This is a genomic window from Comamonas faecalis (assembly GCF_039538025.1).
Taxonomy (GTDB): domain Bacteria; phylum Pseudomonadota; class Gammaproteobacteria; order Burkholderiales; family Burkholderiaceae_C; genus Comamonas_C; species Comamonas_C faecalis.
In genome coordinates this window covers 1-56633 of record NZ_BAABBP010000010.1, presented here as the reverse complement: position 1 = coordinate 56633, position 56633 = coordinate 1, and the positions used below count along the sequence as shown (strand labels likewise).

The window sequence follows — 56633 nt, the reverse complement described above, 5'->3', positions numbered from 1 at the left end:
CGGCCGAACTGGCCAAATTCTCCGACCTGGCCCACCACTGGTGGGATCCGGACAGCGAATTCCGCCCGCTGCATCAGATCAACCCGCTGCGCCTGGATTGGATCGACCAGCTCGCGCCGCTCAAGGGCTGCACGGTGCTTGATGTCGGCTGCGGCGGCGGCATTCTGGCCGACGCCATGGCACGCAAGGGCGCTCAGGTCACCGGTATCGACCTGGCAACCAAGTCGCTGCGCGTGGCCCAGCTGCACGCGCTGGAGACCGGCACGCCCAATATCAGCTACCGCGAGATCAGTGCCGAGGCGCTGGCCAAGGAAAGCCCGGCCAGCTTCGACACCGTCACCTGCATGGAGATGCTGGAGCACGTGCCCGACCCGCAGTCCATCGTCAGTGCCTGCGCGCAGCTGGTCAAGCCCGGCGGCTGGGTGTTCTTCTCCACCATCAACCGCAACGCCAAGGCTTTTGCCATGGCCATCGTCGCGGCCGAATACCTGCTCAAGCTGCTGCCGCGCGGCACGCACGAATACAACAAGCTGATCCGCCCCAGCGAGCTGGCCCTTGCCTGCCGCAACGCCGGGTTGGATGTGCTGCACACGCGCGGCATGCAGTACAACCCGGTGACCGGCCGCTACTGGCTCGACGGCGACACCAGCGTCAACTACCTGCTGGCTACCCGGCGTCCCGCGGCATGAGGGCCGCTGCCTTCGCCAACATCCGCGCGGTGCTGTTCGACCTAGACGGCACACTGATCGACAGCGCCCCCGACCTGGGCCACGCGGTTGACAGCATGCGCACCGCGCGCGGCCTGCCGTCGCTGCCGCAAGACGTCTACCGCCCCATGGCTGGCATGGGCGCGCGCGGCATGCTGAACGCCGCATTCGACATCACGCCCGAACACCCCGACTTCAATGCGCTGCGCGAAGAGTTCTTCAGCAACTACGAGCGCTGCATCCACGAGCGCACCCAGCCCTTTGGCCATGTACCGCAGATCGTCGACGCCTTGAACCGCCAGCGCCTGCGCTGGGGCGTGGTGACCAACAAGACCCAGCGCTTTGCCTTTCCCATCGTCACGCGCATGGCGTGGTTCCACAGCGCCGGCACCATCATCTGCGGCGACACCACGGCGTATGCCAAGCCGCACCCGGCTCCGCTGCTGGAGGCGGCCGCGCGCATCGGTATCGACGCCAGCCAGTGCGTCTACGTGGGCGACGACGAGCGCGACATCATCGCCGGGCGCGCCGCCGGCATGAAAACCATCGCCGCGCTGTACGGCTACCTGGGCCCGGGCGCCACGCCACGGCAGTGGGGCGCCGACGCACTGATAGAAAACCCGCGCGATCTCTTGAAATTGCTGGGACTGCACTAAAATAGGCGCTATGGGGCTGTCCTGGTTTCGACGTGGGTTCGGAATTGGCGCGGTGCATGTCGAGCTTGAGTGACGCTCGTAAATCTCCATTCATCAAAGTAACTGCAAACGACGAACGTTTCGCACTCGCCGCTTAAACACCGGTGAGCCTTGCAACAGCACGCTGATGGGCTGGGCAAGGGGGTAGCAATACCTCCAGGCTGCAAGGGAATTCACATCAGCTGGCTGCGTGCCGGGTACCTTGGCCCGCAGCGAGATCCAAGGGTACTGGCGGTTCAGGTAGCGTGCGTCTGCGCGACTTGAGCGGCGAGATCCAAATCAGAACGCTAAACATGTAGATCTGTCCAGTAAAGGCTTGCGGACGCGGGTTCAATTCCCGCCAGCTCCACCATCCGCCCAAACAAAGGCCGCCAAGGAATAACTTGGCGGCCTTTTTATTGATAAATCAAGCGCTTGCGCAGCAGGGATGACGAACGCATGCATGAAAAAGGGGAGTGCAGCCCGCGCCGCGCTCCCCTTTTTGCCTCGCGGGCGCTTTTTCTTACATGCGCTCGAAGATCGCGGCAATGCCCTGGCCGCCGCCGATGCACATGGTCACCAGTGCGTAGCGGCCCTGGATGCGCTGCAGCTCATACAGCGCCTTGACCGTGATGACCGCGCCGGTGGCGCCGATGGGGTGGCCCAGCGAGATGCCCGAGCCGTTGGGATTGACCTTGGCGGGGTCCAGCCCCAAGTCGCGCGAGACGGCGCAGGCCTGGGCGGCGAAGGCTTCGTTGGCCTCGATCACGTCCAGATCTTGCACCGTCAGGCCGGCTTTTTTCAGCGCCAGCTGCGTGGCAGGCACCGGGCCGATGCCCATGTATTGAGGGTCGACGCCGGCGTGCGCGTAGGCCACCAGGCGCGCCAGCGGCTTGGCACCGCGCGCCTGGGCGGCCTTGGCGTCCATCAGCACGACGGCGGCGGCTGCGTCGTTGATGCCCGAGGCGTTGCCGGCGGTCACCGTGCCGTTTTCCTTCAGGAAGACGGGCTTGAGCTTGGCCATGTCCTCGATCGTGGCGTTGGCGCGGAAGTGCTCGTCAGCCGTGTACTGCATCTCGCCCTTGCGCGTCTTGAGCACCACCGGGACGATCTGATCCTTGAAGTAGCCGGCCTCGGTGGCCTTTTGCGCGCGTTGGTGGCTTTGCAGCGCCAGCGCGTCTTGCTCCTCGCGGGTAATGCCCCACTTTGCGGCGATGTTCTCGGCGGTCACGCCCATGTGCACGTTCTTGAACGGGTCGTGCAGCGCGCCGATCATCATGTCGATCATCTTGAAGTCGCCCATGCGCGCGCCCCAGCGGCTGGTCAGGCTGGCAAACGGCGCGCGGCTCATGTTCTCGGCGCCGGCGCCGATCGCAATGTCGCAGTCGCCCAGCAGGATGGCCTGGCTGGCCGACACGATGGCCTGCAGGCCCGAACCGCACAGGCGGTTGACGTTGAACGCCGGCGTCTCCTGGGTGCAGCCGCCGTCGATCGCGGCCACGCGCGAGAGATACATGTCCTTGGGCTCGGTGTTGACCACGTGGCCGAACGCCACATGGCCTACGTCCTTGCCCTCGACCTGCGCGCGCGCGAGCGACTCGCGCACCACGGTGGCGCCCAGCTGCGTGGGCGGCACGTCCTTCAGGCTGCCGCCAAAAGTGCCGATGCCGGTGCGAACGGCAGATACGACGACGACGTCACGGGTCATGGGAGGGCTCCTGTCAAAGGGTTGGAATGGAAAGGGATTGTCAAGAAAGCCGGCGTCCGCGCCGCGTCAGGCCTCGCGGACGTCGGCGACCGGGTTGTCGCCAAAGTCCGGGCGATTCAGCCAGGCCAGTACGCGCGCGGCTGCGTCGGCCGGCGAGCTGAGCAGGCCACGCTCCTTGAGCTGGGTGAAGTTGTCCACGTCGGCAAAGTCGTCCTGGGTGGCGCCGCGCAGCTGCACCTGCATGTCGGTGTCGATCACGCCGGGCGCCAGCGAGCACACCTTGGCGCCGCCGGGGCGAGACGCCTCTTCCAGCGCCAGGCAGCGGGTGAAGTGATCCATGCCCGCCTTGGCAGCGCAATACGCCGCCTGCGACGCCATGGCGCGCCGGCCCAGGCCCGACGAGACGTTTAGCACCTTGCGCGGCACGCCCCAGCCCTCGGTGGCGTCCAGGAAGGTGGCGGTGAGCAGCATTGGCGCCTCCAGTCCCACGCGCAGCGCGCTGGCAAGACCTGCCAGGTCGGCCGTGCTGCCACTGGCCACCAGCGGTGCGATGCGCGGGATGGCGCCGGCGTTGTTGATCAGCGTGGCGCTGGCGTAGCGGCCGGGTTGCTGCGCGACCAGCCAGTCATGCAGGCGCAGCGCGGCGGCCGTGCCGTCGGCCAGGTCCAGCGGCCACTGCAGCAGGGTTGCCCCGTCGGGGGCCTGCAGCGTGTCGCTGGCGTTGCGGGCAATGCTGATCACGGTGTGGCCGGGCCGCAGCAGTTGCTGCGCCATTGCCAGGCCCATGCCGCGCGAGCCGCCGGTGAGTATGGTCAGGTTGTTGGTCAGGTGCGAAGTCATCGCACTATGGTACTGGCGCCCGGTGTACGCGCAACTGCGTATGTGACAGCCAGAGCATGGGCTGGTCGGTCGCCGGATGGGCCAGCGCCAGCGCGCAGGCGTGCAGCAACAGGCGCGGCGCCAGCGCCTGCACGGCGGCACCGGCATACAGCGCGTCGCCCAGTATGGGGTGGCCGACGTGCGCCAGGTGCACGCGCAATTGGTGGGTGCGGCCGGTCAGCGGACGCAGCTCCAGCAGCGTGGCTGGTTGCCGTGCATCGTGCGCCAGCACGCGCCACAGCGTGCGGCTGGGCTTGCCGTTTTGCCAGTCGACCTGCTGGCGCGGGCGGTTGGGCCAGTCGGCGGCCAGCGGTGCGTCGATCTCGCCCCAGCCGTCCTCGCCCGCCGGCGGCTGCATGCTGCCATGCACCCAGGCGTGGTAGCGCTTGTCGACCTGCTGCGCGGCAAAGGCCTGGCCCAGCGCGCGCTGCACCGCCTGGCTGCGCGCCATGACGACCAGGCCCGAGGTCGCCTGGTCGAGCCGGTGCACCACCAGTGCATCAGGCCACAGCGCCTGCGCGCGGGCGCTCAGGCAGTCCTGCTTGTCCGGGCCGCGCCCGGGCACGCACAGCAGGCCGGCGGGCTTGTCCAGCACCAGCAGGTCGGCATCCTGGTAGATGCAGTGCACGTCGCCTGGCGCGGTGGGCGGCAGCGCGGCGCGGTCAGCCGGCATGCAGCAGGCGATCGACGGTGGCGCACAGCTCCTGCACGTCGTTGGGCTTGTGTATCAGCGCGCGCGCCCCGGCGGCGCGCGCGGCCTGCTCGATGTCGGCCGTCACATAGCCCGATGCCAGCGCCACCGGCAGGTCGGCGCGTATGGCGCGCACCGCCTGAAGCAGGTCGACGCCGGAGAAGCCCGGCATGTTGTAGTCGGTAACCAGCAGGTCGACCGCCTGCGGCTGCTCGCGCAGGAAGGCCAGCGCCTGATGCGGGTCGGTAAAGCCGCTGACGCGGTGGCCCTGGCGGCGCAGCAGGCGCTGCACCAGAAAGACCAGCGCCTGGTCGTCGTCGACGTACACCACATGGCCGCCCGCTGGCGCGGCGCTCGTGGCCGGCGGCGCTGCACTGGCAGGCTGGGGCGCTGGCGCTGCACCGGCGTCGTCGTCCACGTCGTCAGAGGCCACCGGAAAGTACAGCGTGAAGCGCGTTCCCTCGCCCGGCTGGCTGTGCACGTCGACCGCGCCGCCGTGGCTGCGCACCACGCCGTGCACCACGGCCAGGCCCAGGCCCGTGCCCTGGCCCACGGGCTTGGTGGTGAAGAAAGGCTCGTAGATGCGCGCCAGCAGCGCGTCGTCCATGCCCGGGCCGTCGTCGCTGACGCTCAGCGCCACGTAGCTGCCCGGCGCCAGGCGCAGGCGCTCGCGCAGCGCGGCGTCGGGGCGCAGCGCGCGTGCCTGCACCGCAATGTGGCCGCGCTGCTGGCCAATCGCGTGCACCGCGTTGGTGCACAGGTTGAGCAGCGCCTGCTCCAGCTGCGTGGCGTCGGCCAGCACTGGCGGCAACGTGGCCGGCAGGTGCAGTTGCAGCTCGATGTTGGGCGGCAGCGTCACGCGCAGCAGGCGCGCGGTGTCGTGCACCGTGGCGGCCACTTGCACGGCGCTGCGCGCCAGCGGCTCGTTGCGGCTGAAAGTGAGGATCTGGTGCACCAGGTCGCGCGCGCGCCGGCCGGCTTTCTCGATCTCGGCCAGGCTCTCCAGCAGCGCGCTGCCTGCGGGCAATGCGGCGGCGTCGGCATGCGCCAGCGCCACGTTGCCCAGAATGGCGTGCAGGATGTTGTTGAAGTCGTGGGCAATGCCGCCGGCCATGGTGCCCACGGCCTGCATCTTGTGCGACTCGCGCAGCTGCGCCTCCAGCTCGCCGCGGCGCAGGTCGGCCTTTTTCTGGCTGGTCAGGTCGCGGATGAAGAAGGTCGTCGTGTTGTCGCCGGCCAGGCTCTCGAACGCCACGCTGACCTCGACCGCCAGCGGCTGACCGGTGGCGGTGCTCGCCTGCATCTCGCCCAGCAGCGCCCGCGTCGTGAGCTGCGCGAACGACAGCGCCTGCTCGGCGTCTGGCAGAAAGCGTGTCAGCTCCTCGCCCAGCGCCTGGCCGGCCGGGCACTGGAACAGCGTGGCCGCGGCCGGGTTGAAGACGGTGATGCGCCGCTGTGCGTCGACGCTGATGATGGCGTCCAGCGCCGAGTTGATGATGGCTTCGAGCCGCTGCTCACTGGAGTGCAACTGGTCGTTGCGCTGCTGCAGCGCGCGGCGCTCGGCAATCAGCGGGCCCTGGTCGACCACGGCGCACAAAAACTGCTGCAGCAGCGGCCCCTGGGCCTGGGGCGTTTCCAGATAGGCGATGTGCAGGTCGCCGGTGATGTGCTGGCCGCTGCCGATCTCGAACACCACCTCGGCGCTGTCGCTGCGCCCGTCGCGCCGTGCGGCGGCAAAGGCCTGGCGCACCCGCTCGGCGTCGCCCGCGCTGACGAAGGGCATCAGCGCGGCCAGCGGCCGATCGCCCTCGCCGGGTTGAAACGCCCGGTGCGCCACCGCATTGGCCTGCACCACCATGTCGTGCTCGTCCAGCACCATGAGCGCCAGCGGCACGCCGGCAAACAGCGCCTCGAAGCGCTCGGAGGCGCTCTCGGCCGCCTGCTGGCTGTAGCGCAGCACCTCGTTGTGTGCCTGCAGCTCACGCTGCGCGGTGCGCAGCTGGGCAATCAAGTCGGCTACCGGCCCCTTGACCCGGTCGGGCGCGCGCCGCTCCTGCGGCGGCGTAGCCGGCGCGGGCGCTTGCGCAGCCTCCTGGTTGCGCAGCAAGAAAGACAGGTCGGGGTGGGTCATCGGGGCGGCTGCGGAAAGAAGTATGTGCGGCGGGTCACCGGACTGCAGGGCCGGCGCGTCGCCACACGCAGAGACCAAAAAGGGCGCAGGAGCGAGGTGGCAATGGGGTGCGGGCCGGGTGACCGATGGTAAATCCTGTGCCGATATGGATGTACCGGGTTGGCGGAACAAGCCGTGGCGTCATGGACGCGCGCGGGCCTGGACGGTGACTTTGGGAGTTTCCGGCGCGCTAGGGGCGACGTGGCGTGAGGTTCTGTAAAAGGCCAGCACGCGCTGGACATAGGTGCGTGTTTCGGCGTACGGCGGCACGCCGCCGTGGCGCTCCACCGCTCCCTCGCCGGCGTTGTAGGCGGCGGAAACCAGCTCCACATTGCCCTCGAAGCGCTTGATCAGCCAGCGCAGATAAGCCAGGCCGCCGCGTGCGTTCTGCTCGGCATTCCAGACGTCACGCACGCCGAAGCGCTCGGCTGTTTCAGGGATCAGCTGCATCAGTCCCTGGGCGTTGCGCGGCGACAGCGCCTGCGCGTCAAAGTTGGACTCCACCCGCACAATGGCCAGCGCCAGCCGCGGATCGACGGCATAGTGCGGCGCCAGGCGCTGGACCAGCCGGGCCTGGCGCTGCTGCCACGGCGCAAGCGCCACCACGTAGCGCTCCACCTCTTCGGGCGTGATCACCGCGTTGAGGCCGTTCAAGAACGGCGCTCCACCCTGCAGGCAGCGGGGTAACCGGTTGCCCGGCAGCTGGCCGGCCAGCAGAACACGCGCTTTTTCATGGCCCCGCTGGGCGGCCAAGGCCAGCACGGCGGTAGCCAGGGCCTGCTCGCCCGTCACGCCGCCCTTGAGCAGCAGACGGCCCAGGCGGTACTGCCCCTCCAGGCTGCCCTCGCGCGCGGCGGCGCAGTAACGCTGCGTGGCCAGCGCACGGTCGCTGCGAAATTCCGCCGCATACCCCTCGTCAAGCCAGCGCATAAGCACCGGCGGCTCATCGGCCAGGACGATGGCGTTGCCCGCCCGCGCCGGCAGCGCAGCAAAGTCGCTCGCGACGAGCAAAACCAAGCAGGCGCGCGCCAGCGCGGGGAAGAGGCTATGCATAACAGGCAACTGTAGTCAAGGGCTGGCGCGATGGCAAACGGGGCTGGGATGCAGAGAGGCCCGTAAGGTTTCATGATCGTGCGCGGGCAACGCCCTGAATTCAGTCGGTGCCGTAGGCGGTCGGCTGCGACGAACAGTGAGACCCGACGGCTGGGAAGAGTGCCCCCTGACTTGAAGGCGCGCGCGCCCGCAGCCCACAGTCAAGCGTTTGGCATTATTGATTGAAAATCAAATATCTTGAAATCGTCCATCATGCCCTCAGATCAACCTGATGGAAATAATCGACATGAGAACTCACGCCTGAGGCGCGGCAAGAGCGACGCCGCCAGGTCATCAAGCTGCGCCGCGCGGGCTGGACCTACGAGGCCATCGCGGCCGATCAGCTGCGGTGTGCGTCTGACGCTGCAGGGCGTGGGCCTGTACCTGCGCCGCTGGGGCTTCACCCCGCAAAAGCCCATCCAGCGCGCCTACGAGCAGCAACCCGTCGCTGTGCGCCGCTGGCTCGATGAACAGTACCCCGCCATCGAGCAAAGAGCCAAGGCCGAAGGCGCCGAGATTCACTGGGCCGACGAAACCGGACTGCGCTCCGATGACGTGCGGGGCCGCTCCTATGCCCCGATGGGCCAGACGCCGGAAATTCGTGTCAACCAGCGCCGTGAGGGCTTGTCCATCATCTCCAGCGTGACCCGCCGGGGCAAGGTTCGCTTCAAGGTCTTCGAGGGGGCCATGAACGCGGCCATCCTGATCGACTTCATGAAGCGATGATGATTTATTCCATTTCTATATCAGCCGACTACTTTGTCGGCTTCGCTTGTCGTGCTACAGCACTGTCTGCGCTTCACCTTCGCGTACTCGATTGATATAGAAATGGAATTACACCCATGTGCTGAACAAAGGCGGACGAGGGATTTTGAGTCCGTTCGACGCCTTGTAAAAAAACAAGGCCCGCATCGCGGGCCTTGGCAAATTTACTCGAAGTCGCTCGTTGGCAAACAGCTGCAAAACAGATTGCGGTCGCCGTAGACGTTGTCCACGCGGCCTACGGGCGCCCAGTATTTGTTCTGGCGCAGGCTGGCCAGCGGGTAGGCGGCCGCTTGGCGCGAGTAGGGGCGGGACCAGTCGCCTGCCAACAGGCTGTCGGCGGTGTGGGGGGCGTTCTTGAGCGGGTTGTCGTCCTGCGGCCAGGTGCCGTTTTCGATCTGGCGGATTTCTTCGCGGATGGCGATCATCGCGTCGATGAAGCGATCCAGCTCCTGCAGGTCTTCGCTTTCCGTGGGCTCGACCATCAGCGTATTGGCCACCGGAAAGGACAGCGTGGGTGCATGAAAACCGTAGTCGATCAGGCGCTTGGCCACGTCTTCGGCCATTACGCCGCTGGTTTCCTTGAACTGGCGCAGATCCAGGATGCACTCGTGCGCCACGTGGCCGTTGGCGGATGCGTACAGCGTGGGGTAGTAATCCTTCAGGCGCACGCTGATGTAGTTGGCGCTCAGGATGGCGGCTTCGGTCGCGGCCGTCAGGCCCTCGGCGCCCATCATGCGGATGTACATCCAGCTGATGGGCAGCACGGCGGCGTTGCCCAGCGGCGCTGCGCTGACGGCGCCCACCTTGCCTTTGAGCCCCGCGGTGGCGTGGCTGGGCAGGTAGGGCACCAGGTCTTCGACGACGCAGACGGGGCCGACGCCCGGGCCGCCGCCGCCGTGGGGGATGCAGAAGGTCTTGTGCAGGTTCAGGTGGCTGACGTCGCCGCCGAATTCGCCGGGCGCGGCCACGCCGACCAGGGCGTTCATGTTGGCGCCGTCCACGTATACGCGTCCGCCGTGGCGGTGCACGATCTGGCACAGCTCCTTGACGTGGGTCTCAAACACGCCGTGTGTGCTGGGGTAGGTGATCATCACGCAGGCCAGGTTGGCACTGTGCTTTTCACACTGCGCCTGCAAGTCCTGCATGTCCACGTTGCCGTTCTCGTCGCACTTGGTCACCACCACCTGCATGCCCACCATCTGCGCGCTGGCCGGGTTGGTGCCGTGGGCGCTGCTGGGGATCAGGCAGATGTTGCGGTGCGCGTTGCCCTGGGCGGCGTGCCAGCCCTTGATGGCCAGCAGGCCGGCGTACTCGCCCTGGCTGCCGGCGTTGGGCTGCAGGCTGACGCCGGCGTAGCCGGTGGCCTGGCACAGCCAGTCAGACAGCAGGCGATCGAGCTCGGCGTAACCGACCAGCTGGTCTGCGGGGGCGAAGGGGTGCACCTGGGCAAACTCGGGCCAGGTGATGGGGATCATCTCGCTGGTGGCGTTGAGCTTCATGGTGCAGCTGCCCAGCGGGATCATGGTGCGGTCGAGTGCCAGGTCCTTGTCCGACAGCGCGCGGATGTAGCGCAGCATGGCCGTCTCGGAGTGGTGCGTGTTGAACACCGGGTGGGTTAGGAAGGTGCTGGTGCGCCGCAGGCTGGCCGGGATCAGGCTGGCCGCGCCTTCCAGGGCTTCTACGCTGGGCTGCGCCGCGTGGGGCGCCAGGGCTTGCCACAGCAGGGCCAGGTCGGCGCGGGTGCTGGTTTCGTCGAGTGAAATGCCCACGCACTGACTGCGCAGCAAACGCAGGTTGGCGCCAGCGGCCAGGGCGCGCTGCACGGCGGCCTGGGCGGCTTCGCTGCTGCCCAGGTCGATGGTGAGGGTGTCGAAGGCCGTGGCGTGCAGCGCAGGCAGGCCCAGCTGCTTCAAGCCTGCGGCCAGGATGGCGGTAAGGCGCGCGACGCGCTGGGCGATGCGCGCCAGGCCCGCCGGGCCGTGGTACACGGCGTACATGCTGGCGATGACGGCGGGCAATACCTGCGCAGTGCAGATGTTGGAGGTGGCTTTTTCGCGGCGGATGTGCTGCTCGCGCGTCTGCAGCGCCAGGCGGTAGGCGGGGGCGCCGTGCACGTCCACGCTGACGCCCACCAGGCGCCCGGGCAGGGAGCGCTTGAAACCGTCGCGGCAGGCCATATAGCCCGCGTGCGGGCCGCCCGCGCCCATGGGCATGCCAAAGCGCTGGGTGGTACCGACAACGATGTCGGCGTCCATCTCGCCAGGTGACTTGAGCAGGGTCAGCGCCAGCAGGTCGGCGGCCAGGATGAGGGCCGCGCCCTTGCTGTGGATGAGTTCGGCGCTCATCTGCCAGTCGGCCAGCCAGCCGCTCGAACCCGGGTACTGGTTGAGGGCGGCGAAGTAGTCGTCCTGGCCGATGGCGGCCAGCCATTCGTCGCTGGAGTGGATGACCTTGACCGTGAAGCCCAGCGGCGCGGCGCGGGTCTGGATCACCTCGATGGTCTGCGGGTGGCAGTCGCCCGAGACGATGAAGACGTTGCCCTTGGCCTTGACGGAGCGGCGCGCCAGCGTCATGGCCTCGGCGGCGGCGGTGGCCTCGTCGAGCATCGACGCGTTGGCGATGTCCATGCCCGTGAGGTCGGTGACCATGGTCTGGAAGTTGACCAGCGCCTCCATGCGGCCCTGGCTGATCTCGGCCTGGTAGGGCGTGTAGGCGGTGTACCAGGCCGGGTTCTCCAGCACGTTGCGCAGGATGACGCCCGGCGTATGCGTGCCGTGGTAGCCCTGGCCGATGAAGCTTTTGAGGACTTTGTTCTTGCGGGCGATGGCCTTCAACTCGGCCAGTGCGTCGGTTTCGGTGCAGGCGGGCGGCAGTTGCATGGTGCTGGCGCGGGCAATGGAGCGCGGCACGATGGACGCGACCAGCGACTGGCGCGAGGCCTCGCCGATGACGCTGAGCATGTGCGCCTCGTCGGCAGCGTCGATGCCGATGTGGCGGGGAATGAATTCACCGGCGTTTTCAAGCGCGGACAGGGGCAGGGCGGCAGTCATGGGACCAATCTCGGGAAATCATCGAAAGGAATGAGTGTCAGGAAACCGACGTTGCGAGCCGGGCGCGGGGTATCCCGCACGGGGCATGCAACGCCGTTTGCGCGCGCCTTTCAAAGCGTGTTCACGATCTCTGTTTGACCATTTTTCCCGTCATGCCGGCGAAAGCCGGCATCCAGCGGCAACGCTTTCTTCACGGCGAGGGCTGGATACCGGCTTTCGCCGGTATGACGAAGACGGGCTGCGGCAGGATCGTGAGCAAGCTGTCAGGCGTTGGCAGCAAAGTCCTGGTAGGCGGCGGCGTCCAGCAGCGCGTCCAGTTCGGCGGCGTTGCTGAGCTTGACCTTGAAGAACCAGCCGGCGGCTTCCGGGTCGCTGTTGGCCAGCGACGGGTTGGCGCGCAGTTCTTCGTTGACCTCGACGACCTCGCCCGAGACGGGCATGTAGACGTCGGCGGCGGCCTTGACTGACTCGACCACGCCGGCCACGTCGCCCTGGGCGTAGGTCTTGCCCACTTCGGGCAGGTCGACGAAGACCACGTCGCCCAGCGCGTCCTGCGCGTGCACGGTGATGCCGACGACGGTGGCTGCGGCGTCAGCGGCGTTGATCCACTCGTGGTCTTTGGAGAATTTGATGGTCATGGCAATGGCTCCGAAAAAAGAAAAAGGTGGTGAGAAAGGCCCAGTGCCGCACTGTAGCGGCCCCGGCGCCCGCTATCGGCGTGAGCGCGAAAAATCAGCCGCGGTGGTAGCGCGGTGGCAAGAACGGGGTGCTGCTGACCTCCATGGCCACGGGCTTGCCACGCACGATGGCAAACAGCTCGGTGCCCACCTTGGCGTAGTCGGGCTGCACATAAGCCAGCGCGATCGGCTGGTTGAGCGTGGGCGCCAGCAAGCCACTGGTGACTTGGCCGACATGCTGGCCGTCCAGGTTCTCCAGCACCGCCGGCTCGCGCACCGGGATGCGTTCCTTGGCGATCAGGCCCACGCGCTTGCGCTCAAGCAGGCTGGGATCGTCGATTTGCGCGAGCACCTTCTCGGCGCCGGGAAATCCTCCGGCGCGCTCGCCACTGGTGCGGCGCACCTTCTGGATGGCCCAGTTGAGCCCCGCTTCGCTTGGCGTGGTGGTGGTATCGATGTCGTTGCCGTACAGGCACAGGCCGGCCTCCAGGCGCAGCGAGTTGCGCGCGCCCAGGCCGATGGGCGCCACCTCGGGCTGGGCCAGCAGCGCGCGGGCCAACTGCTCGGCCTTGTCGCCGGGTACCGAGATCTCGAAGCCGTCCTCGCCGGTGTAGCCGCTGCGGGTGATGAACAGCTGCGCGCCTTTCCAGTCAAAGGCGGCGCCGGTCATGAAGACCAGCTGCTCGGCACCGGGGACGATACGCGCCAGCACCGCGGCGGCCTGTGGGCCCTGCAGCGCCAGCAGGCCGTGGTCGGGCATCGTGACGATGTCGCAACGCCCGCCGATGCGTGCGCGGATGTGGGCGGTGTCGCCCACCTTGCACGCGCCGTTGACGATCAGAAACCAGGTGTGCTCGTCCTGGTGGAAGAACATCAAGTCGTCGATCACGCCGCCGTCGTCGTTGAGCAGCAGGCCGTAGCGCTGCTTGCCCACGGGCAGGCCGATGACGTCGATGGGCATCAGGGTCTCCAGCGCGGCGGCGGCGTCGGGGCCGATCAGCTTGAGCTGGCCCATGTGCGAGACGTCGAACAGGCCGGCTTTCTCGCGCGTGTGCTGGTGCTCGGCCATCAGGCCGCTCTTGTATTGCACCGGCATGGAATAGCCGGCAAACGGCACCATGCGCGCGCCCAGTTCCAGGTGCAGCGCGTTGAGCGGGGTGGTGAGGAGCTCGGTTGAGGACAAGTCGGTTCTCCAGGGCAAATGCGGGCCACGGCGCTGCCGCCATGGTGTTTGCCCTGCTGTCCTCTTTACCTGAGAGATTCACCCGATGCGATGCGGGTTTGCTCCTTCGGTGGGCGCGTGCCGCGTGGCGCGGCGCCTCTCTCCAGCAAGGAAACGCCCGCGTTGCCGCAGGCGTGTCGCCAGTCCTTTTGCCTGAGCGTTTGGCTGGTGTGCCTGCGCCTTCGGCGGCCGATCCGCTGGGAATGCGGGCCTGCTCTCTCCTGACTGGGCGGATTCTAACCAACTGGAATCGCTGCGCATGGTCTTTTTGCGGGGGAAGCCTTGGGCAGGCGCAGGTGCACCAGCGTCAATCGCGGCGAGGTGCCGCTCCCACGGTGGCAGTTGCGCCAGCGGATGGGCAGGCGACAGCGGGTGCGCGCCGATTGCCGCACAATGCCAGCCATTGCGTATTTCTCAGGTTTGCGCACCACGCGGCCTGCCTACACACCATGCCCCCTAACGATATTGCCCAGCCAGCGCCGCTGGTTTACCCCTGTGGCGACGCGCCCGCCGTGGGCCAGACCAAGCAAGTGGCCGACGGCGTGTGGTGGCTGCGGATGCAGCTGCCGTTCGCGCTGGACCACATCAACTTGTGGGCGCTGCGCGACGGCGACGGCTGGACGCTGGTGGACACCGGCATCTGGTCGACCGAGACGGCCGACGCCTGGCGCCAGCTCTTTGCCGGCGTGCTGCAGGGGCCGGTGCACCGCGTGATCGTCACGCACATGCATCCCGACCACATCGGGATGGCCGGATGGCTCACGCGCAAGTTCGACTGCCGACTGTGGATCAGCCGCCAGGAGTATTTGAGCTGCCGCACGCTGGTGACCGACACCGGGCGCGAGGCACCCGACGACGCGATCGCCTTTTACCGCCGCGCCGGCTACTGCGACGAGGCCATCGAGACTTACCGCACGCGCTTCGGGCATTTCGGCAAGATGATTTACTCGGTGCCCGACAGCTACCGGCGCCTGATGGATCGCGAGGAGATCACCATTGGCGCGCACCGCTGGCGCGTCGTCATCGGCACCGGGCATTCGCCCGAGCACGCCAGCCTGTACTGCCCGCAGCTGAAGGTGCTGATCTCTGGCGACCAGGTGCTGCCGCGGATCTCCTCGAACGTGTCGGTGCACCCGATCGAGCCCGACGCCAACCCGCTGGCCGACTGGATCGCGTCGCTGGACACGATGGAGCAGGCGGTGCCGGACGACGTACTGGTGCTGCCGGCGCACAACGAGCCGTTTCGCGGCCTGCATGCGCGCCTTGACGCGCTGCGCGGCAGTGCCCACCGGGGGCTGGAGCGCCTGCGCGAGCGCCTGGCCCAGCGTCCGCAGCGCGTGGTCGACGTGTTCGATGCGCTGTTCGGCCGCCCCATCGCCCAGGACAAGCCCCAGCTGCTGGGTCTGGCAGCGGGCGAGGGCGTTGCCCACCTCAACTACCTTGTGGCCCGCGGCGAGGTGGTTGCTACGCAGGGCGGGGATGGTTGCACCTGGTACCAGCTGGCGCAGGGCGGCGCGGACAGGGCTGCGGCCTGAGATTCTGTTTCCGTAGAAGGCAAGCCCTCTGGCCTATGGTGTCCTTGTCGTAATCAGCGTCGGTGCAACATCCATCGACCAGAGGGTTGGTCTCCTACGGCCGTCGTACCTGACCGTGGGAACGGCGCCCTCACCGCGATGGGGGCATTCCCGTAGTCTGCCCACAGGCCCACGCAGGGCCATGCAAGCCTATTTCCCGTAAACCACGTCGCGCAGATACAGCGACAGCTCGGGCACGTAGGTGATGACCATCAGGCAGGCCAGGATCACCGCGACGAAGGGCAGCAGGTGGCCGACGATGCGGTCGAGCGACAGCCGCGCCACGGTGCAGGTGGCAAACAGGTTGACGCCGAATGGCGGCGTGATCATGCCCAGCGCCAGGTTGACGACCATGATCAGCCCGAAGTGCACCGGGTCGACGCCGAAGTGCGCGGCCACCGGCGCCAGGATGGGGCCGAGCACGATGATGGCGGCGCTGGTCTCGATGAACATGCCGATCACGAATAGCGCGGCGTTGACGCCCAGCAGGAAATAGGTGGGTGATTGCAATACCTGCTCCAGCCAGCGGCCGATGGCGTCGGGCACGCCTGCGCGCGTGATCAGGAAGGCGAACAGCCCGGCGTTGGCAATGATGAACATGATCACCGCCGACGACAGCGCCGACTTCTTCAGTACGCCGTACAGGTCGCGCACGCCGATCTCGCGGTAGATCAGCATGCCGACGATGAGCGCGTAGAACACCGCGACGGCCGAGGCCTCGGTGGGCGTGAAGATACCGCCGTAGATGCCGCCCAGGATGATGACCGGCATCAAGAGCGCCCAGCCGGCCTGCCACGTCGACTTGAGCAGCGGCATGCGGCCGCGGCCGTCGTGCTTGCCCCAGCCCCGGATCTTGCAGGTGATCCACACGAACAGCATCAGCGCGCCGCCGATCAGCACGCCCGGGCCGAAGCCGGCGATGAACAGCTCGCCGATCGATACCTCGGCCGCCACGCCGTACAGAATCATCGGGATGGATGGCGGCACGATCACGCCCAGCTCCGCGCTGGTCGCCTGCAGCGCGGCGGCATAGGTGACCGGGTAGCCGTGCTTGACCAGCGCCGGGATCAGGATGGCGCCAATCGCGAACGTGGTGGCGACCGATGAACCCGAGACGGCCGCGAAGATCATGCAGGTCAGCACGCAGGTCATCGGCAGGCCGCCCTGCACGCCGCCGACCAGGCTCTTGGCAAACTCGACCAGGCGGCGCGAGATGCCGCCGGCCTCCATCAGGTTGCCCGCCAGGATGAAGAAGGGGATGGCCGCCAGTGGAAATTTGTTGACCGCGCCAAACATCTCCTTGACCGCGATCAGCATGTTGGCGTTGGCCAGCTGGATGCCCAGAATGGCCGACAGGCCGATCGAGACGGCCACAGAGATCGACAGCGCAAAGCACAGCGCCATCGTGCCAATCATTGCGCCGGTCATTGGGCGGTCTCCAGTTCCATGCGGCGCGGGTCGATCAGGTTGCCGACGATGCCGGGGATGCAGAACAGGCCGCCGGCCGGTACCGCCAGATAGGCCCAGAACATCGACACCGACTCCAGCCCTGCCATGGTCTGCACGCTGGCGCGCCGGGCGTAGTCCCAGCCCCACCAGATCAGGATGGCGATGAGCGTGAGCGACGCCAGGCACACCACCCATTCGAGCACGCGGCGCAGGCGCGGCGGGCTCCAGCGGTAGAGCACGTCGACGCTGATCATCGCGCCCTGGCGGAACGCCATCGGGATGGCCAGAAAGATCATCCAGATCAGTGAGAAGCGGATCAGGACTTCAGTCCATTCGGCCGGACTTTCAAACACGAAGCGCATCAGGATCTGGAACATGCCCAGTGCGGACGCGATGGCCAGCATGGCGCAGGCGAGGGCCATTGCGATTCCCGAACTCCAGCGCTCGCAGGCTAGGAAGAGAGATTTCATTTTTCTGTACGAAAACGCCCGTGGGCCGGCGTGGCCCACGGGCGTGTTTCAAATCACCAATGCATTCACTGGAAGTTGCGGATGGCGTCGAGCTTGTCCTTGCCGAATTCTTTCTCGAACTGGGCATTGACCGGGGCGAGCACCTGCACGAACTTGGCCTTGTCCAGGTCGTCGATCACGGTCATGCCGCGCGCACGCAGCTCGGCCACGCCCTTGGTATCGTCCTCGTCCACGCGGGCGCGGTTGGCGCGCGTGCCCTCCTGTGCAGCCTCGGTGAAGATTTTCTTGTCCTCGGGCGAGAGCTTGTCGAACGTGGCCTTGTTCATCAGGAAGATGCAGGGCGAGTAGACATGGCCGGTCAGCGACAGGTGTTTCTGCACCTGGTCGAAGTTGGCCGAGATGATGACTGGCAGCGGGTTCTCCTGCCCGTCCACGGTGCCCTGCTGCAGTGCGGTGAACACCTCGGGGAAGGCCATCGGCGTGGTGATGATGCCAAAACCCTTGTACGCGGCGATGTGCACCGGGTTCTCCATGGTGCGCATCTTCAGGCCCTTCAGGTCGCCGGGCTCGCGCACGTCGCGCTTGCTGTTGGTCATGTGGCGGAAGCCGTTCTCGGCCCAGGCCAGGCCGACCATGCCCTTGGACTCGAACTTCTTGAGCAGATCCTGGCCGATGGGCCCGTCGAGTACCGCGCGCGCGTGCGTCTTGTCGCGAAACAGGAAGGGGACGTCCAGGATCTTGGTCTCGGGAACGAAGTTGGGAATGGGGCCGGTGGAGGTGAAGGTCAGCTCCTGGGTGCCCAGCTGCACCGCCTCGACCGATTCGCGCTCACCGCCCAGCGAGCCGTTGTAGAAGGTCTGGATCTTGTAGCGGCCGCCGCTGCGCTTTTCCACCTCCTTGGCAAAGGTGTCGATGGCGATGCCCTGGTGCGAGTTCTGCGCCACCGAGATGTTGATGCGCATCGTGGTCTGCGCCGCTGCGCCCCAGGTGATGCCCAGTGCCAGGCCCAGTCCGAGGGCGATTTTGCTCAGCTGCATGTAGTCTCCTTGTTAGCGAATGCTGCAAAAAAATTATCACGTTGCAACATGGCAGCCGGCATAGGGTTTGTGCCGGTTCGTGGGTATTTCCGTGCCAAAACATTGGGCGCACAAACGACAAAGCCCGTGGACTGCGCCACGGGCCCTGGATGGATGCATCGCCTACGCCCTGGGTGGATAAACCCTGCGTTTTGGTGGGTCACCAGCACCGGTAAGTGCTGCAGCTCCGCCAACTTGGTGCGCTCCGGTAAGAGCGCCTCGTTGGATGTAAGTATGCGCCAGCGGCCGCAGATGATTTTGCTGAATTTCTTTCAAAAATCCTGCTGAACAGAATATTTTTCTTTTAACGGCATTTGTGTTGAATAATTTACGGCATGGATAAGCTTGATCGAAAAATTCTCTCTGTCTTGCAGAAGAACGCGCGCGCCAGCCTGCAGGAGGTCGGCGCGGTCGTGGGCCTGAGCGCATCGCCCTGCTGGGGGCGCATCAAGAAAATGGAGGAGGCCGGCGTGATCGAGGGCTACACGGTGCGGCTGAACCCTTTGGCGCTGGGCCTGGGCGACACGGTGCTGGTCATGGTGACGCTGGACAGCCACAGCGACAACACGCTGGAAAAATTTGGCGAGGTGCTGGCCAGCATTCCCGAGGTGGTCGAGGCGCACCTGGTTTCGGGCGAGTACGACTATTTGCTGCGCGTCGTCGTCAAGGACACGCGCGACTACGAGCGGCTGTTGCGCGAGAAGCTGTACAAGATCCGCGGCATCCGCCACAGCCAGTCCAGCTTTGTGTTGCGTACGCTGAAGAAGGCCGACCTGCCGCTGGGGGTGTAGCGGAGACGGTTTTCAGTACGCCTCGGGCTTCACGCGCATTTCGTCGTAGGAGACGATGCGCGAGCCGCGCACCAGGCGGTAGCCCAGCCAGATCAGCAGGAACAGCGGCAGCCCGATGTAGGTGGCCACGACGCCGGTCCAGTCGATGTGCTCCTGCAAAAACGCCTGGTAGTTCTGGCCCAGCGTGATCGTCAGGCACAGCACGAAGGCGAACACCGGGCCGAACGGAAACGACCGGGTGCGGTAGGGCAGGTCGTTGATGTCCAGGCCCTGCGCCACATAGCCCTTGCGAAAGCGGTAGTGGCTGATGGCAATGCCCAGCCAGGCGATGAAGCCGGTCATGCCCGAGAGGTTGAGCAGCCAGATATAGACCGCCTGCGGGCTGAAGATATTGGTCAGAAAGCACAGCGCGGCCAGCGCCGTCGTGCCCAGCAGCGCCATGATGGGCACGCCGCGTGCGTTCACCCGGGCAAAAATGGCCGGCGCCATGCGCTGGCAGGCCAGCGTGTACAGCATGCGGGTGGATGCGTACATGCCCGAGTTGCCCGCCGACAGTACCGAGGTGAGCACCACCGCGTTCATCACCGCAGCGGCCGACAACAGGCCGGCGCGCTCGAACACCAGCGTGAACGGGCTCACCGCGATGTCGCCCACGTCGTTCTTCAAGAGCTGCGGGTCGGTGTAGGGAATGATTAGGCTGATGACCAGGATGGCGAAGACGTAGAACAGCAGGATGCGCCAGAACACTTGGCGCACCGCGCGCGGGATGTTTTTCGCCGGGTTCTCCGATTCGCCGGCGGCGATGCCGATCAGCTCGGTGCCCTGGAACGAGAAGCCGACGATCATCGCCACGCCGATCAGTGCCGAGAAGCCGCCGGCGAACGGCGCGTCGTCCAGACTCCACAGCTGCAGGTGGGCCCACAGTCCCTGGTGCTGCGCGTCGCCGCGCACGATGCCCAGAATCATCAGCACGCCGACGACGATGAAGATGATGACGGTGGTCACCTTGATCGCGGCGAACCAGTATTCCGCCTCGCCGAAGCCGCGCACCGAGATGGCGTTCAGCCCCACCATGATGGCGAGGAAGGCCGCACTCCACAGCACGCCGTCGACATCCGGGAACCAGTAGGCCATGACCAGTTGCGCGGCGACCAGGTCGACCGCAATGGTTACCGCCCAGTTGTACCAATAGTTCCAGCCCAGCGCGAAGCCGAAACCTTCGTCGACGTAGCGCGCGCCATAGGTGGCGAACGAGCCCGAGGTGGGCAGGTAGGCGGCCATCTCGCCCAGGCTGGTCATCAGGAAGTAGACCATCAGGCCGACGACCATGTAGGCCAGCACCGCGCCGCCCGGGCCGGCCTGCGAGATGGTGGCACCCGAGGCGACGAACAGGCCGGTGCCGATGGAGCCGCCGATGGCGATCATCGACAGATGGCGCGCCTTCAGCGTACGGCGCAGCTGCTGGCCGGACGGGGCGGGATGGTCACTCATGGGGGGAAAACTTTCAGTCGCAAAGACAGGACGGGTGCCGCGGCCCGCGGCGGCCGGCGAGGGAGGGGTGGGGCGGTCAGCCCAGCAGCAGCGCGTCGTCGGCGAGCTTTTCGCCGCGCACCTTCTCGAACATGTGCAGCAGATCGGGCACATCCATGCGCGCGCGCTCCTCGCCGGCCACGTCCAGAACCACCTGGCCCTGGTGCAGCATCACGGTGCGTTCCCCGACGTCCAGCGCCTGGCGCATGCTGTGCGTGACCATCATCGTGGTCAGCTGCGACTCGGCGACGATGCGCGCGGTGAGCTGCAGCACGAAGTCGGCAGTGCGCGGGTCGAGCGCCGCGGTGTGCTCGTCGAGCAGCAGGATGCGCGAGGGCTGCAGCGCCGCCATCAAGAGGCTGACGGCCTGGCGCTGGCCGCCCGAGAGCAGGCCGATGCGGTCCGTCAGGCGGCTCTCCAGCCCCAGGCCGAGCGTGGCCAGGCGTTCGCGCCAGCCCTCGCGCATCTGCGTCTTGACCGCGCGAGAGAGGTTGCGCAATGCGCCGCGGCGCTGGGCCAGCGCCATGTTCTCCTCGATGGTCAGGTCCTCGCAAGTGCCGGCCATCGGGTCCTGGAACACGCGCGCGACGCGCTCGGCGCGCTCCCACACGGGCTTGCGCGTCATGTCCACGCCATCGATCAGGATGGAGCCGCTGTCGACCATCTGGTCGCCCGAGACCGCGTTGAGCAGCGTGGACTTGCCCGCGCCGTTGGAGCCGATGACCGTGACGAACTGCCCGGCCGGGATGTGCAGCGACAGGCCGCGCAGCGCGCGCGTCTCGATCGGCGTGCCGGGGTTGAAGGTGAGTTGCAGGTCTTGTGCGCTCAGCATGGCGTGGCCTCGCTCCGGTTACAGGCTCTTGGGGGCATCGGGCAGGCTTTTGTGCTTGAGCTTGCGCTTGATCTGCGGAATGACCAGTGCCACCGTCACCAGCACCGCGGTGACCAGGTTCAGATCCTGGGCCTTCAGGCCGATGAAGTCGCTGTTGAGCGCCGCGGCGATGAAGAAGCGGTAGACGATGGCGCCGATGACCACGGCCAGCGTGGCGTAGACGACGCGGCGCGACGGCAGGATGCTCTCGCCGACGATGACCGCGGCCAGGCCAATCACGATGGTGCCGATGCCCATCGAGATGTCCGAGCCGCCCTGGGTCTGCACGAACAATGCGCCGGCCAGGCCGACGAGCGCGTTTGAGACGGCCATGCCCAGCAGCACCATGGCGCCGGTGTTGACGCCCTGGGCTCGGCACATGCGCGCGTTGGAGCCGGTGGCCCGAATCGCAAGGCCGCGCTCGGTGGCGAAGAACCAGTTCAGCGCCAGCGTGCAGGCAATGGTGAAGACCAGCACGATGACGGGGCGCATCACGTAGTCGGGCACGCCGTCGGGCTGCAGCTGGGTGAACAGCGTGGGGTCGTTGATCAGCGGAATGTTGGGCCCGCCCATGATGCGCAGGTTGACCGAGTACAGGCCGATCATCATCAGGATGGAGGCCAGCAGATCCATGATCTTCAGTCGCACGTTGAGCCAGCCGGTCACCAGGCCCGCGCCGGCGCCCGCGGCGGTAGCCGCCAGCGTGGCCAGCCAGGGGTTGGTGCCGCCGGCGATCAGCACCGCGCAGACGGCGCCGCCCAGCGGAAAGCTGCCGTCCACGGTGAGGTCGGGAAAACGCAGCAGGCGAAACGAGATGTAGACGCCCAGGGCGACCAGCGCGTAGATCAGGCCGATCTCGATGGCGCCGAGCAGGGAAAACAGGGACATGGGGCAGCAGACGATTGCTGTGGAACTGAAACACGCAAAAGCCCCGGCAAGGGGCTCAGGTGAGGGCCGGGGCGGCGTGCGCCAGCTCCGCGCGGGAGCTTGGCGCACACCGGCCGTGGGTTTACTTGACGACTTGCGCGGCCGAGTCGATCAGCGCTTGCGACAGCGTCACGCCCTGCTTTTCGGCGGCGCCGGGGTTGACGAACAGCTCGACCTTGGTGCTGGTCTCGGGCTTGATGTCGCCGGGCTTCTCGCCGTTCAGTATGCGCACCACGATGCGCCCGGTCTGCTCACCCAGGTCGCGGTAGTTGATGCCAAGCGCCGCGATGGCGCCGCGCTTGACGCTGTCGGTGTCCGAGGCGATCAGCGGCAACTTGGCGTCCTGGCCGACCTTGACCAGCGATTCGTAGGCCGAGACCACGTTGTTGTCGGTGTTGGTGTAGATCACGTCCACTTTGCCGATCAGGCTGCGAGCGGCGCTGCTGACGTCGACCGAGCGCGGCGCCGACGCCTCGACCAGCGTCATGCCCATCGTGGGCAGCAGCTCCTTGAGCTGCTTGACGACGACGACCGAGTTGGCCTCGCCCGGGTTGTAGACCATGCCCACGCGCTTTGCGTTGGGGACGACCTGCTTGACCAGTTCCATCTGCTTGTCCAGCGCCAGCAGGTCGGACACGCCGGTGACGTTGGTGTGCGACGGCTCCCAGTTGGCCACCAGCTTGGCGGCGACCGGGTCGGTCACGGCGGAGAAGACGACCGGGACGGTCTTGGTGGCGGCCACGACGGCCTGCGCCGACGGCGTGGCGATGGCGACGATGGCGTCGGGCTTGTCGCCGATGAACTTGCGCGCGATCTGCGCGGCCGTGCCGGTGTTGCCCTGGGCGCTCTGGTACTGCCACTTCAGGTTCTTGCCGGCCTCGAAGCCAGCTGCCTTGAGCGCGTCCTGCACGCCGTCGCGCACCGAGTCCAGCGCCGGGTGCTCGACGATGGCCGTGATGGCGACGGATTTCTCCTGCGCTGCAGCGGGCAGGGCGGCGGCCAGCGCCAGGCTCAGGGCGCCCATGGTCATCCAAGGCGAAAATTTCATCGGTCTCTCCTGTTGGTTGTCATCATTGGTCAATGGTGCGGCGCGTGAACGCGGCCCGCGCGAGTGTACGCGGGCCGCGCGAGCGTTACATGCCCGAGTAGTTCGGCCCGCCGCCGCCCTCGGGCGTGACCCAGACGATGTTCTGCGTCGGGTCCTTGATGTCGCAGGTCTTGCAGTGCACGCAGTTCTGCGCGTTGATCTGCAGGCGCTCCTGGCCGTCCTCGCCCTCGACGAACTCGTACACGCCCGCCGGGCAGTAGCGCGCCTCGGGGCCGGCGTACTTGGCCAGGTTGATCGTCACCGGCACCTTGGCGTCCTTGAGCGTCAGGTGCGACGGCTGGTTTTCCTCATGGTTGGTGTTGCTGATGAACACGCTGGAGAGGCGGTCGAAGGTGATCTTGCCGTCGGGCTTGGGGTAGACGATGGGCTTGCACTCGGCCGCGGGCTTGAGGTAGGCATGGTCGGGCTTGTCGCGGCGCAGCGTCCACGGAATGTGCCCGCGCAGCACGAACTGCTCCAGCCCATTCATCACGGTACCGGCGACCAGGCCGTGCTTGAACCAGTTCTTGAAGTTGCGATCCTTGTTGAGCTCGGTGTACAGCCAGCTGGCCTCGAACGCCTTGGGGAAGGCCGTGAGCTCGTCGTGCTGGCGCCCGGCGCCCAGTGCGTCGAAGATCGCCTCGGCGGCCATCTTGCCGGTCTTGATCGCCGAGTGGCTGCCCTTGATGCGGCTGACGTTGAGAAAACCCGCGTCGCAACCCACCAGCACGCCACCGGGGAAGATGGTCTTGGGCACCGCGTTCAGGCCGCCGGCGTTGATTGCGCGCGCGCCGTACTGCAGGCGCTTGGCGGTCAGCTCGCCCTTGGCGTTCTCGAAATACCAGCGCACGTTGGGATGGGTCTTCCAGCGCTGGAACTCCTCGAACGGGCTCAGGTAGGGGTTGGTGTAGTTCAGCCCGGTGACAAAACCCAGCGCGATCTTGTTGTCCGGCAGGTGGTAGATGAAGCCGCCGCCGTAGGTGGCGTTGTCCATGGGCCAGCCGGCGGTGTGCATGACGAAGCCGGGCGTGTGGCGGCTGGGGTCGATCTCCCACAGCTCCTTGATGCCGATACCGAAGCTGGCCGGGTCGCTGTCCTTGTCCAGCGCAAAGCGCGCGATCAGCTGCTTGCCCAGGTGGCCGCGCGCGCCCTCGGCGAACACGGTGTACTTGCCCAGCAACTCCATGCCGAGCTGGAAGTTATCAGTCGGCTGGCCATCCTTGCCAAGCCCCATGTTGCCGGTGGCCACGCCCTTGACCGCGCCGCTGTCGTCGTACAGCACTTCGGCGGCGGCAAAGCCGGGGAAGATCTCGACGCCCAGCGCCTCGGCCTGTTCGCCCAGCCACTTGGTCACATCGCCCAGGCGCACGATGTAGTTGCCGTGGTTGTTGGCAAACGGCGGCAGAAAGACGTTGGGCAGGCGCCAGCCCGAGCGCTCGCTCAGGAAGACGTAGCCGTCGTCGGTGACCGGCTGGTTCAGGGGCGCGCCCTTGGCCTTCCAGTCGGGGATCAGCTCGGTGAGCGCCTTGGGATCCATGATGGCGCCCGACAGGATGTGCGCGCCGGGCTCCGAGCCCTTTTCCAGCACCACGACGGAGACGTCCTGGCCTTTTTCCTCGGCCAGCTGTTTGATGCGGATGGCGGTGGCAAGGCCGGCCGGGCCGCCGCCGACGACGACGACGTCGTACTCCATCGATTCGCGGGGGCCGAACTGGGCAAGGATTTCTTCGTTGGTCATGGGTGTCTCATCGTCTGTGCGCAAATGCGGGGCATTGTCGGTGCAGCGGTGCCGGGCGGCTGTCCGCAGCGCGACCGACCGGAGCCGGTCAATTGTATGCGGCGCTGCAGCATGGATGCACTCGCACGGCTGGGGGTTGGCCCATCGGCTTTTTTGCGCTACGGCTGTACCGCGCCGCGCGCTGAGACCCGGAGCGGACTGACGATCTCAGTTTGCATCGTCCCAGAGCTGCACGCGCACCTGCTCCTGGCACCAGCGCAGCAGCGGCCCGTGCACCTGCGGGGCGGTGTCGTGCAGTTGGCCGTCGTGCGCCAGCGCGGCGTAGTCGGGGTACAGGCGGGCCCAGTACGGGTCGCCGCCCTCGGCCACGCCCTGGAAGCTGCCCTGATAGGCCGCCACCGCCTTGGCCTCGCCCTGGGTGAGCAGGGCCAGCGCCGTCCTCAAAGGCAGTGGCAATGGCTGGCTTTGGCCGTGGCGCCACAGCGCCAGCAGTGCGTCCAGCGCATTACGGGCCGCAGCAGCAGGCATGGGCGCGATGTGCAGGCACTGGCTGAGCCCGACGACGAGCGCGCCCGCCGTCTGCCCGCAGGCGGCGGCCACCAGGCTGCGCAGGTAATAGGGCAGCAGCCTGTCCGCGCGCGCACGCTGGTTCTTGCCGTCTTTCTCGCTCAGTTCGCGCGGATCCATGTCAAGCCACAGCGGCGCCGCTGCGGGATTCTGGGGAGCGTGCAGCAGCGTGGGCAGCCAGTCCTGCAGGCGCACGCCTGCGGCTTCGTAGTGCAGCAGCTGGCGCTCGCCCGGCTGGCTGTGGCTGCTGCGCGCCTGCTGCCAGTGCGTCAGGGCCGGTGCCAGCGTGGCCTGCAGCTGTGCCGCCTGCCGCTGGCCCACGCTGGCCAGCGGCAGGCGGCCGCTGCGCTGCAGGCGCTGCAGGTGCTGGCGCAGGCTGGCGGTGGTGAAGTCCTCGCCCGGTGGCTGGCCGTCCTGCGCGCTGGCGGCCAGCCAGTCGCTGCAGACCTGCTGCTGCAGCTCCTGCACGACCTCGAAGTTATCCAGGCCCTGCAGTGCAAACGGCTCGTTGTCTTCCTGCGTCTCGTCCTGCGCGTCGAGGAAGACCTGCAGGCGGTGCTGGAAGAAGGCGCGTGCCGGATGGCGCAGCCAGGCTTGCAGCCGGCGCAGTGTCAGCGGCGTCTGTGGGTCGGGAGCAAAGGCGGGCAGGGCGTCGACTGGTGTCGTCTGGGCAAGGTCGGCATCCCCGGTCTGCGCATGCGCGGCGCGCCACTCCTGCGCATGGGTGTGCAGGCCACCACCCTGTTCGAAGTAGGCGCGGCTGAAGGGCTGCAGCGGGTGGGCCGTCGTGCGCTCTGCCAGCAGGCTGTCCGGCGTGTCGCCCTGGCCGCGCCAGCCGGCGGCGAGGTAGTCGCGCAGCTGCGCCACCAGCACCGACGGCGGCTGCTCGCTGTTGTCCCGCGCCAGGCGGCCGGTCCAACTGACGTAGAGCGTGCGCCGCGCCGACAACAGAGCATCCAGCATCAGCTGGCGGTCGTCGTCGCGGCGGGCGCGGTCGCCGGGGCGGTATTGGCCGCGTTCCTGCATCAGGTCGAAGTCGCTGCGCTGGCTGCGCCGCGGGTAGTCGCCTTCGTTCATGCCGACCAGGCAGACGACCTCGAACGGAATGGCGCGCATCGGCATCAGCGTGCAGAAAGTCACGCCGCCGGCGCGAAAGCGTTGCGCCAGCGAGGGCTGGGCCAGCGCGTCCAGCCAGGCCGATTGCGCGACGGCCAGCGCAATGGGCTCGTCAAACCCCGCCTGCTCGCAGTCCTGCAGCCAGCGAAAGAGCGCGTCGCCCAGCAGTCCCAGCAGCGCGCGGTCGGTCTCGCTGCGCGCAAGCACCAGCTGCGCCAGCAGCGCGCGCAGGCGGTCGGCCCATTGCTGCGGCGTGGCCGGCTGCAGGCTTTGCTGCCACCAGCGCTGCAGCATGTCCAGCAGCGTAGCCAGCGCACCGGCCAGCTCGGCATCGAGCCCGCCAACCTCGTCGTAGGGCTCGATGCCCTGCCAGGCGGGCGACTGCTGCTGGCCCCGCGCGTCGGCTACGCCCTCGCCACCGCTGGCGTAGCCCAGCAGCATGCGGCGCAGACCGAAGCCGGCGCTGTTGGCGTCGCCGCAGGCGGCCAGGTCGAGCTGGGCGCGCTGGGCGCTGCCCAGGCCCCAGCGGATGCCGGCGCCGCTCATCCAGCGGGTGAGCAGCGGCAGGTCGGCCTCGTCCAGCCCCAGGCGTGCGGCCACGGCCGGCACCTGCAGCAGGTCGCACAGCTCGGACAGGTGCACGCGCTGGCTGGGCAGTCGTAGCAGCCATTGCAGCGCGGCCACCAGCGGGCTGGCGGCGCGCGCGCCCAGGTCGGCAATGTCGAACGGAATGTGGCGCGCATCCTGGCGCGGATATTGGCCGAACACCGCGCGGATCGACGCGGCCGCCTGCTGCACGTCGGGCAGCATGACGACGATGTCGCGCGGCTGCAGCGGCGCCTGGCCGGCGGCGGGCGGCGCGGCCAGCAGATCCAGCAGCTGGTCGTGCAGCACCTCCAGCTCGCGCACCAGGCTGTGCGCGCTGTGAAAGACGATGGAGCGGTCGCCTGCCGGCACGTGGTGGCCGGGCAGCAGGCTGCGCGGGTGCTCGGCCAGTGGCAGCAGGTCGCGGATGCTGCGCTGCACCTGCTCGAGCAGCAGGCCGTCGCTGGCGGGCGTGTCGTCGTACAGGTCGACGCGCGGCCAATCCAGCTCGGCGGCCGTCTGCAGCGTGGTATCGAAGGCGTCGAGCTGGCGGATGGTGTCGCGGCACTGGCGGCCCCAGGCGGACAGCAGCGGGTGGGCGTGCAGGTGCATGGCCTGTAGCGGCACGCCTGCCAGCGGCGCGCCGCCGCGGTCGGGGTGGCGCTGGCGCTGCTGGCGCAGCAGATCGCGCCCGTCGATGGCGTCGGCCCAGTGGTAGCGGCTGGGGTTGTGCACCGCCAGCACGATCTGGCTGTGCCCGGCCAGCGCCGCCAACAGCTGCAGCAGCGACAGCGGCATGTGGCTGAGCCCGAACACGACGACGCGCCGCGCCACTGGCTGCTGCGCCGGTGTGCCCGAGGCCAGGTGCTGCAGCGCCCGCGCATGCACCGCGGCGCGCGTGCCGGCGCGCTCGGCGGGGCTGAGTTCGGCCAGCAGCGCTTGCCACAGCGCGCACTGCCACTGCTGCTGCGCGGGCAGCGGCGCGTCGGGCTGGCCGGGCTGGGTCAGCACGGCCAGCCCCTGGGCCCAGGCGTCCAGCCAGTCGCCGCGGTAGATCTGGTACTGGTCGAACAGGTCGGCCAGGCGCCGCGCCAGCTGCAGGCGCCGCTCGGGCTCGTCGCCCTGCAGGTAGCGCTGCAGCGGCGCGTAGACGGGCTGACCCACGACCTGGGGCAGCAGTTGCATCAATCGCCACAGCAGCGCGGACTTGTCCAGCGCCGAATGGTGGGGCACGGCGCGCGGGCCCAGGACCTGGCGGTAGCTGGCCCAGGCAAAGCGCGCGGGCAGCTCCAGCCGCACGGCGGCGCACACGCCCTGATGCTGGGCCAGCTGCATCTTGAGCCACTCGGCCATGCCGTTGCTTTGCACCAGCACCACCTCGCTCTCCAGCGGCGCCAGCGGGTGGGCGGCCAGCCACGCGGCCATGGTGTCGGCCAGCGCGTCGGTGCGGTTGCTGTGCAGGGCGATCAGGCCCGGGGGGCAGTCAGGAATCACGGCAGGCGTTGGATGGTGGCAAAACCGCAACCATAGCGCGCCACGCGCCTCTGCCGAGCAAATTACGCCGCGGCTTGCAGCCCTTGCGCGAAATGGGCCTGGACGGCCCGCGCCGCCGCCTGGCCGTCGCGCGCGCGCAGCGCGGCCATGATGCTCGCGTGCTCGGCCAGCGAGTCGGCGATACGCCCCTGCTTGAACAGCGAGTGGTGGCGGTTGAGCTTCATGACCTTGCGCAGGTCGGCCACCAGCTGGTTGCGCCAGCGGTTGTCCGCCAGCTCCAGGATGCGCATGTGAAAGCGTTCGTTGAGGGCAAAAAAGCGCTCGCGCTCACCGGTCGCGCCGGCCAGTTCGTCGTGCAGCGCCTGCAGCTGCGCAAGCTCGGCGTCATTGGCCTGGCGCGCGACCACGGCGGCCGCGTCGCTCTCCAGCAGCGCCAGCAGGTGGTAGACGTCGCGCAAGTCCTTGTCGCTGACCTCGGTGACGTAGGCGCCGCGGCGCACCTTCATCGTCACCAGTCCCTCGGCCGCCAGCACCTTGAGCGCTTCGCGCAGCGGCGTGCGGCTGATGCCCAGCTCCTCGGCAATCTTCAGCTCGTCGATCCAGCTCCCCGGCTCCAGCTCGCGCTGGAAAATGCGCTGGCGCAGCTGCTCTGCAACCTGCACATACAGCGCCTTGGGAGTCAGGAGGGCTTGGGACATGGGGCAAATGTAGCGCAATTTTGAATTAATAATTACAGATCGGGTAAACTCCGATGGTTTGTGCGGCGCAGCACCTGTGCGTCGCATTTTTTGCCGCATTTTTGCCCAAGCGCTCCCAGCCATGAACCAATCTGCTCCTGAATTTCAGCCCGCCGACCTCCAGGCCTGGGCCAAGGCGGCGACCAAGTCCGCCCCCGGCGGCGACGTCGGCGCGCTCAACTGGGTGACGCCGGACGGCATCACGGTCAAGCCCCTGTATACCGCCGAGGACACGGCGGGCCTGCCCTATGCCAATACGCTGCCCGGGTTCGAGCCCTATCTGCGCGGCCCGCAGGCGACGATGTATGCGGTGCGCCCCTGGACGATTCGCCAGTACGCGGGCTTCTCGACCGCCGAGGAATCAAACGCCTTCTACCGCAAGGCGCTGGCCGCAGGCGGGCAGGGTGTGTCGGTGGCGTTCGACCTGGCCACGCACCGCGGCTACGACAGCGACCATCCGCGCGTGACCGGCGACGTGGGCAAGGCGGGCGTGGCGATCGACAGCGTCGAGGACATGAAGATCCTGTTCGACGGCATTCCACTGGACAAGGTGTCGGTGTCGATGACGATGAACGGCGCCGTGCTGCCGGTGCTGGCGGGCTATGTGGTGGCGGCGGAGGAGCAGGGCGTGTCGCAGGACAAGCTCTCGGGAACGATTCAGAACGACATTCTGAAAGAGTTCATGGTGCGCAACACCTATATCTACCCGCCCAAGCCGTCGATGCGCATCATCGGCGACATCATCGAGTACACGGCCAAGAACATGCCGAAGTTCAACTCGATCTCGATTTCTGGCTACCACATGCAGGAAGCCGGGGCCAACCAGGCGCTGGAGCTGGCCTTCACGCTGGCCGATGGCAAGGAATACGTGAAGACCGCGATCGCCAAGGGCATGGACGTGGACGAGTTCGCCGGCCGCCTGTCGTTCTTCTGGGCGATTGGCATGAATTTCTACCTGGAGATCGCCAAGATGCGCGCCGCCCGCCTGCTGTGGTGCCGCATCATGAAGGGCACGGGCGCCAAGAAGCCCAAGAGCCTGATGCTGCGCACGCACTGCCAGACCTCGGGCTGGTCATTGACCGAGCAAGATCCGTACAACAACGTGGTGCGCACCACCATCGAGGCCATGGCGGCCGTATTCGGCGGCACGCAAAGCCTGCATACCAACGCGCTCGACGAAGCGATTGCACTGCCGACGGAGTTTTCCGCCCGCATCGCGCGCAATACGCAGCTCATCATCCAGGAAGAGACGCACATCACCAACGTGATCGACCCCTGGGCCGGCAGCTACATGATGGAGAAGCTGACCCAGGACATGGCCGACGCCGCCTGGAAGATCATCGAGGAAGTCGAAGCCATGGGCGGCATGACGGCGGCAGTGGACAGCGGCTGGGCCAAGCTCAAGATCGAGGCCGCCGCCGCCGAGAAGCAGGCGCGCATCGACTCGGGGCGCGAGGTCATCGTCGGCGTGAACAAATACAAGCTGGCCAAGGAAGACCCGGTCGACATCCTGGAGGTGGACAACGTCAAGGTGCGCGAGAACCAGATTGCGCGCCTGAACGCGATCAAGCAGCAACGCGATGCCCAGGCCGTCGGCCAGGCACTGGCCGCGCTTGCCGCGGCCGCAGAGAGCGGACAGGGCAACCTGCTGGATCTGGCCATTCAGGCGGTTCGCCTGCGCGCCACGGTGGGCGAGGTCTCCGACGCACTGGAAAAATCCTTTGGACGGCACCGCGCCGATACGCAAATGGTCACTGGTGTGTACGCCACCGCCTACGACGGCGCCGAAGGCTGGGAGAAGCTCAAGGGCGAGATCGACGCCTTTGCCGAGCAGCAAGGTCGCCGCCCGCGCGTCATGATCGCCAAGCTGGGCCAGGACGGCCACGACCGCGGCGCCAAGGTGGTGTCCACCGCGTTTGCCGACCTGGGCTACGACGTGGACATCGGCCCGCTGTTCCAGACGCCCGAGGAGTGTGCTCGCCAGGCGATCGAGAACGACGTGCACGCGATTGGCGTCAGCACGCTTGCCGCCGGCCACAAGACGCTGGTGCCCGCAATCATCAATGCATTGAAGGAGCAGGGCGCGGACGACATCATCGTCTTCGTGGGCGGTGTGATTCCCGCGCAGGACTATGACTTTCTGTGGGACGCAGGCGTCAAGGGCATCTACGGCCCGGGTACGCCGATTCCGGCCAGCGCCAAGGACGTGCTCGAGCAAATCAAGAAAGCGATTGCCTGATTTCGCAATTTGAAATACAGTAATACGGTATTTCGAAGGAGCGCATCATGGCCGTATCCGTTCGCATGGATCCCTTGCTGGAAAAAGAGCTGGAGCAGGCTGCCCGGCGCCAGGGGGTGACCAAGTCGCAATTCATCATTGCCGCGGTGGAGCGTGCGCTGGGGCGCAAAGACCCGGCGCAGCTCTACCACCAGGTGATGGAGGAGGCGGTGCAATACCGCCTTGCGGATGGCGACGCGGGCGCGCCGCAGCCGCTCAGCACCAGCGAGCGCCTGCGCGGCAAGCTGCAGGAGCAACGCCAGGCCCACACGCGTGATTGGCTGGCCTACCAGGATGCCCGCAAGAAAGGCGTGGCCTGGGTGCCTGACGACGAGGACGCAGCGCCGTGAACGTGGCCTTGCTTGACACCGGCCCGCTGGTGGCGCTGTTCGATACCGAGGACATCGCGCACCCGCACTACCGCGCCTTGCTCGTGGGTCAGCCGTCAGGCTGGCATCTGACGACCACCTGGCCTTGCGTGGCGGAGGCGTCGCATTTTTTGCCCTCGGCGGCGCGCTGGAAAATGCTGCGCTGGGTGGAGCAAGGCGGCGTGAGCGTCTTTCCCTTCGATCCCGGTCACCTGGATGACATGCTGGTGCTGATGCACAAGTACACAGACAGCCGACGCACGCAGATGGACTTTGCCGACGCCACGCTGGTCTGGGCGGCGCAGGAGATGGGCGTCACGCAGATCTGGACCACCGACGTGCGCGACTTTTACCGCTACCGCCTGTCAGATGGCAGGGGCTTTGAAATTCTGTAATTCGGCATGACACCCCATTCCCTGCTCGACGCCATTCTTCGCGGCGCGCCCCCGGTGCGCCGCCGCGCCATGGCCAAGGCCATCACGCTGCTGGAATCCACCCGCGCCGATCACCGCGTCCAGGCCGATGCGCTGCTCACCGCGCTGCTGCCGTATACCGGCCGCGCGCTGCGCCTGGGCATCAGCGGCGTGCCCGGCGTGGGCAAGTCCACCTTCATCGAGGCGCTGGGCCTGCACCTGATCGGACAGGGCCTGAAGGTGGCGGTGCTGGCCATCGACCCCTCGTCCAGCGTCACCGGCGGCTCCATCCTGGGCGACAAGACGCGCATGGAGCAACTCTCGATGCAGGAGGCCGCCTACATCCGCCCCAGCCCCAGCGGCGGCACGCTGGGCGGGGTGGCCGAGAAGACGCGCGAAGCCATGCTGGTCTGCGAGGCCGCGGGCTACGACGTGGTCATCGTCGAGACTGTCGGCGTGGGCCAGAGCGAGACCGCGGTGCACGGCATGACCGACATGTTCTGCGTGCTGCAGCTGCCCAACGCGGGCGACGACCTGCAGGCCATCAAGAAGGGCGTGATGGAGCTCGCTGACCTGGTCGTGATCAACAAGGCCGACATCGACCCCAACGCCGCCACGCGCGCCCAGGCGCAGATCACCTCCAGCCTGCGCCTGCTGGGCTTTCACGGCAACCCGGAGCGCGATCCGCACGACGGCGAGCTGTGGAACCCCAAGGTGCTGCAGATCAGCGCGCTGCAGCACCAGGGCGTGGACGGCTTCTGGGCGGCAGTGTGCGACTACCGCCGGCTGCAAACCGCCAACGGGCGGCTGTCGCTGCGCCGCGAGCGCCAGGCGCTGGCCTGGATGTGGGAGCGCATCGACTTCGGCCTGAAACAGGCTTTTCGCGCGCACCCGCAGGTGCGGGCGCTGCTGCCGCAGCTGCAGGCCGACGTGGCGCAGGGCCGCATTGCAGCGTCGACCGCGGCGCGCCAGCTGCTGGCGGCGCAGGCCGGCGGCGCCCCCGCCGTTGCCCACGCAACCGAGACGGCCGCGCCGCAGCCGGCCCTTTGAATCACTGCCGCACCGCGGCAACGCAGACCTCCTGAATACCAACCGCATACCAACCAAGGACCAACCATGCAAAGCATCCTGGAACAACTGCAGCAAAAGCGTGAACTCGCCCGCCTGGGCGGCGGGCAGAAACGCATCGACGCGCAGCACAAGAAGGGCAAGCTCACCGCGCGCGAGCGCATCGAGCTGCTGCTCGATGAGGGCACGTTCGAAGAATGGGACATGTTCGTCGAGCACCGCTGCGCCGACTTCGGCATGCAGGACAACAAGATCCCGGGCGACGGCGTGGTGACCGGCTACGGCATGATCAACGGCCGCCTGGTGTTCGTCTTCAGCCAGGACTTCACCGTCTTCGGCGGCGCGCTGTCCGAGGCGCACGCCGAGAAGATCTGCAAGGTGATGGATCAGGCGATGAAGGTCGGCGCGCCGGTGATCGGCCTGAACGATTCGGGCGGCGCGCGCATCCAGGAGGGCGTGGCATCGCTGGGCGGCTACGCCGACGTGTTCCAGAAAAACGTGCTGGCCAGCGGCGTGGTGCCGCAGATCAGCATGATCATGGGCCCGTGCGCCGGCGGCGCGGTGTATTCGCCCGCGATGACCGACTTCATCTTCATGGTCAAGGACAGCAGCTACATGTTCGTCACCGGCCCCGAGGTGGTGAAGACCGTGACGCATGAGGAGGTGACGTCCGAGGAGCTGGGCGGCGCGCTCACGCACTCGACCAAGAGCGGCGTGGCCGACCTGGCGTTCGAGAACGACGTCGAGGCGTTGTTGATGCTGCGCCGCCTGTACAACTATCTGCCGTTGAACAACCGCGAAAAGCCGCCGGTGCGCCCCAGCATGGACCCGGCCGACCGCAAGGACATGAGCCTGGACACGCTGGTGCCGGCCAACGCCAACCTGCCCTACGACATGAAGGAGCTGATCCTCAAGACCGTGGACGATGGCGACTTCTTCGAGCTGCAGTCCGACTACGCCAAGAACATCGTGATCGGCTTTGCGCGCATGGAGGGGCAGACCGTGGGCATCGTCGCCAACCAGCCGCTGGTGCTGGCCGGCTGCCTCGATATCAAGAGCAGCATCAAGGCGGCGCGCTTCGTGCGCTTTTGCGATGCGTTCAACATCCCCATCATCACCTTCGTCGATGTGCCCGGCTTCATGCCCGGCACCGCGCAGGAGTATGGCGGCATCATCAAGCACGGCGCCAAGCTGCTGTTCGCCTACGCCGAGGCAACGGTGCCCAAGATCACGGTGATCACGCGCAAGGCCTATGGCGGCGCCTACGACGTGATGGCCTCCAAACACCTGCGCGGCGACGTGAACCTCGCCTGGCCCAACGCCGAGATCGCGGTGATGGGCGCCAAGGGCGCGGTGGAGATCATCTTCCGCGAGGACAAGAACGACCCGGTCAAGCTCGCGGCGCGCGAAGCGGAATACAAAGAGCGCTTTGCCAACCCCTTTGTCGCGGGCGCCCGCGGCTTCATCGACGACGTGATCCTGCCGCACGAGACCAGGAAGCGCATCTGCCGCTCGCTGGTCATGCTGCGCGAGAAGAAGCTGGAGAACCCGTGGCGCAAGCACGGCAACATTCCGCTGTGATTACCGCGTAACGCTTTGGAGAAAACAAAACCATGTTCATAAAAATTCTGATTGCCAATCGCGGTGAAAACGGCCGCATGGCGGACGTTTCAACAAATTGCCTGCCGCAGCCTGCGCAGCGGGCTGCTATACGCAACCACAACGCTTAAGGAGCCTGCGAATGTTTACCAAAATCCTGATCGCGAACCGGGGCGAGATTGCGTGTAGGGTAATTGCAACGGCCCAGAAAATGGGCATCAAGACCGTCGCGGTTTATTCCGATGCCGACAAGGATGCCCGCCACGTCAAGCTGGCCGACGAGGCGGTGCACATTGGCGCGCCGCCCAGCCGCGAGTCCTACCTGGTGGCCGACCGCATCATTGCCGCGGCCAAGCAGACGGGCGCGCAGGCCATCCACCCGGGCTACGGCTTTCTGTCGGAAAACGAGGCCTTTGCCAAACGCGTGGAGGAGGAAGGCCTTGCCTTCATCGGCCCCAAGCATTATTCGATTGCTGCGATGGGCGACAAGATCGCCTCCAAGAAGCTGGCCCAGGAGGCGGGCGTGAGCTGCATCCCCGGCTACAACGAAGCGATCGAAACGCCCGAGCACGCGGTCGAGATCGCCAAGGGCATTGGCTATCCCGTGATGATCAAGGCGTCGGCCGGCGGCGGGGGCAAGGGCCTGCGCGTGGCCTTCAACGACAAAGAGGCGCACGAGGGCTTTACCTCGTGCCGCAACGAGGCACGCAACAGCTTTGGCGACGACCGCGTGTTCATCGAGAAGTTCGTGCAGGAGCCGCGCCACATCGAGATCCAGGTGCTGGGCGACTCCTTCGGCAACGTGGTCTACCTGAACGAGCGCGAATGCTCGATCCAGCGCCGCCACCAGAAGGTGATCGAGGAGGCGCCGTCGCCCTTCATCAGCGACGCCACGCGCAAGGCCATGGGCGAGCAGGCGGTGCAGCTGGCCAAGGCGGTCAAGTACCAGAGCGCGGGCACGGTGGAGTTCGTCGTCGGCAAGGATCAGGATTTCTACTTCCTGGAAATGAACACCCGCCTGCAGGTCGAACACCCGGTGACCGAGTGCATCACCGGCCTGGACCTGGTCGAGCTGATGATCCGCGTGGCCGCAGGCCAGAAGCTGCCAATCGCCCAGCAGGACGTCAAGCGCGAGGGCTGGGCCATCGAGTGCCGCATCAACGCAGAAGACCCGTTTCGCAATTTCCTGCCGTCCACCGGCCGCCTGGTGCGCTTTGCGCCGCCGCCGCAGACCATGTTCCAGGCCGAGCCCGAGAAGAAGTACGGCGTGCGTGTGGACACCGGCGTGTACGAGGGCGGCGAGATCCCGATGTTCTATGACTCGATGATCGCCAAGCTCATCGTGCATGGCGTGGATCGCAACGACGCGATTACCAAGATGCGCGCCGCGCTCAACGGCTTTGCGATCCGCGGCATCAGCAGCAGTATTCCGTTCCAGGCGGCGCTGCTGGCGCACCCGGACTTCGTCAACGGCAACTTCAACACCGGCTTCATCGCCGAGCACTATTCCCACGGCTTCGTCGCCGAGGACGTGCCGCACGAAGACCCCGACTTCCTCATCGCGCTGGCCGCCTACATGCACCGCCGCTACCGCGCGCGCGCCACGGGCATCAGCGGCCAGCTGTCCGGCCACGAGGTGCAGGTGGGCGAGGAATTCGTCGTCGTGTCGCTGGGCCATGAGGGCCGCCACCAGTACTACCCGCTGTCGGTGACTGACTTCGAGAGCGACTCGGGCTCGAGCATCGTGCATTTGAACGGCAAGGATTACCGCATCAGCAGCACCGCCCACCTGGGCAGCATCCGCATCCAGGGAGCGTGCAACGGCCAGGGCTTTACCGCGCAGATCGAGCGCGGCCTGCCCAAGAACCCGCTGGCGCTGCGCGTCATGCACAACGGCACGCAGGTCGATACGCTGGTGCTCACACCGCGGCGCGCCGAACTGTTCAAGCTCATGCCCTACAAGGCGCCGCCAGATATGTCCAAGTTCCTGCTCTCGCCCATGCCCGGCCTGCTGGTCGACGTGGCGGTTCAGCCGGGGCAGAAGGTGCAGGCAGGCGAGAAGCTGGCCGTGATCGAGGCAATGAAGATGGAGAACATCCTCTTTGCCGCGCAGGATGGCGTGGTCGGCAAGATTGCCGCGGGCAAGGGCGATTCGCTGGCCGTCGACGAGGTCATTCTCGAATTCGAATGAAACACCGTCGCGCGCGGGGCACGAATCCGCTGGCGCGCGGCTTCAACGGAGCAAAACATGACCCGTCCTTTCAAGGTGCTGGGCATCCAGCAGATCGCCATTGGCGGCACCGACAAGTCGCGCATGAAACGCCTGTGGGTGGACATGCTGGGCCTGACGCAGACCGGCCAGTTCACCAGCGAGCGCGAGAACGTCGACGAAGACATCCTGGCCATGGGCAGCGGCGTGCACAAGGTGGAGGTCGACATCATGCAACCGCTGGACATCGACAAAAAACCCGCGGTGCACACCACGCCGCTCAACCACATCGGCCTGTGGATCGACGACCTGCCGCGCGCGGTTGAATGGCTCACCGCACAGGGCGTGCGCTTTGCTCCGGGCGGCATCCGCGCGGGCGCAGCCGGCTACGACATCTGCTTTCTGCACCCCAAGGCCAACGATCAGTTCCCGATCGCGGGCGAGGGCGTGCTGATCGAACTGGTACAGGCTCCGCCCGAGGTGATTGCCGCGCTGGGCTGACCACTGCACCATCCCACGAAAACCCCGGCTGTCTTCAGCCGGGGTTTTTTGTTGGCCGCTTGCACTGCGCCATGGGGCGCTGGTCAGGGCAATAGCCCTACTGGTATCGACGCGGGTAAACGCGACTATCCTGACCGCTGACCGACAGAAACAGAGGCACTGTCATGAGCAAGAAAATCCCCGCGGATCATGTCCGCATCAAGCGCGCATACGAAGCGCCCGAACCTGGCGATGGTGTGCGCATCCTGATCGACCGCCTGTGGCCGCGCGGCGTCAAGAAAGAGGCTCTGGCACTCGACGACTGGAACAAGGACTTGTCTCCCAGCACCGAGCTGCGCCAGTGGTTCGGCCACGACCCGGCGCTCTGGGACGGGTTCCGTACCCGCTATACCCAGGAGTTGCGAACGCACGCTGCGGCCCTGGCAGCCTTGCAAAACAGGGCGCAGCACGAGGTCATCACGCTGGTGTATTCCGCGCACGATGAGGCGCACAACAACGCGGTGCTGGTGCGCGAACTGCTGCTCGATCCGCGCGGGCTGGAGGCGGCGCTGGGCTGAGCCGAGTGGTCGCATTCAGCGTTCCGTCGAAATGTTTATTACTTTCAGAAAGGGATATCAATGGCACAACGCATCAATTACCCGCAGGTCTCGCCGGGTGCATTCAAGGCCATGCTTGGCTTGGAGCAGTATGTGCGCGGCTGCGGCCTGGAGCATTCGCTGCTGGAGCTGGTCAAGACGCGTGTCTCGCAGATCAACGGCTGCGCCTACTGCCTGGATATGCACACCAAGGACGCGCGTGCTGCCGGCGAGACCGAGCAGCGCCTGTACGTGCTGCCAGCCTGGCGCGAAACCAGTTTCTACACGCCGCGCGAGCGCGCCGCGCTGGCCTGGGCCGAGGCGGTGACGCAACTGGGGCCGCACGGCGTGCCCGACGAGGTCTATGACGAGGTACGCCAGCAGTTCGACGAGAAATCGCTGGTCGACCTGACACTGGCGGTGATCGGCATCAACGGCTGGAACAGGTTTGCCATTCCATTCCGATCCGAGGCAGGTCACTACCAGCCGCCCACCCACAAGGCGTGACACCACGAGGAGCGTGACCATGGATCACCCGATGTTTCCGGCCAGCAGCGCCGACATTGCGCGCAAGCGCCGCGAGCTGGCACCCAAGCAGCTGGAGGCGTTTCGCGCCTTCAGCGCCGCCGTGTTTGCCGATGGCGCCTTGCCGATCAAGACCAAGCAGCTGATCGCGGTCGCCGTGGCGCATGTCACACAGTGCCCTTATTGCATTCACGGCCATACCGAGGGTGCGCTGAAAGCTGGTGCCAGCGAGGCCGAGATCATGGAGGCGATCTGGGTGGCTGCGGAGATGCGCGCCGGCGGCGCCTATGCGCACTCGGCGCTGGCCATTGACACCATGGCTGCGCACAAGCCGCCGACGACCAAGGTTTGATGGATGTGCCTGCGGGGTAGCGCGGACTGGATGGCGGCAACCGCAGCTGCGGCTGTCTTCAACGCAGATCAGGCAGCCGCGCGGTCGTCGTGACCATGTCGCCGGCCGCGACGCGGCGTGCGCCGTTGAAGCGGCGTTTCCAGTAGGCCTTGTCCATGTCTTCCACGCGCACCTTGGCACCGGTGCGCGGCGCGTGGATGAACTTCCCGTCACCCAGGTACACACCCACGTGGCTGAACGCGCGGCGCATGGTGTTGAAGAAAACCAGATCGCCCGGTTGCAGGTCTTGCTTGTCGATTTTTTCGGTGACGGCTGCCTGATCCTTGGCGCGATGGGGCAGCGACAGGCCTTGCACCTTTTCGTACAGCACCTTGACCAGGCCGCTGCAATCGAGCCCCGTATCCGCATTTGCACCGCCGCGCCGATAGGGTACGCCGACGAAGCCCATGGCCGTTGCAATCACCTCCGACGTGCGGTCGACCACCGTCTCGCTCATCTCCTGCAGTTTGACCGCATGGCCCGCTGCCAGCGCATGATCCGGCGCGGTGAACAGGGTTTGCGTGGAGTCCATGTCGCCATCAAGCGGGGCTGCGATGGCCTGGGTGCAAAACAGGGCTGTGATACAGAGCAGGCGGCGAAAAGCGGGCATAGCACGCGAGGGTAACACAGCCGGCGTGAATGCCCGCCAAAAACGAGGATTGCGGGGCTTTGACCCAGTGCCCGGCGAGCTGGGCTGTACGCGGCAGCGGGGCTGCGACAATCTTGGGCCATGGAAATTTTCAAGAAATGAGGCGATATGTTGCTCGATGCGTCCCAATCCCAACTCGTTCTGGTTGATTACCAGCAACGCCTGATGCCCGTAATCCATGAGGGCGACGCGGTGCTGGCCAATGCCCGGCGCCTGGCGCAGCTGGCGCAGCGGCTGCAATTGCCCGTCTGGGGCACCGAGCAAAACCCCTCGCGCCTGGGTGCCAACGACGCGGTGGTGCGCGAGCTCTGCCAGCGCACGCTGGCAAAAATGCATTTCAGCGCGGTTGAAGAAGGACTGGGCGAGTGGCTGCGCCCCCCGGCCAAGGCGCCAGCGGGCAATGCACGCAGCCTGCCGCGCCATTTGCAGAAGGGCCGCGCCGAGGCCGTGCAGGAGCGCCCCAGCATCGTGATCGGCGGCTGCGAAGCCCATGTCTGCCTGCTGCAGACGGCGCTCGATCTGCTGGAAGACGAATTCGAGGTTTGGGTGGTGACCGACGCTTGCGGCTCGCGCACCGAGCGCAACCGCGACGCGGCCTTCGACCGGCTGGCCGGCGCCGGCGCCGAGCTGGTGACCACCGAGATGGTTGCCTTCGAGTGGCTGCGCAGCTGCGAGCATCCGGCATTCAAGGACATGCTGGCACTGGTGAAATGAGCCGAAGGCCGGGTTGGCGCCCCGGGCGTGCGCGCCGTATCGTGGTGCGTTGCCTGGCTACGGCGTGGGTCATGTCAGCGTCTTGCAAGCCAATTCCGTAATTATGAATTTCGGCGCTCCGACAGCGGGGCAGCTGCATTTGTGACAGGAGAGAACCATGGCCGAGTCCGCCGATTACGAATCCTTTTACCGTCGCTCCATCGACCAGCGTGACGACTTCTGGGCCGAGCAGGCGCAGCTGATCGAGTGGCAGACCCCGCCGCAGCGCATCTGCGACTACGACAACCCGCCGTTTGCCAAGTGGTTCGTCGGCGGCACCACCAACCTGTGCCACAACGCGGTTGATCGCCACCTGCGCGAGCGCGCCGAACAGAACGCGCTGATCGCGCTCTCCAGCGAGACCGATACCGAGCAGGTCTACAGCTTCGCCCAACTGCACCAGGAGGTACAGCGCATGGCGGCAGTGCTGCAGGCGCTGGGGGTCAAGCAGGGCGACCGCGTGCTGATCTACATGCCGATGATTGCCGAGGCGGCCTTTGCGATGCTGGCGTGCGCGCGCATCGGCGCCATCCATTCGGTGGTGTTCGGCGGGTTTGCTTCTTCGTCGCTGGCCACGCGCATCGAAGACGCCGAGCCTGTGGCCATCGTCAGCGCCGACGCGGGCTCGCGCGGCGGCAAGGGCGTGCCCTACAAGCCGCTGCTCGACGAAGCGCTGGAGCTGTCCAAGTACAAGCCGGCGGCCGTGCTGATGGTCGACCGCGGCCTGGCGCCCATGGCGATGCGCGAAGGACGCGACCACGACTGGGCCACGCTGCGCGCGCGCCACATGGACGCGCAAGTGCCTTGCGTGTGGGTGGACTCCACCCATCCCAGCTACACGCTGTACACCAGCGGCACCACCGGCAAGCCCAAGGGCGTGCAGCGCGACACCGGCGGCTACGCCGTGGCGCTGGCCGCCAGCATGAAGCACATCTTCCAGGCGCAGGCGGGCCAGACCTACTTCTCGACCAGCGACATCGGCTGGGTCGTGGGTCACAGCTACATCATCTACGGGCCGCTGCTGGCGGGCATGGCCACCGTGATGTACGAGGGCCTGCCGACCCGCCCCGACGCCGGCGTGTGGTGGAGCATCGTGGCCAAGTACCAGGTCACGCACATGTTCTCGGCACCGACCGCGGTGCGCGTGCTCAAGAAGCAGGATCCGGCCTACCTGAAAAAATACGACATCAGCTGCCTCAAGACCCTATGGCTGGCCGGCGAACCGCTGGACGAGCCGACTGCGCAGTGGATCAGCGATGCGCTGCAAATTCCCATCGTCGACAACTATTGGCAGACCGAGACCGGCTGGCCCATCCTGACGCTGTGCAACGGCGTGCAGCAGCAGCCCTCGCGCTTTGGCAGTCCGGGCAAGGCCGTCTATGGCTTTGACGTGCGCCTGATCGACGAGAGCACCGGCCAGGAGCTGACCGAGCCCAACCAGAAGGGCGTGGTCGCCATCGAAGGGCCGCTGCCCCCGGGCTGCCTGCAGACGGTGTGGCGCGATGACGAGCGCTTCGTCGACACCTACTGGAAGAGCATTCCGGGGCGTCTCATCTACAGCACCTTTGACTGGGGCATCCGCGACGCCGACGGCTACTACTTCATCCTGGGCCGCACCGACGACGTGATCAACGTCGCCGGCCACCGTCTGGGCACGCGCGAGATCGAGGAATGCATTGCCGGCCACAGCAGCGTGGCCGAGGTTGCGGTCGTCGGCGTGGCCGACGCGGTCAAGGGCCAGGTGGCGATGGCCTTCGCCGTCGTGCGCGACGCCACGGCAGTGCAGGACGAAGCCGGCCGCAAGCAGCTGGAGGCCGAAATCATGAAGCGGGTGGACGGCCAGATGGGCGCGGTCGCGCGCCCGGCGCGCATCCACTTCGTCGCGCTGCTGCCCAAGACGCGCAGCGGCAAGCTGCTGCGCCGCGCGCTGCAGGCCGTGGCCGAGCGGCGCGACCCGGGCGACCTGACCACCATCGAAGATCCGGGCGCGCTGCTGGCCATCAGGGACATGCTGGGCTGAGCGGCTGCAGACTCCGCGGATCGGGCCGGCGTTCAGCCGGCCTTTTTTCCTCGCCGCGGCTGCGCAGGCAGGGCGTGCCAGGCCCGCAGCACCGCATAGGCGCGCCAGGGGCGCCACGCCTGGGCGCGCTCCAGCGCCGCGCGCGCCGGGGCTTTCTCGCCGCGCAGGCCCAGCGCGTTGTGCAAGGCCACGTCGCCGGCCACGAAGGCGTCGCTGCAGCGCAGCGCGCGCATTGCGATGTACTGCGCCGTCCAGTCGCCAATGCCGGGCAGCGCGCGCAGTGCCTGCACCGTGGCCGGCATGTCCGCGCCCGGCTGCAGGTCGATCTGTCCCTCTGACACCGCGCGCGCCAGCGCGGTAATGGCCGCCTGCCGCTGGCGCACGATGCCCAGCTGCCCGAGCGCGTCGCCCGAAGCGTGGGCCAGCACCTCGGGTGAGGGAAACAGGCGGTTCAGCGCGGGCCAGGGCGTTTCCAGCGGCGCGCCAAAGCGCTCTGCCAGCCGCTGCGCCAGCGTGCGTGCCGCAGCCACCGTGACCTGCTGGCCCAGGATGGCGCGCACCGCCAGCGCAAAGCCCTGCAGCGCGCCCGGCACGCGCAGGCCGTCGCCGTGCGGAAAGTCGGCATGCAGCACGCGGGCGATGGGCGCCGGATCGGTGTCCAGATCCAGCAGATGGCGCACGCGCCGCACCACCTCGTCGCGGCAGGGCGCCAGCGCCTCGTCCAGGGTCAGCAGGGCCTGCTGGCGTTCGCCGTCCAGCTGCACCTGCAACCAGCCGCGGTGGCCGCCAGTGCCAGGCAGCTCCAGCGTGCTGCGGTACAGCGCCTGGCCTTCGGTGCACTGCACCTGCTCGACGCCATCGATCTGGCGCTGGGCCAGAAAGGCCAGCAGGGCCAGGTGGTCGTAGGGCGATTTCCAGGGCAGGGCGATGAGGGGCATGGCGTGCGGCTGTGCAGTGCAGGGCGGGGCAGGGCGGGCAAGCGCCGATTGTGTCGCGCCGTCCCGCCGCAGCGTGGTCGTGGCGGCTTCTACAATTGCCGTTGATCGAGTTTCACAAGGATATTGCGTGCAAGTCACCGCCAGCCTGTTCAAGGCCTACGACATCCGCGGCGTGGTTCCCGCCGCGCTCAATGAGGCATTTGCGCTGGGCCTGGGCCGCGCCTTCGGCATGGCGGCGCGGGCAGCGGGCGAGCGCACGGTGGCCGTCGGCCGCGACGGCCGCCTGTCGGGGCCGGCGCTGTCGGCTGCGCTGATCCAGGGATTGGTCGACGTAGGCATCGAGGTGATCGACGTGGGTCTGGTCACCACGCCCATGCTGTACTTTGCCGCCTGCACGCTTGCTACCTCCGGCATCCAGGTCACGGGCAGCCACAACCCCAAGGACTACAACGGCTTCAAGATGGTGCTGGCCGGCCGCGCCATCTATGGTGACGAGATCCAGCGGCTGCGCAGCGCCATGGAGGGCGATGACTGGCAGCTGCAGGCTGGCGGCAGCGTGCGCGGCGCCGATATGCTGCCCGCCTACACCGCGCGTATCGTCGGCGACGTGAAGCTGGCGCGGCCGATGAAGATCGTCGTCGACTGCGGCAACGGCGTGGCCGGCGCGTCGGCGCCGGGCATCTTCCGCGCGCTGGGCTGCGAGGTGGTCGAGCTGTTCTCCGAGGTCGACGGCAACTTTCCCAACCACCACCCCGACCCCAGCAAGCCCGAGAACCTGCGCGATGTGATGGACGTGCTCGCGCGCACCGACGCCGAGCTTGGCCTGGCCTTCGACGGCGACGGCGACCGCCTGGGCATCGTCACCAAGGACGGGCAGAACATCTTCCCTGATCGCCAGATGGTGCTGTTCGCGCGCGACGTGCTCTCGCGCGCGCCGGGCGGCACCATCGTGTTCGACGTCAAGTGCAGCCAGCGCCTGGCGCCCGAGATTACCGCCGCCGGCGGGCAGCCGATGATGTTCAAAACCGGCCACTCGTTGATCAAGGCCAGGATGAAAGAGGTCGATTCGCCACTCGGCGGCGAGATGAGCGGCCACATCTTCTTCAAGGAGCGCTGGTACGGCTTTGACGACGGCACCTACGCGGGCTGCCGCCTGCTGGAGATTCTGAGCCGCCATGCCGACGCCAGCGCCGTGCTCAACGCACTGCCCACCAGCTGCAGCACGCCCGAGCTGAACGTGGCCTGCGAGGAGGGCGAGCCCCACCGCCTGAGCGCGCAGCTGCAGCAGATGGCCGGCGAGGTGTTTGCCGCGCCCGCGCAGGTCAGCACGATCGACGGCCTGCGCGTGGACTGGCCGGACGGCTTTGGCCTGATTCGCGCCAGCAACACCACGCCGGTGCTGGTGCTGCGCTTTGAGGGCCACAGCCCCGAAGCACTGGAGCGCATCCGCGGGCAGATGCTGGGGCTGCTCGAACGCGTCAAGCCCGGCGCGCAGCTGGGAGCGGCTGCGCATTGACCCCGCTGCAGCGGCTGGCGCTGGCGCTGTACGGCCTGACCACCTGGCTGGCCCAGCCGTTGCTGCGCCGCAAACTGCGCCGCCGTGCGCGCCAGGAGGCCGGCTACGCGCAGGCCGTGGGCGAGCGCTTTGGCCGCTATGGCAGCGGCGGGCCGGCGCAGCCGGGTGCGCTCCTCTGGATTCATGCGGTATCGCTGGGCGAAACACGCGCCGCCGCGCTGCTGCTGCGCGAGCTGCGCGCGCTGCAGCCCGGTCTGCGGCTGCTGCTCACCCACGGCACGGCCACGGGGCGCGCCGAGGGCGCCAAGTTGCTGCAGCCGGGCGACGTACAAGTCTGGTTGCCCTGGGACACGCCGGGCGCGGTGCGCCGCTTCGTGCAGCGCTTTCGCCCAGCCATCGGCATCCTGATGGAGACCGAGATCTGGCCCAACCTGGCCGCATGCTGCCGCGCCGAAGGCGTGCCGCTGGTGCTGGCCAATGCGCGCCTCAATGAGAAATCGCGCCGCGGCGCGCAGCGCCTGGCCTGGCTGTCGCGCCCGGCCTATGCCGGCCTGCGCGCAGTGTGGGCACAGACCGAGGCCGACGCGCAGCGCCTGCGCGAGGTGGGCGCACGCGATGTGCAGGTGCTGGGAAACGTGAAGTTCGACGTTCATCCCGACCCCGAGCAACTGGCCCGCGGCCATGCCTGGCGCGCTGCTGCGGCGCGCCCCGTCGTGCTGCTGGCCAGCAGCCGCGAAGGCGAGGAGGCGCTGTGGCTGGACGCTGTCGGCCGCCTGGCCGACGCAGACCGGCGCAGCGTGCAATGGCTGATCGTGCCGCGCCACCCGCAGCGCTTTGACGCAGTCGAGCAGTTGCTGCGCGCAGCGGGCCTCGGCGTGGCGCGCCGCAGCCAGTGGCCGCAGCAGGGCGACGCGCCACCGGCGGGCGACGTCTGGCTGGGCGACTCGATGGGCGAGATGGCGCTGTACTACGGTCTGGCGCAGGTGGCGCTGCTGGGCGGCAGCTTCGAGCGGCTCGGCGGGCAGAACCTGATCGAGGCGGCCGCCTGCGGCTGCCCCGTGGTGATGGGGCCGCACACCTTCAACTTCGCCCAGGCGGCCAAGCTTGCTGCGGCCGCCGGCGCGGCGCTTCCGGTGGCTGACATGGCACAGGCCGTGGCGCAGGCCCTTGCCCTGGCGCACGACGCGCCCGCCTGGCGCCAGTGTGTGCAGCAGTGCCAGGCGTTTGCCGGCGCACACCGCGGTGCGGCGCGGGCCATGGCGCAGGCGGCATTGGCGCTGCTGGCACGCCCGTGATGGCCTGGTGCTGAGCATGCCGGGCGGAATGTGCCGGCATTTCCAGCGCGACGCCGGATTTCTCGCCAAGGCAGCCGCGATCCCCGAGAATGCCGGTTGGCATGGTTTTGCAACACCTTGTTGCCATGAATGGATGTTTTGATGATGGATTCCCATTACCTCACGCCCTTGTTCTCCCCCAGCTCGATCATCGTGCTCAGCGGCGCCCAGGATGCATCTGGCGCGCCAGACGCACCGGATGCACCAGGTGCGCCTGACGCGCGCACGCCCCAGGCCAGGCAGCTGCTGGAGGCGCTGCGCGCCCAACGCTTCTCCGGCACGCTGCAGTTCATGGACGTGCACAGCACCAGCGGCACGCTGGCCGACCTGGCGCAGACGCGCGCCGACCTGGCCATCATCGCGCTGCCCCATGGCGAGGTGGCCGCGGCGCTGGAGCTGGCCGGGCGCATCAACTGCCGCTGTGCGCTGGTGCTCTCCAGCGGCGTCGATGCAGCGCAGGCGCGCCAGTGGCACAAGATTGCGCGGAGCGAGGGCGTGCACCTGATGGGGCCGAACACGCTGGGGTTGCAGCGTCCCTCGCTGCAACTCAATGCCAGCGCCGCCGGGCCACTGGCGCGCGACGGCTCGCTGGCGCTGGTGTGCCAGTCGGGCGCGCTGACCACCTCCATCCTGGACTGGGCCAGCAACAACGCCGTTGGCTTCTCCAGCGTGGTGTCGCTGGGCCCGCATTCGGGGCTGGGGCTGAGCGACGCGCTGGACTACCTGGCGCACGACGCGCGCACGCACAGCATCGTCGTCTACATGGAAGGCATCTACAACGCGCGGCGCTTCATGAGCGCGCTGCGCTCGGCCGCCTACGCCAAGCCGGTGGTCATCCTCAAGTCCGGGCGCAAGCCCGCGGGCAACGCCGCGGCGCTCACGCACAGCGGCGCCATCGTCGGCAGCGACGAGGTGTTCGACGCCGCGCTGCGCCGTGCCGGCGCGGTGCGCGTGCGCTCTTTCGTCGAACTGTTCTCGGCCGCCAAGTGCCTGGCCTCGCGCTACCGCCCGGTGGGCCGGCGCCTGGGCATCGTCACCAATGGCGGCGGCCCCGGCGTGCTGGCGGCCGACTGGGCCAACGAGATCGGCCTCAAGCTCGGACGGCTGTCGGCCGACGCGATCAAGGAACTCTCGCCCCAGCTGTCGCCGCTATCGATGCTGGCCGATCTGATCGACATCTCCGAGGAGGCCGGGCCCGAGCAATACCGCGCGGCGCTGCAGGCGGCGCTGCGCGAGCGCGAGATCGACGGACTGCTGGTCATTTACTCGCCCAAGTCCCATGTGGACGCGGCGGCCGTCGCCCAGGTCGTGGCCGACGTGAAGAAGCAGGCGGGCAAGCCCGTGCTGACCTGCTGGATGGGCGACTCCAGCGTGTTGCCGGCGCGCGCCATCCTGGGCGACGCGCAGATTCCGACCTTCCGCACGCCCGAGGCGGCCGTCGGCGCGTTCGGCAACATCGCCAGCTACCACCAGAACCAGCAGCTGCTGCAGCAGACGCCGCCGCCGCTGTCGTCGCTGGCCAAGCTCGACATCGAGGGCGCGCGCCTGGTCATCGAGAGCGTGCTGGCCGAACGGCGCACCGCGCTCACCGAGATGGAGTCCAAGACGCTGCTGGCGGCGTTTCACATTCCGGTGACCAAGACGCTGCTGGCGCGCACCAGCCACGAGGCGATGATGATTGCCACGCAACTGGGCTTTCCGGTGGCGCTCAAGATCGACTCGCCCGACATAGCGCACAAGTCCGACGTCGACGGCGTGGTGCTCAACGTGCACAACGGCGCGGCGGTGCGCGACATCTATACCGACCTGGTGCAGCGCGTGGCACGCCAGCGCCCGCAGGCGCGCATCAACGGCGTGACGGTGCAGAAGATGGCGCGTGCGCGCCGCGGGCGCGAGATCTGCGTGGGCGTGGTGACCGACGACCCGTTCGGCCCGGTCATCACCTTTGGCGCCGGCGGCACGATGATCGAGCTGATCGACGACCGCGCCATGGAGCTGCCGCCGCTCAACCAGTTTCTGGCCAGGCGCCTGATCGACCGCTCGCGCGTGGCCGAGACGCTGGCCGAATGGCGCGGCGCGGGCGCGGTCGACCTGCAGCAGCTCGAACACATTCTGCTGCGCGTCTCCGAGATGGTGTGCGCGCTGCCCCAGCTGCGCGAGATGGACATCAACCCCATCATCGTCGACGAGCAGGGCGCGGTGGCCGTGGACGCTCGCATCATCGTGAGCGACGCCGCCGCGGCAAACGGCAGTAGCGCTGGCGGCAAGGCGGTGGCTGTATCGGGCAGCTATAGCCATCTGGCGATCATGCCGTACCCCGAGCGCTACGAGCAGGTCTGGCCGCTGCGCGGCGGCGGCGAATACCTGGTGCGTCCGCTGCGCCCGGACGACGCGCAGATGATCCAGCGCCTGGTCAAGGGACTGTCGCCCGAGAGCAGGTACTTCCGCTTCGTCTCGCAGCTGGCCGAGCTGCCGCCGTCAATGCTGGCGCGCTTCACTCTGATCGACTACGACCGCGAGATGGCGCTGGCCGCGGTGCACCGCGAGCCGGTGGTCGACGATGCGGGCGAGAGCAGCTACAAGGAACGCATCATCGGCGTGTCGCGCTACGTGACCAACCCCGACCACGTCAGCTGCGAGTTTGCACTGCTGGTGGCCGACGACTACGCCGGCCGCGGGCTGGGGTCGCGCCTGATGCTCAGCATCATGGACGTGGCGCGTGAGCGCGGCCTGGCGGAAATCCAGGGCCTGGTGCTGGCCAACAACCCCAACATGCTCAAGCTGATGCGCCGGCTGGGCTTTGAGGTGCGCCCCTTCGATGACGACCCGGAGTTCCGGCTGGTGGTGCATCAGCTGTAATTCCATTTCTATATCGATCGAGTATGCGAAGGTGAAGCGCAGACAGTGCTGTAGCACGACAAGCGAAGCCGACAAAGTAATCGGTTGATATGGAAATGGAATAAACCCGTCACCTCGGCGAAAGTCGGGATCCATGGAGCCCAGGATTGCGGCCCCGGATCAGGGCTCAATAGCGCGCAATACCGGGGTCGTATTCCCGCGACCAGGCGTCGATGCCGCCGGTGATGTTGGCCACCCGCGCAAAACCCTGACGAGCCAGGAATAGCGCCACCTGCATGCTGCGCGCGCCATGGTGGCACAGGCAGGCGACGGGGCGCGTGGGGTCGAGCTCGGCTAGGCGCGCCACCAGCATGCCCATGGGAATGGCGGCCAGTTCGAACGGCTGCGCCGCCAGGCTGGCCAGCTGCAGCTCCCACGGCTCGCGCACGTCCAGCACCAGCGGGCGCAGGTGCGCATGCGCGCTCAGCCAGTCGGCCAGCGCTTCGGGTTGGATTTGTTCGACCAGGGCTGCTCTTTCGATGGAAGAGGTGTCTGCGCGCGTCAGAATTTGAACGCCGAAGGCTCGGGGAAGTGGCGCAGGCGGGCGGTGACCACGTCCCAGGGGCGGGTGGTCTCGAACTGGTTGCCGCTGCGGCGCACGAAGGTGGCATACATCATCGGCAGCTGGCCGGTGATGGCGCCCAGGCGCCCGCCGTCGGCCAGCAGATCCAGCAGGCGCTGGGGTACTTCATTGACCGAGCCGCTGAGCATGATGACGTCGAACGGCCCGTCGGGAATGGGGTCGAGCGCGCCGTCGGCCTGGCGCACCTGTACGTTGTCGATGCCGGCGCTGCGCAGGTTCTCGCGGGCGAACTCGGCCAGGTCGGCATCGATCTCCAGCGTCACCACCTGCGCGCCGCTGCGCGCCAGCAGCGCGGCCATGAAGCCCGAGCCCGCGCCGATCTCCAGAATGCGGTCGGTGGGGCGGATCTGCAGGTCTTGCAGCATGCGCGCCTCCACGCGCGGCGCCAGCATGATCTGGCCCAGCTGCTGGGCCAGGTCGGCGTCGCGGTGCAGCGGGATTTCCATGTCGGTGAATGCCAGCGCCTGGTGGCTGGGCGGCACGAACTGCTCGCGCGGCATCTGGGCCAGCAGCTCCAGCACCCGTGCGTCCGAGACGTTCCACGGACGGATCTGTTGCTCGACCATGTTGTAGCGGGCCTGGGCAATGGGGTCGGTGGTGTCGGCGGACGTGTTCAGTGGCATGTTCATGCAAAACTCCAGAAACGAGAGGCAGCGATTCGGACAAACCGGCTATTTTAGGCGCTCTGCAACCCGACCCGGCGGGCGGTGGGCGAGCCCGGTGTCCGCCAAGGCGCAAAGCTTGCGCTGGCGCAGCGCCCGGCGCTCTGAAGGCAGAAGCCCGCCGCACCCCCGGTGAAGCCGCGCATGCCTATCATCGGATGCATCCGTTCGTGAGGAAAGCCACCATGCCCCATCTGCAAAGCATCACCCTGGCTGGAGGGTGTTTCTGGTGTACCGAAGCCGTGTTCACCCGCCTGCGCGGCGTAACCGAGGTAGTAAGCGGCTACGCCAATGGCCAGCTCGACCACCCCAGCTACGAGCAGGTCTGCAGCGGCAAGACCGGCCACGCCGAGGTGGTGCGCGTTACCTTCGACCCCGACCAGCTGCCGTTGGCGGATCTGCTGAGCGTGTTTTTTGCGACGCACGATCCGACGCAGCTCAACCGCCAGGGCAACGACGTGGGAACGCAATACCGTAGCGGCATTTACTACACCGACCCGGAGCACGGCGCGCTGGCGCGCACGATGATCGAAGCGCTCGGGCGCGACAAGGTCTATGCCGGGCCCATCGTCACCGAGGTGCAGCCCCTGACCAGTTTCTGGCCGGCCGAGGACTACCACGGCGAATACTTTGCCCGCAACCCGGCGCAGGGCTATTGCACCTACGTCGTCGCGCCCAAGGTCGAGAAAATGCGCAAGGCGTTCGCGTCGTACCTCAAGCCCGGCGCGTGAAAGCTGCGCTATGCTTTCGGGCTTCTTGCGCCTGACCCGAATTTGCGCTCCATGACCACTGCGTCCATGTCCAAGCACCTGCAGCGCTTGCGCCGCCTGGCGCTGGGCTGGCTGCTGCTGGCGCTGTTGCTGTCGCCCGTGCTCGGGCGCATGCACCAGGTCTTGCATGGCATGGGCAGCGCACCGACGGGCCTGGTCGACGTCGCAGGGCAGGGCGGCGTGGCCAACCATGCTCCGGGCCTGCTGCATACGCTGTTTGCGGGTCACAGCCACGGCGACTGCCAGGTACTGGACCAACAGACGCTGGGCGGCGCCTTGCTCGCCCAGGCGCTGCCGCTCGTACAGGCCGCGCCGCGGGCCATGCCGGAGGGCGTGCCCGCCGCAGCGCCCGCCACGCGGCGGCTTGCCTCCTTCCATGCCCGTGCTCCGCCCCTGGGTGGCTGATTCCATTTTTAAATCAAACGGTTACTTTGTCGGCTTCGCTTGCCGTGCTACAGCACTGTCTGCGCTGCGCCTTCGCGTACCCGATTGATTGAAAAATGGAATGAGACGCCTTTGACCGCGTGACGCCGTGGAGGCGCCTTGCCGTGCTGTTGCCCGGCCATCGACACCTCGCTTAGCCACCAGGTTGATGGTCAGGCCTCCCGGAGCCGCTGCATCGCGCCAGCGCTCCTCGAAATTCCTTATCCGATAGCCACCAGCGCTTGCCAGGCAAGGGCTGGAGTGCTTGCCTGCATTCACACGCCCTGCGCGCAGCGCGCCCGTGCGCGCGCCGCAGGCGTGCACCCAATGGATCCGCATTCTCATGACGACGACTCTTTTCCCCGTTTCTTCCCGCGTCCCCACCGTCCGCCATCCGCTGGCGTGTGCAGCGCTGCTGGCGCTGGCATCGGCCGCGTCGGCCGACGAGCCGCGCCCCAGCATCGCCACGCTGCCGCAGGTCACCGTGTCCTCCAGCGGCCTGCAATTGGGCGCGGGCGACATGACCGTTCCGGTGACCGTGCTCGAAGGCGATGACCTGGTGCGTCGCCGCGAGGCCACCCTGGGCGAAACGCTGGACAGCGAGCCCGGCATCGCCAGCAGCCACTTCGGCGCCGGTGCCAGCCGCCCCATCATCCGCGGCATGGACGGCCCGCGCGTCAAGGTGCTCTCCGACGGCGCCGAACTGCACGACGCCTCCGCCGTCAGCCCCGACCACGCAGTGGTCTCCGAGCCGCTGCTTGCCACGCAGATCGAAGTGCTGCGCGGACCGTCCGCCCTGGTGTACGGCGACGGCGCAGTGGGCGGCGTGGTCAACGTGCTCGACGGTAAGGTGCCGACGGCCGTTCCGGAAAAAGGCTACGAGGGCAGCGCCGAACTGCGCGCCGGCAGCGGCGCGCGCGCAGGGGCGGGCGCCTTCGCGCTGACCGGCGGCGCGGGCCACCTCGCCGTGCACGTGGAGGTCGCGGCGCGCGACGCCGGCGACTACCGCGCCGGCAAAGGCTGGGCGCCCGAGGGCGATGCCCGCCGCAAAGTAGCGGGCAGCTTCAACCGCACCGACACCGGCAGCCTGGGTCTGTCGTGGGTGGGCGACAACGGCTACCTGGGCGCTGCCTACACGCGCCAGACCGCCAACTACGGCCTGCCGGGCCACGACCACGGCTTCGAGGGCTGCCACACCCATGGCGACCACCTGCACTGCGGCGCGCACGGCCACGATCACGACGATGACGACGAGCATGACCACGCGCACGGCGACGTGCCCGCGGTCGATCTGCGCAGCGAGCGCCTGGACGTCCGGAGCGAGCTGCGCAACCCGTTCGCGGGCTTCTCGACCCTGCGCCTGCGCGCGGGCGTGACGGACTATGTGCATGACGAGGTGGAGGACGGCGCCATCGCCACCACCTTCAGGAACAAGGCCTACGACGCGCGCATGGAGCTGCAGCACGAGCCGCTGGCAGGCTTGAAGGGCATGGTCGGGCTGCAGGCGGCCCGGCGCAAGTTCAGCGCGCAGGGCGAGGAAGCCTACGTGGAGCCCACGGTCACGCGGCGCACCGGGCTGTTCCTGCTGGAGGAGTACCGCATGGGCGACTGGCGCTTCGAGGCCGCGCTGCGCCACGACCGCCAGACCGCCCGGGCGCAGGTCAGCGGCATCGAGCGCAGCCACCACGGCACGTCCGCCTCGCTGGGCGCCGTGTGGCGCTTCACGCCCGGCTACCAGTTTGGTGCGTCGCTCACCCGCGCCAGCCGCGCTCCGTCGGCCGAGGAGCTGTACGCGCGCGGACTGCACATGGCCACCAGCACGTATGAGCGCGGCGATGCCGACCTGCGCTCAGAGACCGCGCGCAACATCGACCTGGGCCTGAAGAAGACCAGCGGCAGCACCACCTTCAGCGTCAGCGTCTTCCACAACCGCGTGCGCAATTACATCTACGGCCGCACGCTCGACGAGCACGACGGCCTGCAACTGCTGCAGTACGGCCAGGCCGGCGCCAGCTTCACCGGCGCCGAAGGCCAGGTGCGCCAGCGTCTGAACCGGCACCTGGGCGCCACGCTGTTTGGCGATGTGGTACGCGCGCGGCTGGACGGCGGCGGCCGGCTGCCGCGCATCGCGCCCGCCCGCGCCGGCCTGCGCCTTGACGCAGCGTGGAATGCCTGGGACGGCCAGATCGAATGGGTGCAGGTGGCGCGCCAGCGGCGCGTGGCCGCGTTCGAGACGGCCACGCCAGGCTACGGCATGCTCAACCTGGGCCTGGCCTACAACAGCCGGTTTGCGGGCGGCATGCCCTGGCAGCTGTACCTGAAGGCCAACAATCTCACCGACCGGCTGGCATATGCACACACCAGCTTCATCAAGAACGCGGCGCCGCTGATGGGGCGAAACGTCACGGTCGGGGTCAGGGCGACGTTCTGACGCGGGCAGTCCCAGCCGCGGCCGCAGCCGGGGTGCGGTCAGGGCGCCAGCCGTTCGCGCACCCAGGCGTCGCCGTCCAGGCGGTAGCGCAGGCGGTCGTGCAGGCGGCTCTTGCGCCCCTGCCAGAACTCCCAGCGGTCGGGCTGCAGGCAGAAGCCACCCCAGTGCGGCGGGCGCGGCGGCTTGAGCAGGAACTGCGCACCGTATTTGGCGGCGTTGGCCACCAGCACGCTGCGCCCGGCAATCACCTGGCTTTGCGGGCTGGCCCAGGCGCCGATGCGCGAATCGAGCGGGCGGCTGTTGAAGTACTGGTCGCTTTGCTCGGCGCCGATCTTCTCCACACGCCCCTCGATGCGCACCACGCGCTCCAGCTCTATCCAGTGAAACTGCAGAGCGGCAAACGGGTTGCCCGCCAGCTCGCGGCCCTTGCGGCTGTCGTAGTTGGTGAAGAAGACGATGCCGTCGGCGTCATAGCCCTTGATCAGCACGATGCGCGTGCTCGGGCGCAAGTCGCTGCCCACGGTGGCCAGAGTCATCGCGTTGGGCTCGGGCACCTGGGCCGACAGCGCCTCCTTGAACCATTGGTCGAACTGCAGCAGCGGGTCGCCGTGGGAGGCCTGCTCGCTCAGCTCGGCGCGCTCGTAGCTGGTGCGCAAGTCGGCAATCGCGGTGGGCACGGGGGTGGTGGTCATGGTTGGCTGTTTTCCTTGTTGGTGGGGCGTGTTGCGGCAATCACGCGCTGCAGCGCACGGTCGTGGATACCGATGCGCTCAAGTTCGGCGTGCGTCGCCTCGGCGTAGTCGCGCGTGCTGCCGTAAATGCCGTTGGCCTGGCCGAAAATGCGGCGCAGGTCGTCGTCGCGCAGCACGCCGGTATGGCTGGGGCTGCTGCGCGACAGCGTGAACGCCAGCGCCTGCACGCTGCCCTGGGCGGTCTGGCAGGCCAGCCAGCGCGGGTCATAGACGGGCAGCGGCATCTCGCGCTGCCACAGCTGCTGCAGCACATCGTCGGCCTGGGCGCGCTCGATGCGGTAGGCCATGCCGCGGCAGCTGCCGCCGGGTAGCATCGCAAATACCAGGCCCGGACAGTCGGGCGTGCCGCGGTTGACGCGGCTCCACATCTTCAGCGCCCGGTGCCAGCCGTGCACCGTCGCCGGGCGGCGCTCCGCGTAGGCAAAGCCGGGACGCCAGATCAGCGACGCATAGCCAAACACCCACAGGTCGCCGCGCTGGCGCCGCCAGTGCGCCAGCTGGTGTTCCAGCGTACGGTGGGGCGGAAGGGGCGTGGTTGGAGGGTGCAAGAGGGAGGCTGAGGCCATCGGTTGCATGGCAAGTATTTACAATGCTCAGGTTTTATCCAACAGCCATTATTCACGGAGTTTTTCGCCATGTCCCTGAACCGTTCCGACGACGACAGCCAGGAGCGCTTTGCCCTCGGGTTTCTTTTTGCCCTGATTGCCCTGGTGGTCTCGACCGTCGTCGGCGTCGTCGTCTACCAGCGCGGCATCGCCCATGCTCCGGCCGAACAGGCAGGTTTTGCCGCAGCCGGTGCGGCGGACGCGGTTCAGCTGCTGGAGCTGGCCGCCGACGAGTCGCGCGTGGTTGTTGAAGACGGCGTGGTCAAGTTCTACTTCGCCACCGGCAAGGCCGACCTTGCGCAGGGCGGAAACGAAGCGCTGGCCGCCATCGTCGAAGGTGTGCAGGCCGGTGGATCGGCCCAGGTGTCGGGCTTTCACGACGCAACCGGCGACGCCGCGCGCAACGAAGAATTGGCCAAGCAGCGTGCCATCGCCGTGCGCGACGCGCTGGTCGCACTTGGCGTAGCCGAAGACCGCGTCGTGCTGCAAAAGCCCGAACAGACGCTGGCCGACGGAAGCAACGCCGAAGCGCGCCGCGTCGAGGTGCTGCTGCTGCCTTGATGGTTGCGGCTGGTTCATTGAAAAACCCGCCTTGGCGCAATGCCGATCAGTTAAGCCAGGGCGAGGCTGAATTGGTCTAAAAAGGGAGCGTGTTAACCACGTTCCCTTTTTTGCTTTGAGCCTGCTGCAGATCACCCTGAACGAGACGTTGGAGGCACTGCCCG

At 67.4% G+C, this 56633-nt stretch carries 46 protein-coding genes, 1 other RNA gene, 2 pseudogenes and 2 riboswitches (1 of these 51 running past the window's edge); of the genes and pseudogenes, 25 read left to right on the top strand and 24 right to left on the bottom strand.

Annotated features, from left to right (window positions below; translation table 11 throughout):
• The 3 genes from ubiG to ssrA all read left to right on the top strand — a co-directional run.
• Positions 1–689 carry the 3' portion of a bifunctional 2-polyprenyl-6-hydroxyphenol methylase/3-demethylubiquinol 3-O-methyltransferase UbiG gene (gene ubiG, locus ABD767_RS07450; protein WP_103043700.1) on the top strand. Its footprint begins 25 nt before the window's first position, so 689 of the gene's 714 nt are visible here — the last part of the coding sequence; the start codon falls outside the window, past its left edge; the stop codon is at positions 687–689.
• Entirely contained in the window at positions 686–1363 is a 678-nt protein-coding gene (gene gph / locus ABD767_RS07445) for a phosphoglycolate phosphatase (RefSeq protein WP_103043699.1), read from the top strand. Before ubiG ends, gph begins: the two co-directional genes overlap by 4 nt.
• 12 nt (positions 1364–1375) lie before the next feature.
• Positions 1376–1754: a transfer-messenger RNA gene (gene ssrA, locus ABD767_RS07440) on the top strand.
• Between the two features lie 150 nt (positions 1755–1904).
• Here ssrA and bktB read toward each other — a convergent pair.
• The 5 genes from bktB to ABD767_RS07415 form a co-directional block, all read right to left on the bottom strand.
• Positions 1905–3089, bottom strand: a complete 1185-nt coding sequence (bktB, locus tag ABD767_RS07435) for a beta-ketothiolase BktB (RefSeq protein ID WP_103043698.1) — start codon at positions 3087–3089, stop codon at positions 1905–1907.
• A 66-nt stretch (positions 3090–3155) separates the two neighbouring features.
• The gene (locus ABD767_RS07430) at positions 3156–3929 is read right to left on the bottom strand and encodes an SDR family NAD(P)-dependent oxidoreductase (RefSeq protein WP_344869048.1); all 774 of its coding nucleotides are present in this window, start codon (positions 3927–3929) and stop codon (positions 3156–3158) included.
• Positions 3930–3933: 4 nt separating this feature from the next.
• A complete protein-coding gene (locus ABD767_RS07425) occupies positions 3934–4641 on the bottom strand; it encodes a pseudouridine synthase (protein ID WP_103043697.1) in 708 nt (235 codons plus the stop codon).
• On the bottom strand, positions 4631–6790 hold the full coding sequence (locus ABD767_RS07420; protein WP_103043696.1) for an ATP-binding protein: 2160 nt from the start codon (positions 6788–6790) through the stop codon (positions 4631–4633). The genes ABD767_RS07425 and ABD767_RS07420 overlap by 11 nt, the downstream gene beginning before the upstream one ends.
• Before the next feature lie 180 nt (positions 6791–6970).
• Complete coding sequence (locus ABD767_RS07415) at positions 6971–7882, bottom strand: transglycosylase SLT domain-containing protein (protein WP_103043695.1); 912 nt, start codon at positions 7880–7882, stop codon at positions 6971–6973.
• Positions 7883–8269: 387 nt separating this feature from the next.
• On the opposite strand from ABD767_RS07415, the pseudogene ABD767_RS07410 reads away from it, so the two are divergent.
• Positions 8270–8644: pseudogene (locus ABD767_RS07410) on the top strand (winged helix-turn-helix domain-containing protein); the annotation flags it as partial.
• A gap of 206 nt (positions 8645–8850) precedes the next feature.
• On the opposite strand, the gene gcvP reads toward ABD767_RS07410, so the two are convergent.
• The 3 genes from gcvP to gcvT form a co-directional block, all read right to left on the bottom strand.
• Positions 8851–11736 carry an aminomethyl-transferring glycine dehydrogenase gene (gene gcvP, locus ABD767_RS07405; RefSeq protein ID WP_103044458.1) on the bottom strand — a complete coding sequence of 962 codons (2886 nt, stop codon included), beginning with the start codon at positions 11734–11736 and terminating at the stop codon, positions 8851–8853.
• Positions 11737–11999: 263 nt separating this feature from the next.
• A complete protein-coding gene (gene gcvH / locus ABD767_RS07400; protein ID WP_103044459.1) occupies positions 12000–12374 on the bottom strand; it encodes a glycine cleavage system protein GcvH in 375 nt (124 codons plus the stop codon).
• Positions 12375–12468: 94 nt separating this feature from the next.
• Positions 12469–13596, bottom strand: coding sequence for a glycine cleavage system aminomethyltransferase GcvT (gene gcvT / locus ABD767_RS07395; RefSeq protein WP_103044460.1), 1128 nt, complete (start codon positions 13594–13596; stop codon positions 12469–12471).
• A gap of 46 nt (positions 13597–13642) precedes the next feature.
• Positions 13643–13752: riboswitch (glycine riboswitch) on the bottom strand.
• A gap of 22 nt (positions 13753–13774) precedes the next feature.
• Positions 13775–13861, bottom strand: a riboswitch (glycine riboswitch).
• A 223-nt stretch (positions 13862–14084) separates the two neighbouring features.
• Between gcvT and ABD767_RS07390 the strand changes: the two genes are divergently transcribed.
• A complete protein-coding gene (locus ABD767_RS07390; RefSeq protein ID WP_103044461.1) occupies positions 14085–15170 on the top strand; it encodes an MBL fold metallo-hydrolase in 1086 nt (361 codons plus the stop codon).
• Positions 15171–15359: 189 nt separating this feature from the next.
• Here ABD767_RS07390 and ABD767_RS07385 read toward each other — a convergent pair whose 3' ends face one another.
• The 3 genes from ABD767_RS07385 to ABD767_RS07375 form a co-directional block, all read right to left on the bottom strand.
• The gene (locus ABD767_RS07385) at positions 15360–16637 is read right to left on the bottom strand and encodes a TRAP transporter large permease subunit (RefSeq protein ID WP_103044462.1); all 1278 of its coding nucleotides are present in this window, start codon (positions 16635–16637) and stop codon (positions 15360–15362) included.
• Positions 16634–17128 carry a TRAP transporter small permease subunit gene (locus ABD767_RS07380; protein WP_103044463.1) on the bottom strand — a complete coding sequence of 165 codons (495 nt, stop codon included), beginning with the start codon at positions 17126–17128 and terminating at the stop codon, positions 16634–16636. The genes ABD767_RS07385 and ABD767_RS07380 overlap by 4 nt, the downstream gene beginning before the upstream one ends.
• A gap of 65 nt (positions 17129–17193) precedes the next feature.
• The gene (locus ABD767_RS07375) at positions 17194–18165 is read right to left on the bottom strand and encodes a TRAP transporter substrate-binding protein DctP (protein WP_103044464.1); all 972 of its coding nucleotides are present in this window, start codon (positions 18163–18165) and stop codon (positions 17194–17196) included.
• Positions 18166–18539: 374 nt separating this feature from the next.
• Between ABD767_RS07375 and ABD767_RS07370 the strand changes: the two genes are divergently transcribed.
• Positions 18540–18995, top strand: coding sequence for an Lrp/AsnC ligand binding domain-containing protein (locus ABD767_RS07370; protein ID WP_103044465.1), 456 nt, complete (start codon positions 18540–18542; stop codon positions 18993–18995).
• A gap of 12 nt (positions 18996–19007) precedes the next feature.
• On the opposite strand, the gene ABD767_RS07365 is transcribed toward ABD767_RS07370, so the two are convergent.
• The 7 genes from ABD767_RS07365 to ABD767_RS07335 all read right to left on the bottom strand — a co-directional run bounded on the left by ABD767_RS07365 (position 19008) and on the right by ABD767_RS07335 (position 29608).
• Positions 19008–20486 carry an amino acid permease gene (locus ABD767_RS07365; protein WP_103044466.1) on the bottom strand — a complete coding sequence of 493 codons (1479 nt, stop codon included), beginning with the start codon at positions 20484–20486 and terminating at the stop codon, positions 19008–19010.
• A gap of 76 nt (positions 20487–20562) precedes the next feature.
• Entirely contained in the window at positions 20563–21357 is a 795-nt protein-coding gene (locus ABD767_RS07360) for an ATP-binding cassette domain-containing protein (protein ID WP_103044467.1), read from the bottom strand.
• An 18-nt stretch (positions 21358–21375) separates the two neighbouring features.
• Positions 21376–22284, bottom strand: coding sequence for an ABC transporter permease subunit (locus tag ABD767_RS07355; protein WP_103044468.1), 909 nt, complete (start codon positions 22282–22284; stop codon positions 21376–21378).
• Positions 22285–22405: 121 nt separating this feature from the next.
• Positions 22406–23371 carry an ABC transporter substrate binding protein gene (locus ABD767_RS07350; RefSeq protein WP_103044469.1) on the bottom strand — a complete coding sequence of 322 codons (966 nt, stop codon included), beginning with the start codon at positions 23369–23371 and terminating at the stop codon, positions 22406–22408.
• Positions 23372–23456: 85 nt separating this feature from the next.
• Entirely contained in the window at positions 23457–25148 is a 1692-nt protein-coding gene (locus tag ABD767_RS07345; RefSeq protein ID WP_344869040.1) for an electron transfer flavoprotein-ubiquinone oxidoreductase, read from the bottom strand.
• Between the two features lie 207 nt (positions 25149–25355).
• Positions 25356–28910: an exodeoxyribonuclease V subunit gamma gene (recC, locus tag ABD767_RS07340; RefSeq protein ID WP_344869038.1), complete on the bottom strand. Its 3555-nt coding sequence runs from the start codon at positions 28908–28910 to the stop codon at positions 25356–25358.
• Positions 28911–28972: 62 nt separating this feature from the next.
• Positions 28973–29608, bottom strand: coding sequence for an FCD domain-containing protein (locus tag ABD767_RS07335; protein ID WP_103044471.1), 636 nt, complete (start codon positions 29606–29608; stop codon positions 28973–28975).
• 121 nt (positions 29609–29729) lie between these two features.
• On the opposite strand from ABD767_RS07335, the gene scpA reads away from it, so the two are divergent.
• From scpA to ABD767_RS07285, 10 genes are all read left to right on the top strand, one after another.
• Positions 29730–31886 (top strand): methylmalonyl-CoA mutase, encoded by a 2157-nt coding sequence (scpA, locus tag ABD767_RS07330; protein ID WP_103044472.1) that lies wholly within the window; start codon positions 29730–29732, stop codon positions 31884–31886.
• Between the two features lie 47 nt (positions 31887–31933).
• Entirely contained in the window at positions 31934–32275 is a 342-nt protein-coding gene (locus tag ABD767_RS07325) for a CopG family transcriptional regulator (RefSeq protein ID WP_146031445.1), read from the top strand.
• Positions 32272–32688 carry a PIN domain-containing protein gene (locus ABD767_RS07320; RefSeq protein WP_103044474.1) on the top strand — a complete coding sequence of 139 codons (417 nt, stop codon included), beginning with the start codon at positions 32272–32274 and terminating at the stop codon, positions 32686–32688. The genes ABD767_RS07325 and ABD767_RS07320 overlap by 4 nt, the downstream gene beginning before the upstream one ends.
• Positions 32689–32694: 6 nt before the next feature.
• Positions 32695–33756: a methylmalonyl Co-A mutase-associated GTPase MeaB gene (gene meaB, locus ABD767_RS07315; RefSeq protein ID WP_103044475.1), complete on the top strand. Its 1062-nt coding sequence runs from the start codon at positions 32695–32697 to the stop codon at positions 33754–33756.
• A gap of 66 nt (positions 33757–33822) precedes the next feature.
• Positions 33823–35355: a carboxyl transferase domain-containing protein gene (locus ABD767_RS07310; protein WP_103044476.1), complete on the top strand. Its 1533-nt coding sequence runs from the start codon at positions 33823–33825 to the stop codon at positions 35353–35355.
• A 160-nt stretch (positions 35356–35515) separates the two neighbouring features.
• Positions 35516–37564: an acetyl-CoA carboxylase biotin carboxylase subunit gene (locus tag ABD767_RS07305; RefSeq protein WP_103044477.1), complete on the top strand. Its 2049-nt coding sequence runs from the start codon at positions 35516–35518 to the stop codon at positions 37562–37564.
• Positions 37565–37621: 57 nt separating this feature from the next.
• Positions 37622–38083, top strand: coding sequence for a VOC family protein (locus ABD767_RS07300; RefSeq protein ID WP_103044478.1), 462 nt, complete (start codon positions 37622–37624; stop codon positions 38081–38083).
• 164 nt (positions 38084–38247) lie between these two features.
• A complete protein-coding gene (locus tag ABD767_RS07295; RefSeq protein WP_103044479.1) occupies positions 38248–38640 on the top strand; it encodes a DUF488 family protein, N3 subclade in 393 nt (130 codons plus the stop codon).
• A 60-nt stretch (positions 38641–38700) separates the two neighbouring features.
• The gene (locus ABD767_RS07290) at positions 38701–39165 is read left to right on the top strand and encodes a carboxymuconolactone decarboxylase family protein (RefSeq protein WP_103044480.1); all 465 of its coding nucleotides are present in this window, start codon (positions 38701–38703) and stop codon (positions 39163–39165) included.
• A gap of 19 nt (positions 39166–39184) precedes the next feature.
• A complete protein-coding gene (locus ABD767_RS07285; protein WP_103044481.1) occupies positions 39185–39535 on the top strand; it encodes a carboxymuconolactone decarboxylase family protein in 351 nt (116 codons plus the stop codon).
• A gap of 58 nt (positions 39536–39593) precedes the next feature.
• Here the strand turns inward: ABD767_RS07285 and ABD767_RS07280 are convergent, their stop codons facing one another.
• Positions 39594–40184: an NlpC/P60 family protein gene (locus ABD767_RS07280; protein WP_103044482.1), complete on the bottom strand. Its 591-nt coding sequence runs from the start codon at positions 40182–40184 to the stop codon at positions 39594–39596.
• Between the two features lie 147 nt (positions 40185–40331).
• On the opposite strand from ABD767_RS07280, the gene ABD767_RS07275 reads away from it, so the two are divergent.
• Positions 40332–40937 (top strand): isochorismatase family protein, encoded by a 606-nt coding sequence (locus tag ABD767_RS07275; RefSeq protein ID WP_103044483.1) that lies wholly within the window; start codon positions 40332–40334, stop codon positions 40935–40937.
• Positions 40938–41094: 157 nt separating this feature from the next.
• Positions 41095–42996, top strand: a complete 1902-nt coding sequence (locus tag ABD767_RS07270; RefSeq protein ID WP_103044484.1) for a propionate--CoA ligase — start codon at positions 41095–41097, stop codon at positions 42994–42996.
• Positions 42997–43028: 32 nt separating this feature from the next.
• Here the strand turns inward: ABD767_RS07270 and ABD767_RS07265 are convergent.
• Positions 43029–43910 (bottom strand): annotated as a pseudogene (locus ABD767_RS07265) (DNA-3-methyladenine glycosylase family protein); the annotation flags it as partial.
• Between the two features lie 151 nt (positions 43911–44061).
• On the opposite strand from ABD767_RS07265, the gene ABD767_RS07260 reads away from it, so the two are divergent.
• From ABD767_RS07260 to ABD767_RS07250, 3 genes are all read left to right on the top strand, one after another.
• The gene (locus tag ABD767_RS07260; protein WP_103044486.1) at positions 44062–45450 is read left to right on the top strand and encodes a phosphohexomutase domain-containing protein; all 1389 of its coding nucleotides are present in this window, start codon (positions 44062–44064) and stop codon (positions 45448–45450) included.
• Positions 45451–45455: 5 nt separating this feature from the next.
• Positions 45456–46745, top strand: coding sequence for a glycosyltransferase N-terminal domain-containing protein (locus ABD767_RS07255; protein ID WP_103044489.1), 1290 nt, complete (start codon positions 45456–45458; stop codon positions 46743–46745).
• A 141-nt stretch (positions 46746–46886) separates the two neighbouring features.
• A complete protein-coding gene (locus tag ABD767_RS07250; protein WP_103044487.1) occupies positions 46887–49643 on the top strand; it encodes a GNAT family N-acetyltransferase in 2757 nt (918 codons plus the stop codon).
• A 166-nt stretch (positions 49644–49809) separates the two neighbouring features.
• Here ABD767_RS07250 and ABD767_RS07245 read toward each other — a convergent pair whose 3' ends face one another.
• Both ABD767_RS07245 and ABD767_RS07240 read right to left on the bottom strand, forming a co-directional pair.
• Entirely contained in the window at positions 49810–50148 is a 339-nt protein-coding gene (locus ABD767_RS07245; protein ID WP_344869107.1) for a rhodanese-like domain-containing protein, read from the bottom strand.
• A 35-nt stretch (positions 50149–50183) separates the two neighbouring features.
• A complete protein-coding gene (locus ABD767_RS07240) occupies positions 50184–50894 on the bottom strand; it encodes a protein-L-isoaspartate O-methyltransferase family protein (protein ID WP_344869026.1) in 711 nt (236 codons plus the stop codon).
• Between the two features lie 218 nt (positions 50895–51112).
• Here ABD767_RS07240 and msrA point away from each other — a divergent pair, with 218 nt between their 5' ends.
• The 3 genes from msrA to ABD767_RS07225 all read left to right on the top strand — a co-directional run bounded on the left by msrA (position 51113) and on the right by ABD767_RS07225 (position 54551).
• The gene (msrA, locus tag ABD767_RS07235) at positions 51113–51658 is read left to right on the top strand and encodes a peptide-methionine (S)-S-oxide reductase MsrA (protein ID WP_344869024.1); all 546 of its coding nucleotides are present in this window, start codon (positions 51113–51115) and stop codon (positions 51656–51658) included.
• A gap of 51 nt (positions 51659–51709) precedes the next feature.
• The gene (locus tag ABD767_RS07230) at positions 51710–52102 is read left to right on the top strand and encodes a hypothetical protein (protein ID WP_344869022.1); all 393 of its coding nucleotides are present in this window, start codon (positions 51710–51712) and stop codon (positions 52100–52102) included.
• 361 nt (positions 52103–52463) lie between these two features.
• The gene (locus tag ABD767_RS07225; RefSeq protein WP_103046649.1) at positions 52464–54551 is read left to right on the top strand and encodes a TonB-dependent receptor domain-containing protein; all 2088 of its coding nucleotides are present in this window, start codon (positions 52464–52466) and stop codon (positions 54549–54551) included.
• A 38-nt stretch (positions 54552–54589) separates the two neighbouring features.
• Here ABD767_RS07225 and pdxH read toward each other — a convergent pair whose 3' ends face one another.
• Both pdxH and ABD767_RS07215 read right to left on the bottom strand, forming a co-directional pair.
• The gene (pdxH, locus tag ABD767_RS07220; RefSeq protein ID WP_103046646.1) at positions 54590–55243 is read right to left on the bottom strand and encodes a pyridoxamine 5'-phosphate oxidase; all 654 of its coding nucleotides are present in this window, start codon (positions 55241–55243) and stop codon (positions 54590–54592) included.
• On the bottom strand, positions 55240–55869 hold the full coding sequence (locus ABD767_RS07215) for a gamma-glutamylcyclotransferase (RefSeq protein ID WP_103046647.1): 630 nt from the start codon (positions 55867–55869) through the stop codon (positions 55240–55242). Before ABD767_RS07215 ends, pdxH begins: the two co-directional genes overlap by 4 nt.
• Before the next feature lie 69 nt (positions 55870–55938).
• On the opposite strand from ABD767_RS07215, the gene ABD767_RS07210 reads away from it, so the two are divergent.
• Entirely contained in the window at positions 55939–56469 is a 531-nt protein-coding gene (locus ABD767_RS07210) for an OmpA family protein (protein ID WP_103046648.1), read from the top strand.
• The last annotated feature ends 164 nt before the right edge of the window (positions 56470–56633 follow it).

Bases quoted from the DNA above. Each gene is read 5' to 3' on its own strand.
- ABD767_RS07325 (WP_146031445.1), top strand. From the start codon at position 31,934: ATGGCCGTATCCGTTCGCATGGATCCCTTGCTGGAAAAAGAGCTGGAG.
- bktB (WP_103043698.1), bottom strand. From the start codon at position 3,089: ATGACCCGTGACGTCGTCGTCGTATCTGCCGTTCGCACCGGCATCGGC.
- ABD767_RS07375 (WP_103044464.1), bottom strand. From the start codon at position 18,165: ATGCAGCTGAGCAAAATCGCCCTCGGACTGGGCCTGGCACTGGGCATC.
- gcvP (WP_103044458.1), bottom strand. From the start codon at position 11,736: ATGACTGCCGCCCTGCCCCTGTCCGCGCTTGAAAACGCCGGTGAATTC.
- ABD767_RS07285 (WP_103044481.1), top strand. From the start codon at position 39,185: ATGGATCACCCGATGTTTCCGGCCAGCAGCGCCGACATTGCGCGCAAG.
- ABD767_RS07390 (WP_103044461.1), top strand. From the start codon at position 14,085: ATGCCCCCTAACGATATTGCCCAGCCAGCGCCGCTGGTTTACCCCTGT.
- ABD767_RS07295 (WP_103044479.1), top strand. From the start codon at position 38,248: ATGAGCAAGAAAATCCCCGCGGATCATGTCCGCATCAAGCGCGCATAC.
- ABD767_RS07215 (WP_103046647.1), bottom strand. From the start codon at position 55,869: ATGGCCTCAGCCTCCCTCTTGCACCCTCCAACCACGCCCCTTCCGCCC.
- ABD767_RS07365 (WP_103044466.1), bottom strand. From the start codon at position 20,486: ATGAGTGACCATCCCGCCCCGTCCGGCCAGCAGCTGCGCCGTACGCTG.
- gph (WP_103043699.1), top strand. From the start codon at position 686: ATGAGGGCCGCTGCCTTCGCCAACATCCGCGCGGTGCTGTTCGACCTA.
- gcvH (WP_103044459.1), bottom strand. From the start codon at position 12,374: ATGACCATCAAATTCTCCAAAGACCACGAGTGGATCAACGCCGCTGAC.
- meaB (WP_103044475.1), top strand. From the start codon at position 32,695: ATGACACCCCATTCCCTGCTCGACGCCATTCTTCGCGGCGCGCCCCCG.
- ABD767_RS07225 (WP_103046649.1), top strand. From the start codon at position 52,464: ATGACGACGACTCTTTTCCCCGTTTCTTCCCGCGTCCCCACCGTCCGC.
- ABD767_RS07420 (WP_103043696.1), bottom strand. From the start codon at position 6,790: ATGACCCACCCCGACCTGTCTTTCTTGCTGCGCAACCAGGAGGCTGCG.
- ABD767_RS07360 (WP_103044467.1), bottom strand. From the start codon at position 21,357: ATGCTGAGCGCACAAGACCTGCAACTCACCTTCAACCCCGGCACGCCG.
- ABD767_RS07355 (WP_103044468.1), bottom strand. From the start codon at position 22,284: ATGTCCCTGTTTTCCCTGCTCGGCGCCATCGAGATCGGCCTGATCTAC.
- ABD767_RS07305 (WP_103044477.1), top strand. From the start codon at position 35,516: ATGTTTACCAAAATCCTGATCGCGAACCGGGGCGAGATTGCGTGTAGG.
- scpA (WP_103044472.1), top strand. From the start codon at position 29,730: ATGAACCAATCTGCTCCTGAATTTCAGCCCGCCGACCTCCAGGCCTGG.
- msrA (WP_344869024.1), top strand. From the start codon at position 51,113: ATGCCCCATCTGCAAAGCATCACCCTGGCTGGAGGGTGTTTCTGGTGT.
- ABD767_RS07280 (WP_103044482.1), bottom strand. From the start codon at position 40,184: ATGCCCGCTTTTCGCCGCCTGCTCTGTATCACAGCCCTGTTTTGCACC.
- pdxH (WP_103046646.1), bottom strand. From the start codon at position 55,243: ATGACCACCACCCCCGTGCCCACCGCGATTGCCGACTTGCGCACCAGC.
- ABD767_RS07415 (WP_103043695.1), bottom strand. From the start codon at position 7,882: ATGCATAGCCTCTTCCCCGCGCTGGCGCGCGCCTGCTTGGTTTTGCTC.
- ABD767_RS07270 (WP_103044484.1), top strand. From the start codon at position 41,095: ATGGCCGAGTCCGCCGATTACGAATCCTTTTACCGTCGCTCCATCGAC.
- ABD767_RS07290 (WP_103044480.1), top strand. From the start codon at position 38,701: ATGGCACAACGCATCAATTACCCGCAGGTCTCGCCGGGTGCATTCAAG.
- ABD767_RS07430 (WP_344869048.1), bottom strand. From the start codon at position 3,929: ATGACTTCGCACCTGACCAACAACCTGACCATACTCACCGGCGGCTCG.
- ABD767_RS07345 (WP_344869040.1), bottom strand. From the start codon at position 25,148: ATGACCAACGAAGAAATCCTTGCCCAGTTCGGCCCCCGCGAATCGATG.
- ABD767_RS07275 (WP_103044483.1), top strand. From the start codon at position 40,332: ATGTTGCTCGATGCGTCCCAATCCCAACTCGTTCTGGTTGATTACCAG.
- ABD767_RS07385 (WP_103044462.1), bottom strand. From the start codon at position 16,637: ATGACCGGCGCAATGATTGGCACGATGGCGCTGTGCTTTGCGCTGTCG.
- ABD767_RS07370 (WP_103044465.1), top strand. From the start codon at position 18,540: ATGGATAAGCTTGATCGAAAAATTCTCTCTGTCTTGCAGAAGAACGCG.
- ABD767_RS07425 (WP_103043697.1), bottom strand. From the start codon at position 4,641: ATGCCGGCTGACCGCGCCGCGCTGCCGCCCACCGCGCCAGGCGACGTG.
- ABD767_RS07240 (WP_344869026.1), bottom strand. From the start codon at position 50,894: ATGAACATGCCACTGAACACGTCCGCCGACACCACCGACCCCATTGCC.
- ABD767_RS07210 (WP_103046648.1), top strand. From the start codon at position 55,939: ATGTCCCTGAACCGTTCCGACGACGACAGCCAGGAGCGCTTTGCCCTC.
- ABD767_RS07335 (WP_103044471.1), bottom strand. From the start codon at position 29,608: ATGTCCCAAGCCCTCCTGACTCCCAAGGCGCTGTATGTGCAGGTTGCA.
- ABD767_RS07250 (WP_103044487.1), top strand. From the start codon at position 46,887: ATGATGGATTCCCATTACCTCACGCCCTTGTTCTCCCCCAGCTCGATC.
- ABD767_RS07380 (WP_103044463.1), bottom strand. From the start codon at position 17,128: ATGAAATCTCTCTTCCTAGCCTGCGAGCGCTGGAGTTCGGGAATCGCA.
- ABD767_RS07350 (WP_103044469.1), bottom strand. From the start codon at position 23,371: ATGAAATTTTCGCCTTGGATGACCATGGGCGCCCTGAGCCTGGCGCTG.
- ABD767_RS07230 (WP_344869022.1), top strand. From the start codon at position 51,710: ATGACCACTGCGTCCATGTCCAAGCACCTGCAGCGCTTGCGCCGCCTG.
- ABD767_RS07300 (WP_103044478.1), top strand. From the start codon at position 37,622: ATGACCCGTCCTTTCAAGGTGCTGGGCATCCAGCAGATCGCCATTGGC.
- ABD767_RS07310 (WP_103044476.1), top strand. From the start codon at position 33,823: ATGCAAAGCATCCTGGAACAACTGCAGCAAAAGCGTGAACTCGCCCGC.